Consider the following 55,112-nt stretch of genomic DNA (forward strand, 5'->3'; position numbering starts at 1 on the left):
CGCCGGGTCGGCGGTCAGCTTGTACGACTTGACGACCTCGCCGGTGCGCAGATCGATCACGCGGGCGTCGCCGCCGGTGCCTCCGGCCACGAACAGCCGCCCGCGCCCGTCGGTCTTGAGCCCGAGCGAGGGCGTGCCCGGGCCCTTGCTGATGACGGACCCCTCGCCGGTCCGCAGGTCGGCCCGGTAGATGTCGCCGCTCGCCCGGGAGCCGAAGTAGGCGTACGGGCCCGGCCCGGTCGCGATGCCCTCCGGCTGGAACCCGTCCGGCAGCGCGAACGTGTCGGGCTTCCCGGTGGCCTGCGCGGGCACGCCGCTGAGCAGGACCACGACGAGGGTGCTGAGTGCGGTCTTCAGGATCGCGGATCTCATGCGGCCCACGATGCCCGTGCCCGCCGCCCGGGCAAAGCCCTGAGGGCAGCCTTCACAGGGAGCTTTCAGCAAGGGCCGGGCGTGCAGGCCCACCCCCGCGCCGGAGGATGACACGGTAGATTGGGACACAAGCGAACAAACGGGGTTTAGACATGTCAAACGGTGCCCGTCATGTTCTGGGAGTGGTCGCGGGGCTGCTCCTCCCTCCGATCATCGCCGCGGGCCTCTGGTACGGCATCGGCGAATATCTGCTCAGATTCCAGTCGGCGTTCGAGCCGTCCTGGCTCGGGTTGTCCGCGATCGTGGCGTCGGGGATCGCGTTCGCGTTCCTGGCCGGCTCGCGGCTGTCGCCGATCGCCTCGCTGCTCGGCGGCCTGGCGTTCGGCGCCCTGGGCGTCCTTCCCATCGTGGAGCTGCGGGGCGTGCGGGTGCTGCCCGACCACTGGCTGCCGAATGTCATGGAGCAGGGGTTCCGGACGGTGGCGGACTCGGGGGTGCTGCTGTTCCTGGGGGTGGCGCTGGTGGTGGTCTCGCTGTTCCCGTCGCGGTGGCGGTCCTCGGGGAAGCAGGCCGTCTACCCGTCCGCGTACGACCCGGCGCCCTCGTACCTGCCGCCGTACAGCGGACCGGAGGACACCACGCGGCCGATGTACCGGGAATGAGGGACGCGTCGCCTGACAGAATGCCGCCATGCGCGACTCAAAGATCGTCGATTTCCTGGCCGAGCTGGCCGACAAGGTGCCCGCGCCCGGCGGCGGCGCCACGGCCGCCCTGCACGCGGCCCAGGGCGCCGCGCTGCTCGGCATGGTCGCCCGCTACACGACCGGGGAGAAGTACGCCGGCCAGGCCGAGACCGTCGTCGGCGTGATCGGGGAGACCGACACCCTGCGGGTCCGCGCGCTGCGGCTGGCCGAGGCGGACGCGGCGGCGTTCACCGCGGTCACGAACGCGTACCGGCTGCCCAAGGGCGAGGAGCGCAGCGCCGCCATCGCCCGGGCGCTGGCCGGCGCCGCCGAGCCGCCCGCCAGGGTGGTCGAGACCGCCACGCGGGTGGTCGAGCTGTGCGAGGTGCTGCTGCCGATCTGCAACCGCAACGTCGTCACCGACGTCGCCGCCGCCGCGGAGGCCGCCCGCGCCGCGCTCACCACCGCCCGGATCAACGTCGAGGTCAACCTGTCGGGCATCAAGGACGAGCGGGTACGCGAGGAGCTGAACGCCCGTGTCCACGGTGTGGACGCGGCCGTGGCCAGGGCAGACTGGGTGACCGCCGAGGTACGCGAGGAGATCAACCCGTGAGAACCCTGACCGGGAAAGAACTGGCCGCCGCCATCAGGGCCCAGACGGAGGCCGAGGCGGCGGCGGGCCCGCAGCCGCGGCTGGCCGTGGTGGTGGCGACGGCCGACGAGGCGAGCCTGTGGTACGTCCGCTCGATCGCCAAGGCGGCGGCCGGCGTGGGCATCGCCTGCGACATCGTCGATCTCGGCCCCGAGGCCGCGCCCGAGCGGATCGGCGAGACGCTGGCCAAGCTCAGCGCCGACGCCAACGTCCACGGCCTGATGCTGCAGACCCCGCTCCCCGCGGGCGCCTCCGCGCAGCGGCTGGCCGCGGCCATCGACCCGCGCAAGGACGTCGACGGCGCCAACCCGCTCTCGCTGGGCCGGCTCGCCGCCGGGCTGCCCGCGTTCCCGCCCGCCACGGCGGCGGCCGTGATGGCGCTGCTCGACCACTACGAGGTGGAGCTGGAGGGGCGGCGGGCGGTGGTCGTCGGGCGTTCGACCGTGGTGGGCAAGCCGCTGGCCCACCTGCTGCTCGACCGGCACGCCACGGTGACCGTCTGCCACTCGCGCACCCGGGACCTGGCCTCCGTCACCTCCGCCGCCGAGGTGCTGGTCGCGGCCGTGGGCCGCGCCGGGCTGATCGGCGCCGGGCACGTGGCGCCGGGCGCGGTGATGATCGACGTCGGCACCAACCCCACGGACGACGGCGGGCTGGCCGGCGACGTGGACTTCGACGCGGTGGCGCAGGTCGCGGGCGCGCTCACGCCGGTGCCCGGCGGGGTCGGCCCGGTGACGACCGCGCTGCTGCTGCGCCACACGGCCAGGGCGGCGAACCTCCCGTGAACGAGCAGATCCTGATCGTCCAGAACAGCAGGAGCGGCGGCCCCAGCCGGCTGGGCGACTGGCTGGAGGAGGCCGGGCTGAAGCTCGACGTCGTGCTCGCCCACGAAGGCGCTCCCCTGCCCGGCCGCCTCGACCACGCGGCCATGATCATGCTCGGCGGCGGCTACCTGCCCAGCGAGGACGACCGGGCGCCGTGGCTGGCCGGCGCCCGGCGGCTGGCGGGGCAGGCGCTGGAGGAGGGCGTGCCCTTCTTCGGCATCTGCCTGGGCGGGCAGCTGCTCGCCGAGGTCGCGGGCGGCGAGGTGACCGGCGACACCGGTGCGCCGGAGAACGGCAGCCTCCCGCTCACGATCCGGCCCGAGGCCGCGGGCGATCCGCTGTTCCACGGGCTGCCGGAGGTGGTGCCCGCGATCGAGCACCACAAGGACGCGATCACCCGGCTGCCCGGCGAGGCCGTCTGGCTGGCGGAGACGGGCGCCTGCCCCTATCAGGCGTTCCGGGTGGGCGAGCGGGCCTGGGGGGTGCAGTTCCATCCCGAGGTGCTGCCGGCGCGCATCCGCGAGTGGTCGCCGGACGGGTTCGACCCCGAGCAGGTGTACGCGCGGGCGGTGGCGGACGAGCCGGTCTCCACGCCGGTCTGGCACCGGGTCACCACCCGCTTCGCCGCGCTCGCCGCCGGGGCGCCCAAGGAGGTCAGCGCGCGTACGAGTCCCAGCCGAGCTTGACCGCCACCGCCAGCCCGCAGGCGGCCGCCAGGTAGCGCAGGCTGTTGCCCGGCAGCCGCCGCGCGATCCTGGGCCCGATCCACCCCCCGAGCAGAAACCCGGCCGCCAGCGGCGCCGCGGCGGCCCAGTCCACCGGCCCGAACAGCGCGAACCCGAGCGCGGCCACCGCGTTCGCCAGCCCGGACATCACGTTCTTCATGGCGTTCAGCTTGGCCGCCGGGTGGTCGAACATGAGGGCCAGCACGGCGAACACCATCAGCCCCCCGGCCGCGCCGAAGTACCCCGTGTAGATCGTCACGGCGAACAGCGCCGCCCGCCCCAGCACGCCGTGCTCGCCGTGCGCCCGCACCGACGGCGGCCTGACCAGCAGCAGCGAGGCCATCGCGATCAGCCAGGGCGCGATCAGCTCGAACGTCCTGGCGGGGGTGACCAGCAGCAGTAACGCCCCGGTCGCGCCGCCGACCGCGGCCACGGGGCCGAGCTTGAGCACCCGGGCGCCCTCCCCGGCCAGCTCCGGCCGCGATCCGGCGGCGGCGCCGATGCCGGTGAAGACGAGGGCGACGGTGTTGGTGACGTTCGCGGTGAGCGGGGGCAGGCCGAACGCCAGGAGCGCCGGGTAGGAGACGATCGAGGCGAGGCTGACGACCGTGCTCACCACTCCGGCCGCCACCCCGACTCCGAGCAGGCCGAGCGTTTCTCCGACGATCACTCGGTTATGTTAGTTGTCGTCCGATTTGTCCCCTTGGGGTGGGGCCTCCCGCCAGCGCCTGGGCGATGGTCTCGGCGGTGGCCTGCCAGATCGGGGTGGCGGGGTTGATGACGTCGAAGTGGTCGCCGGGCATTTCGAGGTAGGTCACCTCGTCACCGGCCTCCACTGCCGCGCGCGCGTAGCGGCGGCTGAAGTCGACCAGGTCCAGGTCGTCGGCTGCGCCTTGGACGACGAGCTGGCGTACCCGGAGCGGGAGGCGGAGCAACGGCGAGGCGTCCGCGTACGGCGGCGCCGCCCGGCCTTCGGGTGCGCGCCCGCCCAGGGCTGCGCCGACGGCGCCGGTCCCGACCCATCGCCGGTCGCCTTCCACGAGATCGAGCACCCCGGCGAGCGAAACGGCGAGCACCACCCGCGCCCCACCGGCCACCGCATGGGCACCGCCTGCCGCCTCACCGGCCGCGTCGGCTACGGCGCGGAGGGCGAGCTGGGCGCCTGCCGAGTGGCCGACGACGGCCACCCGGGTGAGGTCCAGCGCCGCCGCCCCATCGGTGCTCTGGGGGTGCTCGTCCGGGGCGCGGGCCGCCGCGAGGGCGGCCAACCCCGCCGCCACATCCGCCGTCGTCGCGTCCCAGCCGTGCAGATCCGGCCGCCGGTACTCGAGGTTCCACACCGCGAGCCCGCGCCCGGCCAGGTCGGCGCAGAGCGGCCCCATGATGTCGGCCGCCCAGATCGACCGCCAGTACCCGCCGTGGACCAGCACCACCACGGGCGGCTCACCGGCGTCCGGAAGGTCCGGAAGGTACAGCTCGCCCCACTGCTCCGGCAGCGGCCCGTACGCGATCCGCCGCGACGGATGCCGTACCCGGTGCACGGCATGGCGGATCCCCCAGGCCAGCCCGCCGACGCCGCGTCCGTGCAGGTGAGTGGCGCCCTCCCCGGCCGTCACCCCGTCGGCGCGCTCCACGTCCACCCAGACCACCGCCCCGAGGTCCCGCCCGATCAGCGAGCGCACCTCACCGGAGGGCCCCGGCAGCACGACCACGCAGCCGGCGCCCTCCGGTGAGGACAGCAGCGAGAGGACGTGGGAGGCGTCACGGGCGTGGACGAGCGTCCCGGAGACCCCCGCGGCGGCGAACTCGCGGGCCGCGATCTCCTCCAGCAACCCCGCGTCGGCCACCACGCCGGGGCCGACGACCACCAGCACCTCGATCATGAGCCCGACCCTACGCGTAATACCTTAGGCCGGGTGCAGGTAAAGCAGCTTCACCCATGGCCCACGACCACCGCCGAGGCCGAGGCCGTCCAGGACCGGCTGCGCGGACGCGTCGAGCTCACAGGCCCCGTCGACTTCTCCCTGGTCGCGGGCCTGGACGTGCACTATCACGGCGACGACGCCCTCACGGCCGCCGTGGTCGTCCTCGACGCCGGCACGATGGCGACGGTGGAGGAGGTGACGGTGCGCGGCCGGGTGGCGTTCCCGTACGTGCCGGGGCTGTTCGCCTTCCGGGAGCTGCCCGCCCTGGTGGAGGCGCTCGAACGGCTCCCGGTGACGCCCGACCTGCTGGTCTGCGACGGGTACGGGCTGGCGCACCCGCGCGGCTTCGGCCTGGCCTGCCACCTGGGCGTGCTGACCGGCCTGCCCGCGCTCGGCGTGGGCAAGACGCCCTTCGTCGGCACGCACGAGCCGCCGGGGCCGGAGCGGGGCGACTGGGCGCCGATCGTCCACGAGGGCGCCGTCGTCGGCCGCGCGCTGCGCACGCAGCGCGCGATCAAGCCGGTGTACGTCTCCCAGGGCCACCGCATCTCCCTGGACACGGTCACCGACCAGGTCCTGCGCCTCGCCCCGCGCTACCGCCTCCCCGACCCGATCCGCCGCGCCGACCACCTGGCCCGCCACCCCGGCTGACCCCCATCGTCACCGGGGGCGCCAGGCCCAGACGAGGAGCCAGACGCTGAGCCCGAAGAGCGTCATCCCGAGCGGTACGTGCACCGCCAGCACCCCCGAACCGCCCAGGGCCGACTGGAGGAAGCCGAGCAGCAGCACCGCCAGGCCGACCAGCGCGGGCCAGCCCGGGCCCCGGGCGGGCCGCCACAGCAGGACGGCCGCGACGAGCTGCAGCAGCCCCAGCACGTGTACGGCCAGCGCACCCATGCCGTGCGAGCCCGCCCCTCCCCCGCTCATCAGCTGCCCGGCCGTCACGGCCTGCGCCAGGACGGACAGCGTGTTGAGGACGACCACGGCCTTGAACGCGGTCACGTACCCGTTTCCCTTGGCGACCTGGGTTACCACTGGATCTCTCCTTCGACCTCGTCTGCGGTCTCCAGGATCTTGCCGGGCGCGCCGGAGGGCATCCGCCGCTGGTCGTCATCCCCGATACGCCACCGGGCGTACGGCTCAGACGCCCGAATAGGCCATCGGGGGCAGCACGGCCTGGGCGTCCGCGCCGCCGAACCAGAGCCCGATCATGAACGCGGCCGTCGCCTCCAGCAGCATGGCCCGGTCGAGCCCGCCGCCGTCCACCGGGGTGCAGCCGAGGTCGGCGACCAGCGTACGCACCGCGGCCAGGGCGGCCGGGTCGTCACCGCACAGCGGCACCGCCAGCGGCCTGCCGTCGAACACCGGCGGCGTCAGCCGCCACACGTCCACGTGGCACAGATTGAACGCCTTCACCACGTGCCCTCCCGTGAGGTCGCGGATCAGCGGGGCGATGGGGCGGGCGGGGTCGTACGGGCCCTCGGCGTTGGCCACGTCGATGACGGGCTTGCCGCGCAGCGCGCCGCCGGCGGACGCGAGCACGCCGGCCAGCCCCGCCTGCCTGACGGCCACCATCACGACCTCCCCGAACGCCGCCGCCTCCGCCCAACTCCCGGCCCGCACACCCACCACCCCTGCCTGCGCGCCTGCCATCTCCGTCCGCGTGCGAGCCGCCTCGGCTGTCATCGTCGCGGCCCGCGCCGCGCTGGCGGAGGCGTCCCTGCCGCTGATCATCACCTCGTGCCCCGCCCTGGCCCACTGCGTGCCCAGGGCGTCCGCCATGCCGCCCGCCCCCAGGATCCCGATACGCATGTTCGTCCTCCGTCGCATGAACTGGTAAGTAGGAGGACTGTAGAAAGCCCGTCACACACCATTTGGTGCCTAATGGAGGCCTCGTTGGGGTTCATCGCCGACTGCCAGGCCCGGCTGGCCTTCGACCTGCTGGCCAACACCTGGAACGCGGTCGTCCTGTGGGCGCTGCGTAACGGCCCGCGCCGGCCGGGGCGGCTGCGCGCGGAGATCGGCGGCATCAGCACCAAGGTCCTCACGGAGACGCTGCGCCGCCTGGAGTTCAACGGCCTGGTCACGCGCCGCACGTACGCGGAGGCCCCGCCCCGCGTCGAGTACGAGCTGACCGACCTCGGCCGCACGCTCCTCGGCCCGATCGAGGCGTTCGGGGTGTGGGCGCACGACCACGCCGACGAGGTCATGGCCGCGCAGGACCGCTGGGAGACGTGAGAGCTTTCTAATATACGGAGCGTTACTGGATCACTACTTAGGGTAGCTAGACGACGGTTGTTCATTACCGTCTCCCAGGAGGTTCCATGCTTTTCTCCCCCCGCAGGATCGTCGCCGTCGCGGCCGTCGCCGCCGGCCTGACTCTGCTCTCCGCCCCGGCGTCCTACGCCGTGGTGGATCCTCTCGCCCTGGTCCCCTGCCTGGCCGAGGCCGGCGCCGGCGCCACGACACTGATCGACCCGACCGCGCCGGCCGTGCCGGCCGAGGTGCCGGGCGTGAGCTGCCTGCAGCCCTGACCGGCTCAGCCTGGGCACGTCCCCGGCCGATCCGGTTATCCGAGCGTGCGGCGCGGCAGAGGCAGCCGCGCCGCCCGCCATGGCGGCCCGATCAGTTCCCCCCTACAGCGCAAGCCCAGTCCATCCGATAGCGCAGAGCAGCTAGGAGATCCTTTGAAGGTCCGCGTCCTGACCGCCGTCGCCGCACTCGCGCTGGCGGGCGCCCTACCCTCCATCGCTTTCGACAAGCTCACCACCGACCCGCCCATCGTGCGCGTCGAGACCTGGGTCCAGCACGTCAACGTCTTCACGTCCTAGTGCGGCTCGCGCAGGTGCCCGTGGCCGACGCTCCACCGGAGTCACGGACCATGTCCAGTTATGTCGGCTATTTCATGTTCCTCAGCCGGTGGATTCAGGCGCCGCTCTACATGGGGCTGATCCTCGCCCAGATCGTGTACACGTGGCGGTTCATGCTGGAGCTGCTCCATCTGATCGAGCTCGGGTTCGGCGGCTCACCACCGGAGACCACCGTCATGCTGATCGTCCTCGGCCTCGTGGACGTGGTCATGGTCTCCAACCTGCTCATCATGGTCATCATCGGCGGCTACGAGACGTTCGTCTCCCGGCTGCGCATCGAGGGCCACCCCGACCAGCCCCAATGGCTTTCCCACGTCAACGCCAACGTGCTGAAGGTCAAGCTGGCCATGGCGATCATCGGCATCTCGTCCGTCCATCTCCTCCAGATCTTCATCAACGCCTCCAGACCGACCATCACCGACAGGGAGCTGCTGTGGAAAACGCTGATCCACCTGACCTTCGTGGTCTCGGCGCTGACGCTGGCGCTGATCGACCGCATCATGGCGGGCGCGCGGCGCGACGCCGAGACGAACGGGGGCGAGCGGCAGTCCACCCTGCAGCAGGAACGGGTCGCCGCGTGACCGGGACGCTCCGGTGAGGCGGCCGGCCGTCATCGTGACGATCGCGGTGTTCGCGTGCTCGCTCGCGGGCGCCGCCCACGCCGAAGGCGAGGCCGCCAGGCCGGGCGGTCCCCCGCCCCTGATCGGCAACGTGACCATCTTCAACGACGAGATCATCGAGCCGGTGTCGCTGCCCGTGAGCACCTGCGGGTCGCTGCTCCCGCTGCTCGGCAAGTCGCCCACCACCTGTAAGGGCGCCTCACGGGTGTCGGACGACGACGCCTGACCCCGTACGTGCCCGCCTGCGGGGGCGGGCGGGCACGTACGGCCGGCGATGAGCGAGCACGTACGGCGGCAGCGGGCGGGCACGAACGACTGGCACGTACGGCGGGCCAGGAGCGATCCTCAGCCGTACAGCTTCTCCAGCACCGCGGCCACCCCGTCCTCGTCGTTGGACAGCGTGCGGCGCTCGGTCGCCGCCAGCACCAGGTGGTGCGCGTTGGCCATGGCGTAGCCGGCGCCCGCGTAGGAGAGCACGGCCAGATCGTTCGGCATGTCGCCGAAGGCCACCACCTCGCCGGGCGCGATCCCCCACTCCCGGCACAGCACGTCGAGCGTGCTCGCCTTCGTCACCCCCGGAGCGCTGATCTCCAGGAGGCCGGTCCCGCCGGAGTGCGTGACCTCGGCCAGCCCCTCGACCCGCGCCACGACGGCCGCGACCATCTCGTCCGCCGTGCTGGTGTGCGACTGGGCGAGCAGCTTGACGATCGGATCGTCGCCGTCGAAGACGGAGCTCACCTCGCGGAGGTAGGCCAGGTCCTCCACGAGGCGCCTGGTGTAGGCGACCTCGGCGAGCACGCCCCGGCCCGTCTCGATGGCCAGGCCGATCCCGGGCAGTGCCGCGGCCAGGGCCTGCGCGACCGTGTTCGCCGCCGTCCGGTCCAGGAGACGGCTGGTGACGATCTCGTCGGCGGCCAGGTCGTACACGATCGCGCCGTTGCTGCAGATCGCGACGCCCGTGACGCCCGCCTCAGCGGCGAGGGCGCGGACGGCGCGCGGCGGCCTGGCGGTGACGAAGACGATCTCGGCGCCGGCCGCGCGGGCGGCCTGAAGGGCCTGTCTGGTGCGGGGGGTGATGGCGCGTGAGGAGTTGAGGAGGGTTCCGTCGAGGTCGGTGGCCACGAGGCGGGGGAGGGTGCCGGCGCTCATGGTGCCGATTATGCCGATCTTTCAGATCCGCATCTCGGAGGGGAGCCGCCCGGCCGCGTTCGACAGCTCCAGGCCGAGGAGTCGCCCGGTGTCGCCGAAATCAAGAACGACATCCGCCGCTTCAACCTGACTTACGATCTCTTCTGGCACTATTTCGTGCTTCATCGCGATATAGGCGATATTGCGGATCTTGTCGAAGCTCACGTACACCGTCTGCGGCCGCTGCCCGGACGGCGCCTCGTCCCAGCTCAGCAGCCCCTCCTTGGCCTCGTGCGAGCCTGCCAGCGCGGCCCGGACCATGGCCAGGGCCAGCTCGATCGCCTCCAGCGAGTCGACCCCGGTGACCTTCCGCTCGTGCTCCCACCCGTCGAGCCCGTCGATCCGGTACGGGCACGACCAGTCCCCCGTCGGCTCCTCGTAAGGCACGCCGACCGTGACGGTGACATCACGCGGCGGATCGGTACGCAGCGCCAGCACCCGATGGGCGATCTCGTACATGTAGCCTGATCTACCCCATGAAAGACACTTGAAGGCCCCATCCCATACCGTCGCCGAAGTATGCGTTTCTGGCTACGGCTGCCGCAAGCTAGGCTGCCAACGGTCGTAAGGGGGCCCTTGAGATGAACGAGTCATTCGGGACGCGCCTTCGAGCCAGGCTCGACGAGTGCGGTCCGCTGTGTGTGGGCATCGATCCGAGTCCGGCGCTGCTGCACGCCTGGGGGCTCGACGACTCGCCCGCCGGTCTGGAACGCTTCAGCCGCACGGTCGTCGAGGCCGTCGGCGACGTGGCGGCCCTGGTCAAGCCGCAGTCCGCCTTCTTCGAGCGCTGGGGCAGCCGCGGCATCGCGGTGCTGGAACGCACCATCGCCGACCTGCGCGAGGCCGGGACGCTGGTGGTGCTCGACGTCAAGCGGGGCGACATCGACAGCACGATGGCCGCCTACGCCGAGGCCTACCTCGACCGGGGCAGCCCGCTGGCCGCCGACGCCGTGACGCTGAGCCCGTATCTCGGGTTCGGGTCGCTGGAGGGCGCGATCGTGTCCGCCATGGCCAATGACGCCGGCGTCTTCGTGCTGGCCCGCACCTCCAACCCGGAGGCCGCCCCGCTGCAGCGGCTCGTGGCCGACCAGGTGCTCGCCGGGGTCGCCGCGGCGAACGCCGGGCACGAGCCGCTGGGGTCCATCGGGGTGGTGATGGGGGCCACGCTGCCCGAGCTGGAGTATTCGCTGGACGACCTCAACGGCCCCATCCTCGCGCCGGGGCTGGGCGCCCAGGGGGCCTCGCCCGCCGACGTGGCGCGGCTGTTCGCCTCCGTACGGCACGCCGTCGTGCCCTCGGTCTCCCGGGCGGTCCTGGCCGACCCCAAGCGGCTGCGCTCTCGCACGCTCTACTTCCGCGACGAGTGCGCCGCCCACCTGGACGCGAAGATCGCCACCCAGGCGTGAGCCGCGCCCGCCGTGACGACCGCGCGGCCCACCCACCACCTCAGGTGTGAGCCGCGCCCGCCGGTGATCAGGCCGGCGCGGACGCCAGCACGCGGTTGACGGCGGCCAGCACGGCGTGGGCCGAGGCGGTCAGGACCGAGGTGTCCTGGGCCGCGCCCCAGCTGGTGACGCCGTCGACGCGGGCCTCCACGTAGGCGATGGCGCGGCTGCCCCGGCCCGGGTCCAGGGCGTGCTCGGCGAAGTGGAGGATGTCCACGTCGATCCCGTCGTCCCCGAGCGCGGCGGTCAGCGCGGACAGCGGCCCGTTGCCGGTGCCGCGCAGCCGGCGCCCCGACCGCAGCGTGCCCGCGAACTCGTGCACGCCGGGCGCCGTCTCCCTGGTGCTCCACTCGGCCAGCGCGCCGGTCTCCCCCGGGGCCAGGTAGGTGGCGTGGAAGAGCTCCCACAGCTGCTCGGCCGTGATCTCCTCGCCGCTGCCGTCGGTGGCGCGCTGCACGACCGAGGAGAAGTCGATCTGCAGGCGGCGGGGCAGCTCCAGGCCGTAGCGGGTGCGCAGGAGGTAGGCGATGCCACCCTTGCCCGACTGGCTGTTGACCCGGATGACCGCCTGGTAGCCGCGGCCCACGTCGGCGGGGTCGATGGGCAGGTACGGCACCTCCCACGGCGCCCGCTCCGGCGGCACGCCCAGCTCGGCGGCCCGCTTGGCGTGGTGGGCCAGGCCCTTGCCGATGGCGTCCTGGTGGGTGCCGGAGAAGGCGGTGTAGACGAGGTCCCCCGCGTACGGGTGGCGCTCGGGCACGGGCAGCCGGTTGCAGTGCTCCACGACCCGGCGGATCTCGTCGATGTCGGACAGGTCGAGCATGGGGTCCACGCCCTGGGAGTACAGGTTGAGCGCGAGGGTCACCAGGTCCACGTTGCCGGTCCGCTCGCCGTTGCCGAACAGGCAGCCCTCCACCCGCTGGGCGCCGGCCAGCAGGGCCAGCTCGGCGCAGGCCACGCCGGTGCCGCGGTCGTTGTGCGGGTGCACCGAGAGGATGACCGCGTCCCTGCGGTCGAGGTGGCGGTGCATGTACTCGATCTGGTCGGCGTACACGTTGGGGGTGGCCACCTCGACCGTCGCGGGCAGGTTGTGGATCACCGGGCGGTCCGGCGCGGCGTCCCACAGGGCCGTCAGGTCGTTGCAGACCTCCAGCACGTAGTCGGGCTCGGTGAGGTTGAACACCTCCGGCGAGAACTGGAAGCGCACGTCGAGGCCGTCCGCGAGCCGGGCGACGTGCCCGGCGGCGTCCATGATCAGGGCGCGCAGCTCGTGCCTGTTGTGGCCGAGCACCACGTCCCGCCAGGTGGGGGCGGTGGCGGTGTAGAGGTGCACGACAGCGCGGGGCAACCCCTCGATGGCGGCGAACGTGCGCTCGATCAGGTCCCGCCTGGCGGCCGTGAACACGACCACGGTCACATCCTCCGGCACGACGCCGGGCTCGGCGAGGTGGCGGACGAAGTCGAAGTCGAGCCGGCTGGACGAGGGGTAGCCGACCTCGATCTCCTTGAACCCCATGCCGGTCAGCAGGTCGAACATCCGGCGCTTGCGGGCCGGGTCCATCGGCTCGGCCAGCGCCTGGTTGCCGTCGCGCAGGTCCACGGGCACCCAGAGCGGGGCCCGTGTGAGGCGCGCGGACGGCCAGTCGCGCTCGGTGAGCGGCACCTCGACGCGCTCGTGGGCGGGCTTGTAGCGGTGGTAGGGCATGGTGCTGGGACGTTGACGGTTCCAGGCGTACACGGACGGCGTCATGGCGGCTACACTAATCACAACACAGGTCCTCAGACAACCTGAGAGGTGCGTTCGATGCCACTCGGCTCCCTCCGTCCCAGCCCGCTCGTCGAGCAGGCGACCCAGCACCTGCGCGAGCAGATCACGCAGGGCGAGTGGCCCGTGGGCACCCGCCTGCCCGGCGAGAACGCGCTGGCCAAGGCGCTGGGAGTGGGGCGTTCGACGGTCCGGGAGGCGCTGCGCGCGCTGGCGGGGGCGGGGCTGGTGCAGGCCCGGCAGGGCTCGGGGGTGTTCGTGATCGCCACTGCGACCGCCACTGTGCCCGCCGAGGACTGGCCCGCCCGGCTGCGCCGGGCCGCCATCACGGACGTCTACGAGGTGCGCATGATGGTCGAGACGCAGGCCGCCCGGATGGCGGCGCGGCGGCGCACCGAGGAGGACGTCGCGGCGCTGGAGGAGGCGCTGGCGGCGCGGGCGCGGGCGGCGGCGCAGGACGACGCCGCGTTCGTGGACGCCGACATCGCCCTGCACGCGGCGGTCGTCGCGGCGGCCGGCAACCCGGTGCTGACCGACCTGTTCGCCGAGTTCGCGCCAGCGTTGCGCGAGGGGCTGATCGGCCTGGTGGAGGTGCTCGGGCTGCGCGCGCACGACCGCAACCCGGGGCACGACTCGCACGCGGAGCTAGTGGCCGCCGTCCGGGACGGCGACGGGGACGCGGCGGGCGCGATCCTTCAGGCGGAGCTGGAGCAGACGCTCGCCCACCTGCACGGCGCATAGCCTGGTCACGGTGATCATCCGTACGCAGCGCCCCTCGGCCCGCGTCATCCTGGCCGCCCCCGACGACCGCGTCCTCCTGCTCCGCTTCGTCCCGCCGGACCCGTGGCCGAAGGAGCCCGCCTGGCACCTGCCCGGCGGCGGCCTGGAGCCGGGCGAGTCACCGGCGCAGGCGGCGGCGCGCGAGGTGCTGGAGGAGACCGGCCACGTGCTCGACGGCGCCGGTCTCGGCGACCCCGTGGCGGTGAACGAGGGCGCGTGGTCCAACCTCGGCCGCCACTTCTACACCGTGCACACGTACTTCTTCGCCCGCGTGCCCTCCGCGACCGTCGCCCCCACGGCGCTGGAGGACTACGAGACGGAGGCCTTCAAGCTGGGCCACCGCTGGTGGCGGGCGGACGAGCTGGCCGCCGCCGAGGAGCGCGTGTTCCCGCCGGGGCTGGCCGCGCTGCTGCCGGACCTCCTGGCCGGAGTGCGCCCCCAGGCCCCCGTCAGGCTCCTCTGGACATTCGAGGAAAAATCTTCGGAAGGGATGTGAAGAACGCGCGGACGGCTCCGACCCGGTTACGAGCACAACGTGAAGGAGCACACCATGAGCAAGCTCATCTACTGGGTCCACACCTCCGTCGACGGCCACATCGAGGGCCCGAACGGGGAGTTCGACTGGCCGGCGATGGGGCCGGAGCTGTCGGCGTACGGGGACGAGGTCCACGCCCGCGTCGGCACCTTCCTGTACGGGCGCGTCGTCTGGGAGATGATGTCCAGCTACTGGCCCCACGCGGAGTCGATCTCGGACGACCCGCACGACCTCAAGTTCGCGCCCGTCTGGCGCAGCACCCCGAAGGTCGTCTTCTCCACCACGCTGCGGGAGGCCGGCTGGGACGCCCGGATCGTCTCCGGCGACCTCGCCAAGGAGGTCGCCGAGCTGAAGAGCGGGCCCGGCAAGGACCTCCTGCTGAACGGCGGCTCCCGGCTGGCCGGCGCGCTCACCGAGCTGGGGCTGATCGACGAATATCACATCATGGTGCACCCGGTCGTCCTCGGCGGCGGCCGGCCGCTGTTCCCTCCGCTGGCCCAGCGGACCGGCCTGCGGCTGGTGGAGACGCGGACGTTCGACGCCGGGGTGGCGCTGCTGCGCTACGAACGGGCCGGCAGCTAGGGCAGGGCGGCCTCGATCTCGTGGCGGGTCGGCATGGAGGTGCTGGCCCCCTCCCGCTGCACCGACAGCGCCGCCGCCGTGGACGCGAAGCCCAGCGCGTCGGCCACGCTCATCCCCTCCGACCTGGCCACGGCGAACGCGCCCACGAAGGTGTCGCCGGCCGCGGTCGTGTCCACGGCGTCCACCTTCACCGCGGGCACCCGCAGCCGCTCCCCCGAGCGCGACCCGTACAGCGCGCCCTCGGAGCCCAGCGTGATCAGCGCCTCCTCCACCCGCTCCAGCAGCGCGTCGAGGGCGGCCTCCGCGCCGGCGGCGCCGGTGATGGCGGCGGCCTCGTGCTCGTTCGGGACGATCGTGGTGACCGCGTCGAGGAGCTCGTCCGGCAGCGGCCGGGCGGGGGCCGGGGTCAGGTAGACGGGCACGCCGGAGACCTGGGCGGCCTGGGCGGCCGCCACGACGGCCTCCATGGGCAGTTCGAGCTGGAGCAGCAGCGCGTCCGAGCGGGCGATGGCGGCCAGGTCCTCGCCCGAGGGGCCGGTGACGGTGCCGTTCGCGCCGGGGACGACGATGATCGAGTTGCCGCCCTCGTCGTCCACCACGATGTGCGCGATGCCGCTGGGCCCGGGCACCTCGCGCAGGCCGCGTACGTCGATCCCGGCCTGCGCCAGCGTGGCGCGCAGCTCCGCGCCGAAGCCGTCGTCGCCCACCGCCCCGAGGAAGGCCACGTGCGCGCCCGCGCGGGCGGCGGCGATGGCCTGGTTGGCGCCCTTGCCGCCGGGCACGGTACGGAACCGGTGCCCGGTGACCGTCTCGCCCCGCTTGGGGGCTTCGGAGACGTAGGCGACGAGGTCCATGTTGGCGCTGCCGAAAACCGAGATCATGGGCCCATCATCTCCTGTGTGCGGGCGGCCAGCGCGGCCAGCCCTACTCCGTCGTACCCGGTCAGGCTGCTGGCCAGGCTGTCGCGCATCCGCCAGCGGTCCGGCACGCCGCCGTTCAGCGCGCCCGCGACGGACCCGGCCGTGGCCCCGGCGGAGTCGGTGTCCCAGCCGCCGGCCACCGCTCCGGCGATCGTGGCGGTGAAGTCGCCCCGGCCGTGGATCAGCGTGGCCGCGATGAGGGCGGCGTTGTTGATGGTGTGCACCCAGTGCAGGGCGCCGTGGCGTTCGTGCAGGAGGTCGACGACCCGCTCGAAGTCGTCCTCGCGGGCGGCGTCCGCGGCGGCCAGGCGTACCGCCTCGTGCAGGCGCGAGCGCTCCGGCACCACCGACAGGCCCGCCCGTACGACCTCCTCGGGAGAGGTGGCGACCAGGGCGGACGCGCACATGGCGGCCACGAACATGGCCCCGTAGATCCCGTTGGCGGTGTGGGTCAGGCGGGCGTCGCGCCAGGCGTGCTCCGCCGCCGTGGCGGGGTCGCCCGGGTTGCTCCAGCCGTACACGTCGGCCCTGATCAGGGCGCCGATCCACTCCCTGAACGGGTTGCGGCGGGTCGCCGTGGCGGGCGGCTCGACGCCGTCCAGGAGGTTGCGGTACGCGACCCGTTCGGCGGTGAACGTGCGGCCGGCGGGCAGCTCGTCCAGCCACAGCTTGGCCAGGTCGTCGGTGGTGAAGCCGCGGCCGTGGCGCTCCAGGACGGACAGGGCCAGCAGCGGGTAGTTGAGGTCGTCGTCCTCGGGGATGCCGTCGATGTTCTCGGCCAGGGAGTTGACGGCGCTGCGGCGGTTCCACGGCCAGCGGCGGGCGACGTCGTCCGGGAGCCCCTTGGCGGTGAACCAGCCGCGGATGGGCCAGTTGCCGGTGGCCTCGGCGATCTGCCTGACGCCCTCGCGCGGGATCTTCTCCACGGGCTTGCCGAGCACGCACCCGGCCGCCCGCCCCTGCCACGCGCCGAGCACCCGCGCCGGATCGACGGCCGATCTCGTCGTCGTGCCCGGCCAGGACGGGCAGGCGGCGACGATGCCGGCCAGGTCCGAGGGCTCGGGCAGCGGGGACGGGACGGCGGCCAGCTCGTCCAGCAGCTCCCCGGCCAGGTCCCGCAGGCGGGCCGCGCCCGGCTCGGAGGCCCCGGCGCGCGGGGGCGCGTCGTGGCCGCCGGCCGCGTGCCAGCGGTCCGCGATCTCCCTCACGCGCTCCGCGTCGGGGCCGGAAGCCCGGCCGTCCTCGACGGCCTGGCGGAGTTCGTGGCCGATCAGGTCCTCCGGCTGGACCCAGGTGAGGCGGATCACCGGCGGTCGAGGTCGGCGAAGGCGGCCTCGTGGCCGCGGCGCCGTACCAGGTCGTCGGCGTGCACCCGGCGCGCCACCTCCGCGATCGCGAGCCCGGGGGCCACCAGGTCCGTCCGGCTGGCCGCCCCCACCTGCGAGACCCACTCCGGCGGCACCGCGGACAGCCCCCCGAGGGCGCCCGCGATGGCCCCGCCCATGGACGCGATCGAGTCGGCGTCGCGCCCGTAGTTGACGCCGCCCAGCACGGTCTCGCGGTAGTCGCCCTTGGCGATCACCAGGAACCCGAGCGCCAGCGGCAGCTCCTCGATGCTGTGCACCCGGCTCGGCCGCCGCGCCCCCAGCCCCTGGTCGCGGTAGGTGTCGGCGACGGTGTCGTAGGGCCGCATGGCGGCGCGCAGCGTCTCGAACGACCCGTCCCAGTGCCCCAGCCCGGCGGCGGCCTCGCAGACGGACTCGATGGCGGCCCGCGTGCCGTCCTTGGCCAGGCGCAGGCAGGCCGCGATCACGGAGTCCGCGGTGGCGCCCGGCCGCATGGCCTCGGCCACGGCGGCGGCCATCACCCCGGCGGCCTCCCGGCCGTAGCTGGACTGGTGCGCCCCGGCCAGGTCGACGGCCTCGGCGTAGGCGGCGTCGGGGTCGGCGGCGTTCACGATGCCAACGGGGGCGACGTACATGGCGGCGCCGCAGTTGACGATGTTGCCGACGCCGGCCTCGCGCGGGTCCACGTGCCCGTAGTGGAGCCTGGCCACGATCCACTTCTCGGCCAGGAAGATCCGCTGCAGCGGCAGCGCCTCGGCCTCCAGCTCGGGGATCCAGCGCCGCTCGCCCATCAGCTCGGGCACCAGGTGCTCGGCCATCGAGTACGCGGTCAGGTGCCCGCCGGCCTTCTCGTAGACGCGGATCAGGGCGTGCGTCATCAACGTGTCGTCGGTGATGTGGCCGTCGCCCTTGTGGTACGGGGCGATGGGACGGGCGTTGCGCCAGTCGTCGTTGAACGGCGGCACGATGCCCTCGACGCGACCCCCGTACCTCTCGACGATCTGCTCGGGGGTCCAGCCCTCGGTGGCGCCGCCCAGCGCGTCACCGACCGCCGCCCCCGCCACGCAGCCAGTGGCCCTGTCCTCAAGCGGCGTCATGCGATTCCCTCCGATAGTTCGATCAGATCTTGCCCTGCCAGGTCAGGCAGGCAACAACCGGCCAGCGTGCGTACCGACGCGATCCACCCCTCCGGGATCGCCTCCAGCCCGCCGCACGCTCCCGCGAGCGCGCCGGTCAGCGCGGGCGCCGAGTCGGCCAGCGCGGCCAGGCAGGCCGCCGCGGGCACGGCCCGCGCGAGCTCGCCGCCCGCCGCCTCGGCCAGTGCCAGCGCCACCGGCACGGTCTGCGCGGCGCCGACGCCGTAGCTGTAGACGTGGTCGAGCAGCGCGGCGTCCAGCGCGGGCACGGCCGCGAACGGGTCGCCCGCCCTGCGCGTGACCGCCAGCGCCGCGCGGGCGTTGTGGCCGATGGCGGTGTCCTCGGGCAGGACGGCCAGCGCCGCCTCCACCGCCCCGGCCACCGATCCCGACCGCACGGCCTCGGCCACGGCGGCGGCCATGGCCAGGGCGCCCAGGACTCCGTCATAGGCGTTCGTCACCTGGGCGTCCTGCGTGGGGTCCCGTCCCAGGACCCCGAACGCCACGGCCCTGACGGCGGCGGCGTCGTCGAAGTGGTGCGGGTTGTCGTGCCCGGACGCGGGCGGCTCGAGGCCCTTGGCGAGGTTGTCGAGCGCGGTGGCCACCGAGATCCGGCCCCTGACACCGTCCCGGCGCAGCTCCCTGAACGCCTCGGCTCTCGGGCGGTCGATGGTGAGCGCCGTCCAGGCCAGCCATTCGGCGTCGTCGGACGGGCCTACGGCCAGCGGGGCCGTGGGCTGGTTGAGCGCGAACGGGACCGGCAGCGTGGTGACCTCGTGCTCCTCCGCGAAGGCGTCCAGCTCTCTGTGCAGGCGTCTGCTCCAGGGGGCGTGCAGGGCCGCCCGGTGCCTGGCCGCCGGCCATCCGGCGGCGTCACCGACGGCGAGCCCGGCGAAGGCCCCTCTGATTCTGTCCCCCGACATCGTGATCTACAGTCCTCCCGCCAGTTCGTCGGCGACGTCCAGTACGTGTCTTCCGGCCACGACGGGCAGGCATTTGCCCGTCACGGGGCCGATCCTGGCCGCCCACCGTCCGGGCACGCCGCTCTCGCCGCGCATGGCTCCGGTGATCGCCCCGGCGATGGCGCCGATCGTGTCGGCGTCCCTGCCCAGGCTCACCCCGAACGTCACGGACGCCTCGACGTCGCCGTCCCCGGCCAGCACGGCCGCCAGCGCCAGCGCCACGGCCTCGGGGGCGACGTCGGTCCAGGGGTAGTGCCTGACGACCACGGCCGCGTGCAGCGCCTCGACGAGCGCGGCCTCGTCGGCCGGGCCCGTGACCTGTTCCGTGGCGCGTACGACGTTGCGGGCGGTCCACGAGTCGGCGGGGATCACCGACAGCGCCGCCCGTACGACGTCCTGGACCGAGGCCCCGCCCAACGCGGCGGCCACGGCCCCGGCGACCGCGCGGCCGCCCAGGATGCCCTCGCCGGACCCGCTGACCAGCCCGTCCTGCTCCACCAGCCGGGCCGCCTCGGCGGGATCGCCCGGGCAGAACACCCCGTACGGCGCCGCCCGCATCGCCAGCCCGTCCGACCAGCCGTGCGAGTGGACCAGCCCCGTCAGCGGCGGCTCCAGCCCGCGGCGAAGCGCTTCGACGGTGCCCAGCTCGGAGAACCCGGCCCCGCGCATGGGACCGGTGACCCGCGGGATGATCTCCCGCCGGTACGCCTGCGCCACGTCGGCGGAGGTCAGCGCGTGCCCGTGCCGCACCAGGAGCGAGGCGGCGAAGATGGCGTACTCGGTGTCGTCGGTCCCGCCGCCCTCGATCTCCGTGAGCCGGCCCCACCGCCGCCGGATCTCCGACGGCGGCAGGTTCTCGGCCGGGGCCCCGAGGGCGTCCCCGGCCGCGAGGCCGAGGAGACACCCACGGGCCTTATCCCGAAAAGTCACCGCTGGTACCGCTCCAACACCTTGTTGCCGTCCTCGACCAGCTTCGAGGCCGCCTGGTCAATGGTGATCTTATTGGCGAAGTACTCCTGCAGCGTCGGCGTGGCGACCTTGGTCTTCCACTCGTCGAACCCGTTCACCTTGAGGAACGGCGCCACGACGAGGTTCTTGGCGGAGGCGGTGGCCACGTCCCAGCCGTTCTCCTTGGTGGTCATCGCCGGGTCGGCGGCGGCCGCCTGGGAGGTCGGCAGGAGCCAGTCACCCTTGGCGAGCTTGGCCTGGTTCGCGCCGTTCAGGAAGAAGGCGATGAACTTCATGGCCTCGTCCGGGTGCTTGCTGTCCTGCGCGATAGACAGCGTCTGCGAGACCGCGCCCTGCTGGGCGCTCGTGCCCTTCGGCGCGGGGAGCGTGACCCACTCGAAGCCCTCGGGAGCCTGCTCGGCGACCTGCTGGCGCAGGAACACGCCGGCGGGCAGCAGCGCGAACTTGCCCTTGTAGAAGGCCGGCAGCGGGTCCGCGGTGCCCTGGCCGAGCGCGGCCGGGTCGGCGGACTTGTCCTTGTAGAGCTGGTCGTGGATGCGCTGGAGCACCTCGCGCTCCTCGGGGCCGACCTTGACCGTGGTCTTGCCGTCGGCCGTCTGGAAGAACGTGCCGCCGAAGTTGAGCGCCAGGTTGAGCGTCTTGTTGACCGGCGACTTCATCGGCCAGGCCACGCCGAAGTTGCCGCCCTTGGTCATCTTCTTCGCCGCGGCCGAGAACTCGTCCCACGTCCAGGGGTTGTCGGGCGTCGGGACGCGCGCGCCGGAGGCGTCGAGCAGCTTCTTGTTGGCGATGATGACCTGCGACTCCTGCAGGAACGGCACGCCGTACACGCCCTGCTGGCCCTTGCCGTCGTCGAAGGTGACGGTGTCCCAGGCGGGCTGCGGGATGTCGCTCTTGAGCTCGGCGGGCAGCTTGTCCTTCAGGTCGAGCAGGTAGCCGTCGGAGGCGAAGCCGGACAGCGCGGGCGAGTCGTTGTGGATGACGTCCGGCGCCGTGCCGCCGGCGAACTGGGTGACGAGCTGGTCGTTGACGTTGTCCCAGCTGCCCTGGACGTAGGTGACCTGGATGTTGGGGTTGGCCTTGTTCCACTCGTCCACGAGCTGCTTGTTCGCGGCGACGGATTCCTTCTGCCACGCCAGGCTGAGGAAATTGATCTTGACTGGCTCGTTGGGGGCGGACGACGACTGCGCGCCGCCGCCTCCCCCGCCGCACGCGGCGGCGAGCGTGAGGATCGCCGCAGCCGCCAGAGCGGACGTGATTCGCATATGAGCCTCCTAGCCCTTCACGGCGCCGGCCATCAGGCCGGACTTCAGTCGCCGCTGAATGATTGCGAAGAAGATCAGGCTCGGGATCGTCGCCATGAGCGACGCCGCGGCCAGCGGGCCGAGCCTGGCCACCCCCTCGGGTCCGGTGAACCGCACCAGAGTGAGCGGGAGCGTCATGACATCGGGGTTCTGCAGGATCACGAGCGCGAACATGAACTCGTTCCACGACGAGATGAACGAGAACAGCAGCGTGGCCACCACGCCCGGCGCCAGCAGCGGCGCGACCACGCTCGCGATCGAGCGCAGCCGGGTCGCGCCGTCCACGGCCGCGGCCTCCTCCAGCTCGCGCGGCACCGCGCGCACGTACCCCTGCAGCATCCACAGCGCGAACGGCAGCGTGAACGTCACGTGCACGACCACCAGGCCGGGCAGCGTGTTCACCAGGTCCAGATCGCGCAGGATCATGAAGAGCGGAATGATGATCAGGATGAACGGGAACACCTGGCTGACCAGCACCCAGCCGATGGCGATGCGGTTGAGCAGGCTGCGGTAGCGCGCCATCGCGTAGGAGGCGGGCAGCGAGATCAGCACCGTGATCACGCTGCTGAACAGCGCCACGACCAGGCTGCGCAGCCCCGCGCCCACCAGGTCCTGCTCGCCGAACGCGTCGGCGAAGTTGGCCAGCGTCGGGTCGCGCGGGATCCACGTGGGGTCGGCCAGGGCCATCTCCCGCGGCGTCTTCAGCGCCGTCGACAGCAGCCAGGCCAGCGGGAACGCCAGGAAGACGATGTACGCGACCAGCGCCACGTACTGCGAGAAGCGCCTCATCACTTGGTCTCCCTCATCTGGCGTCCCAGGTAGAGCGCGAGCACGGCCAGCACGACGATCGCCATCGCGAGGCCGAGCATCGAGGCGTAACCGGCCATCCGGTACCTGAACGCCTCCTCGTACGCGAACAGCATCGGCAGCCGCGTCTGCCCGCCCGGCCCGCCCTGCGTGAGCACGTAGACCAGGCCGAACTGGTTGATGTTCCACACGAAGTCGAGCGAGGTGATCGCCACGATCACCGGCCGCAGCTGCGGCAGCGTGATGTTCCAGAACCGCCGCCAGCGGGTGGCGCCGTCCACCTCGCCGGCCTCGTAGAGCTCCTTCGGGATGCCCTGCAGGCCCGCCAGCAGGACCACCGTGGTCTGCGGCATGCCGGTCCAGATGCCGACCACGATGATCGCCGGCAGCGCGAGCGAGAAGTCGGCCAGCCAGTTGATGTCCGTGCCCAGCAGGTCGTTCAGGATGCCGGCGTCGGGGTGGTAGACGAGCTTCCACATCAGGCCGATGACCACCGGCGGCATCGCCCACGGCACCACCGCCAGCACCCGGGCCACGCCCCGGAACCGCAGGTTCTCGTTGAGCAGCAGCGCCAGGCCGAGGGCGGCCAGGAACTGCAGCACGGTCACCGAGACGCCCCAGATCGCACCGATCTTGAACGAGGACCAGAACTCGTCGTCGGTCAGCAGCCGGCCGAAGTTCTCCAGGCCGACGAAGCTCGTCTCGCGGTTACGGGTGTTGCGGGCGTCGGTGAACGCCAGGCCGATGCCGTACAGCAGCGGGCCCACGCTGAACAGCGCCACCGGCACCAGAGCGGGCAGCATGAGCAGCCACATCTCGCGCGTCTGGCGCGAGATCCGGCGGCGCTTGGCGCGCCGCGTCCCGCGCGGCGGCGCCGGCCTCGTCACGGTCGCCGTCACGCCTTCCCTCCTTCATCCGTACGGTGCTCGCATCCGGCGCCCGGCCCGCCCGGCTTGCTCAGCCCGCTCGGCCCGGCCGGCCCGCTCTGCTCCCCGGCTGTTGAGGCACGGATCACGAGCTCGGGTGGCACGGTGACCAGCCTCGGCTCGCGATCGCCTCCCTGCAGCCGTTCGAGCAGCAGCTCGGCGGCGGCCTTGCCGCGCTCGGCGGACCCGAGCGAGACGCTGGTCAGCGACGGCCAGGAGGCGGCTGCCAAGTCGGTGTCGTCCATGCCGACCACCGCCACGTCCTCCGGCACCCGCCGCCCCGCCGCGCGCAGCACGTCGAGCGCGCCGAGCGCGATCAGGTCGTTCGCGCACATCAGCGCGTCCACGTCGGGAACCCTGGCGAGCAGCTCCGCCACCGCACGGCCCCCTTCCGCGCGGTAGAAGTCGCCGATCTGCACGAGGTTCTCGTCGTAGGGCAGGCCGAGGTCCAGGAGCGCCTCCCGGTACGCGGCCCCGCGGGCGGCGCCGGGGACGGTGTCCAGCGGGCCGTTGACCATGGCGATGCGGCGGCGGCCGAGCGCGTACAGGTGATCGATCGCCAGCCTGACGCCGGTCCGCGAGTCGGCCCGTACGTTGTCCACGCGGGTGCCCTCGGGCACCTGGCCGATGATCACGACGGGGGTGCGGGCGGCGGCCAGCATCTCCAGGTGCGCCTCGGTGACCCGCAGCGGGCTCATGATCAGCCCGTCCACGTACCGCTCGCCCAGACTGTGCAGCACGTCGATCTCGTCGGCCACGACGGCGTCGGTGGAGTGCAGCACGAGCCGGTATCCGGCGGCCTTCAGCACGGGCTGGATCTGGCGGAGCATGGCCAGGTAGGCGGGGTTGCCGACGTCGGCCATGGCGAAGGCGACCTGGTGGGTGCGGCGCGACTTGAGCGACCTGGCCACGGCGTTGCGCACGTAGCCCAGCTCGTCGGCGGCGGCCATCACCTTGCGCACGGTCTCCTGCCTGGTCGGCAGGCCGTTCAGCACCCGCGAGACGGAGGCGATCGAGACACCGGCGCGCTCGGCGATCGTGTTGATCGTGGGTCCGTCGGCCAAGGCTGTCCTTCCATGTCCTGTAAACGTTTACGATCTAGGTGCTGTAAACGTTTACGGTGTTTGGGACATGAAATATGCGTGTAACTTGCAGGTCAAGTCACGATCGCATAACGCCAGGTCAAAGCCACTTTCCGCAGTCTCCCACGTCCCCACATCCCCCGACCACCCCCGACCACCGTCCCCACATCCCTGGACCACCGCCCCCACGCGCTCGCCACCCCCCGCCGCCGTCACACGCCGGTGGAGCGCCGTGCGCGTTGCGCCGAGCACCACCGCCCCACACCCCGCCGACCCGGCGCCCAGGCGGCGGCACCGACGGTCGCGAGTTACCCGGAGGCGCTCCTACCTGCCCTCGCTCCTCCACGCCCACGGCCACGCCCCGCCACACCTGCGCCACACCTGCGCCACGGCCTTCGCGCCCGCCACCTCCGGCGCGCCGTCTGCAATTGCCCCTTGGAGTCCGCCGGCCGTCCAGCGCACCGCCGCCCAGGGCCGTCGCGGTCAAGCCCATCGGGGTCCAGCCCGCCGCCGCAGGCCCTCCACTGTCCGAGCCCTCCGCCGTCCGAGCCCTCCGCCGTCCGAGGCCACCGCCGTCCGAGGCCACCGCCGTCCGAGGCCACCGCCGTCCGAACCCATCCCCCTCCGAACCCGCCGCCATTCGGACCCACCGCCCTCCGAACCCGGCGCCGTCCAGGCCCACCGCCGTCCGAACCCGGCGCCGTCCGGGCCCGACGCCGTCCGTGGGTGGCGGGCCGCCGGGGTCAGTCGTGGGCCGGGGCTGGGGTGGGGTCTGGGGTTGAGGTGGGAAGGTGGGTCAGGGTGCGGATGGCGGGGGTGCCGCTGAGGGCGACGACGGCGGCGAGGACCGCGGGGATGATCAAGGCGACCGGCAGGGACGAGGCCTCGGCCACGTAGCCCAGGACGGCGGGTCCGAGGAGGAGGCCGCTGTAGCCGAAGGCGGTCACCATGGCGAGGGCGCGGCCGACGCGGCCCCCGGCGGCCCCGACCGCGCTGAAGAGGACCGGGATCACCGTGGCCAGCCCGACGCCCGCCAGGGCCCAGCCGCTCCAGGCGCAGACGATCTGGAGGGCGCCTCCCGCCACCGGCGACACCAGGACCAGGACGTAGCCGGCCGTGGCGAACGCGCCCGCGAGCTGGATGGTGCGGACCGAGCCGAGCCGGGCACGGATGGGGTCGCCGAGCAGGCGGACGGTGGTCATGGCCACCGAGAAGATCGTGTACGCGAGCGGTGCCATGGCCGGATCCGTCTCCAGCACCCACCGGGCGTGCAGGGCGGCCCAGTCGATGGCGGCGCCCTCGCTCAGGTGCCCGGCGAAGGCGGCCAGGCCGAGCAGGGCGATCAGGCTCCAGCCCAGCGACGAGCCGGAAGAGACGCCGGCCTGCGACGCGGCGGCGTGGGCGGGCGGGTCCGGGAGCAGGAGGCGGGCCGCCGGCACGTACAGGAGGGGCACGACCAGCGCCGCCGCGATGAGCAGCCACTGCGCGTCCACGCCGGCCTGCAGCGCGAGCGAGGTGAGCCCGCCGCCGGCCGCCCCGCCCAGGCTCCACGTGCCGTGGAAGGCCGAGATGATCGGGCGGCCGTAGCGGCGTTCGACCTCGACGGAGTGGGCGTTCATGGCGACCTCGGTCACCCCGAGCCCGATCCCGAACAGCACCGCGAGCACCGCCAGCGCCCAGTACGAGGACGCGAGGGCGGGGCCGAGCAGCACCAGCCCCGAGAAGGGCCCGGCGAACCAGCACACCCGGCGGCTGGACCACCTGTCCACCAGCCGCCCCGCCACCAGCATCGACACCAGGGCGCCACCCGAGATCAGCAGCAGGACGCTGCCCAGCCTGGCGGGGCCGAGGCCGAGCCGGTCGTTCAGGGACGGGAGCCCGGCGGCCCATAACCCCATCACGAACCCGGCGAGGAAGAAGAATGCGAACACTCCGGCACGAGCGCGTCTGGCCTCAACGATGCTTTTGTTCACGGCTAGAGCATAAACTGTGGTCCGTGATCGGTGCTACGACGAGTGGCGAGCTTCGCGCGCACAACCGGGTCCGGCTGCTGCGCGCCGTACACGACTGCGGGGCCACCCGCACCAGGTCGCAGCTGACCCGCGACCTGCGCCTGGCGCGAGGGACGGCGTCGGTGCTGGTGGCCGGGCTCGCCGAGGACGAACTGCTGCACGAGGAGCCCGCCCGCGAGCCCGCCCGGGGACGCCCGACGCAGGTGCCGGGCCCGCATCCGCGCGGCCCGCTCGCCCTGGCGGCGGACGTACGGGAGGACGCCTGGGAGCTGGCGGCCGGCGAGCTCGGCGGCCGGACCGAGACGCTCGAGCTGCGCCCGCACGACGGCACCCCCGAAGGCGTCCTGAGACCCCTGGGCGAGGCCGTCGCCGCCCACCGGAGCCGCCTCGGGCACCGGGTGGTCGGCCTCGGGCTGGCCTTCGCGGGTCCGGTGCGGCACGGCGGCCTGGTGGACATCGCCCACCTGGGCTGGCGGTCGGTCGACGTACCGCACCTGCTCGGCCCGGACGTCCCGGCGCCCGTCGTGGGCAACGACACCGCGTTCGCGGCGCTGGCCGAGGCGCGCAGGGGGCGGCTGCGGGGCGTCCAGGTGGGCCTGCACCTGCACGTGGACTTCGACCTCGGCGGGGTGCTCGTCGTGGACGGCCGGCCGCTGGGCGGGGCGAGCGGCGCGGGGGCCGAGTTCGGTCACATGCCGCTGACCGGCGGCGACCGGCCCTGCCCGTGCGGCGCGATCGGCTGCTGGAGCATGGACGTCGGCGCGAACGCCCTGCTCCGCCACGTCGGCCTCGCCTACGGGGGCGGCAAGGGGCGCGCGCAGGCCGAGCGGGTGCTGGCCACCAGCGAGGAGGCGGTCACCGCCAACGCCAGAGCGCTCGGACGCGGCGTCGCGGCACTCGTCAACGCCCACGACCCCGAGGTCGTGACCCTGTCGGGCCACGGCGTGGAGCTGCGCGAGCGCGCCGGGAAGGCGCTCCTCGCGGCCTGCGAGCCCGGGCTCATGGCCATCCGCCGCGACCACCCGCCCAGGATCGAGGGCTCGGCGCTGGGCTGGCGCGGGGCGCTGGTGGGGGCGGTGGAGTCGGTGTTCGACGCCTTCCTCACGCCGGAGTGTGTCGAAATGTGGCGGGAAAACCGGCCTGACCAGGGTCGCGACACGCCCGAGCGGCAGAATGTGATGAATTCCACGCTGAAGGGGTGAAGCCGCTCCCGCCCGGCTCCCCGCCCGAGTCATGCTAGCGATCTTGCCGGACCCGGCCAAGGGGCGGTACGCATGAGGGGCAGGCCAATCATGACCCCGGCGATCCGAGGGAAGCACGCGTGAATCTCGAGCTCGCGCTCCGCATGACCGAGGCCGCCATCAGGCGGGCGATCCGCGAGGGCGCCGTGATCTCCGTGGCGGTCGTCGACGAGGGCGGATATCTGGTGTCTTTCCAGCGTATGGAGGGTGCGGAGATCGCCGGGCCGGGTCTCGCGCAGGGCAAGGCGTACACCGCGGTGGCCCTGCGCAGACCCACCGCGGAGCTGGCCGTGCGGACGGCTCCGGGAGGTGACCTGTACGGCCTGCCCAGGCAGGACTACGTCTGCGTCGGAGGCGGCATCCCGCTCTGGGCGGACTACGGTGGGGGAGCACGCGTGGTCGGCGGCATAGGCGTCAGCGGAGGCACGATCACGCAGGACGTGGTGTGCGCGGAAGCGGCCGCGGAGGTCTGGCGGACACGTTGAGCGGCGCTTTTCGCAACACGAACCGCTGGTATCCGCCATGATTAGCCACTGCACCACGGGTAACAGAATCCCGAACGTAAACTCCCCGAGGAGAGAACCGAGATGGCACTTCCCACTCTCACCCCCGAGCAGCGTCAGGCGGCTCTGGCCAAGGCCGCCGAGGCGCGTGCGGCCCGCACCGCCCTGCTGGCCAAGGTCAAGGCCGGCGAGCTGACGTTCGCCCAGCTGCTCGAGCGCGACGACGACATCGCGAAGAAGATCAAGGTGTCGCAGGCCCTGCGCGCCGTCAAGGGCGTCGGCCCGGCCAAGGCCACCGCGCTGATGGAGGAGGCGGGCGTCGACGAGAAGCGTCGCCTCGGCGGCCTGGGCGCCCAGCAGCGCAAGAAGCTGGTCGACGCGCTCGGCTAATCCTCCGAGCGGCCAGGTCCGCGCGCGACGCCGCGCGGACCGGCCACACCCCCCGGCCACCACCCCCGGCCACCCCTCGACAACCCCTCTCCCGGCCCTCCATCGGCAGGGCTCGCCGGGAGGATCAGGAGCGCAAATAGGTCAGGACGGCGAGCACCCGGCGATGCTGGTCGCTGTCCTCCGCGTAGAGGCCGAGCTTGTTGAAGATGCTCCTGATGTGCTTCTCCACGGCCCCGTCACTGATCACGAGCTGCCGTCCGATGGCCGGATTGGACTTCCCCTCCGCCATCAACCCGAGCACCTCGCGCTCCCGCGGCGTCAGCTGCGCCAGCGGATCGTCCTTACGTCTGCGCACCATCAACTGGGACACCACCTGCGGATCGAACACCGTCCCGCCCGCGGCCACGCGCCGCAGGCCCTCCAGGAACTCGTCCACGTCGACGACCCGGTCCTTGAGCAGGTAACCCACCGCGCCCCTGGCGTCGGCGAGCAGGTCGTCGGCGTAGGAGACCTCGACGTACTGCGAAAGGATCAGCACGGGCGCCCCTGGCACCCTGCGCCGCGCCTCCACGGCCGCCCTGAGCCCTTCGTCGGTGAACGACGGCGGCATGCGCACGTCGACCACCGACACGTCCGGCCTGTGCTCGGCGATCGCCCCTACGAGGGCGTCGCCGTCACCGACGGTCGCCACCACCTCGCAGCCGAACTCCTCCAGCAACCTGACCAGGCCCTCCCTGATCAGAACCGCGTCATCGGCCACGACTACCCGCACGGCACCTCCGCCACGATCACTGTCGGCCCGCCGTCCGGCGACTGCACGCTCAGCTCCCCGTCGACGGCGCGGAGCCGGTCGGCCAGCCCGGCGAGACCGTGTCCCTTGGCGACGTGCGCGCCGCCGACCCCATCATCCCCGATCGTGAGCATGAGGAAGTCACCGATGCGGACCAGCTGGATCGCGCAGCTGGTGGCGCGGCTGTGTTTGGCCACGTTGGTGAGGGTCTCGGCGCAGACGAAGTAGAGGGCGTTCTCCACCGCGGCCTGGTAGCGCTCGGCGGTCTGCACGTCGAGGTCGACGGGGACCGTGCAGCGCCCGGCCAGCGCGGCCAGCGCGGGCGCGAGACCGCGGTCGGACAGGATCGGCGGCGCGATGCCGCGCGAGAGCGCGCGCAGCTCGTCGAGCGTCTCGCGGGTGGCCGAGATGGCGGACTTGATCGTGGCCTGCGCCGCCTCGGGGTCCTTGGCCAGCTGCCGCTGCGCCCGGGACAGCTCCATGGCCAGCGAGACCAGCCGCTGCTGCGGCCCGTCGTGGATGTCGCGCTCCAGCTTGCGCAGCGCGTTGGCCTCGGCGGAGACGGCGGCGGCGCGGCCCTGGGCCAGGTCGTCGATGCGCTCCTGCAGCTCGGCCACGCCGGTCAGCAGGGCCCGGCCGAGCCCGGCGCGCAGCAGCGCGGAGCCGCGCACGGCGAACGGCATGATCAGCGCGAAGACCAGGCCGAGGGAGACGTAGAAGATCGAGTTGACGCCGTAGCCGTCGCCCAGGCCGAGCAGCTCGGGCAGCTCCACGTTGCCGGGGATGCGCGAGGTGATGATGCCGTAGATCGGATAGGTCAGGCCGGCCAGCGGGAGGGCCCAGAACACCACGGTGAGCACGAACGACAGGATGGCGAACGGCAGGTTGATGATGCCGTGCAGCAGGTCGAGCCAGGACTGCCCGCTGGTCAGCGGGTTGACGACCCGGCGGAAGCGGCCCGCCCCGGGCGGCGCGGGCTTGTAGCGGGGCCGTACGGGCGGGCGGTCCAGCACGTCGGACAGCCAGCCGCGCTCCGCGTCGGCGAAGCCCCGGGCGGCCAGCAGCGTGCCGGCCAGCAGCGGCACGCCCAGCCACACGATCGCCGTGCCCACGCCGGCCGCGAAGCCGGCGAGCATGATCACGAAGCCGATGACGGCCGTGGGGAAGCCGACGAGCGTGTAACGGGTGTCGAGAAGGACACGCCTCATCCGGGAGCGCATGGAATCACCGTATGGCGTGGCGGCCCCCGGCACGAGCGGGTGTACGGGTGTCCGGGGGTAGGGCCAGCCCTACCGGGGAGGGTCACGTGATCTCCACCGCAAGACGGTGGTGAGCGGCAATGTGCGCGGAAGCCCCCGACGGGAGCCTTGATTCATCTCCTCCGTGCGAATCGAGGCAACCCATGACCGTCCTGCTGGACCGCCCCACCGCCGCGCCCGCGGCGCCGTCCCGCGCGGGCACCCGCACGGCGGTGCGGGACCCGTTCATCGACCTGCTGCGTGTCTTCGGCATGGCGCTCATCGTGTTCCAGCACTGGACGATCCCGGTGCTGACCTATGACGGCGGCCGGCTGACCACGGGGAACGCGCTGTCGACGCCCGGCGTGTGGGTGGTGACGTGGATCAGCCAGGTCATGCCGCTGGTGTTCTTCGCGGGCGGCGCGGCGAACGCGATCAGCTTCGCCCGGGCGGACAAGGGCGCGCAGCGGTGGCTGGCGACGCGGCTGCGCCGGCTGGCCTGGCCGCTGCTGCCGCTGGCGGCGGTGTGGATCCCGCTCCCCCACGTGCTGCTCACGCTGGGGGTGCCGCAGCAGCCGCTGGAGACGGGCGCGCGGCTGACCGGCCAGCTCCTGTGGTTCCTGGCCGTCTACCTGATCGCCGTCACGGCCACCCCGTACGCGCTGCGCCTGCACGAGCGGTACGGCCTGCGCGTCCCCGCGGCGCTGGCGGCCGGGGCGGTGCTGACGGACGTGGTGCGCTTCTCGACCGGGTTCGAGGCGCTGGGCTACCTGAACGTCGTGTTCGTCTGGATGGCGGTCCACCAGCTCGGCTTCTTCTACGCCGAGGGCCGGCTGCGGCGCCCGTGGGCGCTGGCGATCGGCGGGTACGGGGCCGCGGCCCTGCTGGTGGCCTACGGCCCCTACCCGGGCAGCATGATCGGCCTGCCGGGCGCCGAGGTGTCGAACATGGCCCCGCCCACCCTCGCCATGCTGGCCGTCGGGATCGGCCAGATCGGCCTGGTCACCCTGCTGCGGCCGTGGCTGCTCCGGCTGCGCACCGGCCGCCTGCTGGCCTGGGCGAGCCCCAGGATCATGACCGTGTACCTCTGGCACATGCCGGCCCTGTTCGCGGTGACCGGCGTGGTGGTGGTCCTGCTGGGGATCGACACGCCGCGGCCCGGCAGCGGGTTGTGGCTGGCCGGGTGGCCGGTCTGGTTCGGGCTGCTGTGCCTGGTCATGTGGCCGTTGCTGAAGGGGTTCCACAGGTTCGAGACGCCGCCCGCGCTGCCGTACGGGAAGGGCGGATGGGGCGGCACGCTCGCCTCGGCCGTGCTGATCGGCGGTGGGGTGCTGACGCTGACGGTGGGCGGGTTCGTGCCCGGCGGCGGGCCGTTCCTCGCGGTGCTCGCCCTGCTCGGGGGGCTGCTGCTGACGGCGCCGCGGGCACGGGGTTGAGGGCACGGGCGCCGGATCGACACCGTACTGGTTCTGCTCGACTTGCTATAAGAGGCCCCGGCCGGTTCGACCACCCGGCAAACTTCGGCAGGATAGAGAGCGTGAGCCTACTCGTTGACCGCCTGCCCGAAGACCTCGACGCCGACCCGGACGCGATCTTCGACGCGTTCGTCCAGTGGAACTCCGAGCGGGGGCTCACCCTCTATCCCGCTCAGGAGGAGGCGCTCATCGAGGTCGTCTCCGGCAGCAACCTGATCCTGGCCACCCCGACCGGCTCGGGCAAGTCGCTGGTGGCCGCGGGCGCCCACTTCACGGCGCTGACGCGCGACCAGCGCACCTTCTACACCGCGCCGATCAAGGCGCTGGTGTCGGAGAAGTTCTTCGACCTGTGCGCGATCTTCGGCACCGACAACGTCGGCATGATGACCGGCGACGCCAGCGTCAACCCGGGCGCGCCGATCATCTGCTGCACGGCCGAGATCCTGGCGAACGTGGCCCTGCGCGACGGCGCCGGGGCCGACATCGGCCAGGTCGTCATGGACGAGTTCCACTTCTACGCCGAGCCCGACCGCGGCTGGGCGTGGCAGGTGCCGATCCTGGAGCTGCCCAACGTGCAGTTCATCCTCATGTCGGCCACGCTCGGCGACGTGTCGATGTTCGAGCGCGACCTGACCAGGCGCACCGGCCGGCCGACGTCCGTGGTCAAGCACGCCGAGCGCCCGGTGCCGCTGGTCTACTCCTACCGGATGACGCCGCTGCACGAGACGCTGGAGGAGATGCTCAAGACCGGGCAGGCGCCGGTCTACGTCGTGCACTTCACGCAGGCGGCGGCGATGGAGCGGGCGCAGGCCCTGATGTCCATCAACATGGCGACGAAGGCCGAGAAGGAGGCCATCGCCGCGATGATCGGGGGCTTCCGGTTCACCACGCGGTTCGGGCGGGCGCTGTCGCGGCTGGTGCGCCACGGCATCGGCGTGCACCACGCGGGCATGCTGCCGAAATACCGGCGCCTGGTGGAGCGGCTGGCCCAGGCGGGGCTGCTGAAGGTCATCTGCGGCACCGACACCCTGGGCGTCGGCGTCAACGTGCCGATCAGGACGGTGCTGTTCACGGCGCTGTCCAAGTACGACGGCAACAAGGTGCGGCGGCTGCGCGCCCGCGAGTTCCACCAGATCGCGGGCCGGGCGGGCCGGGCCGGGTTCGACACCATCGGCTACGTCGCCTGCCAGGCCCCCGAGCACGACATCGAGAACGCCAAGGCGCTGGCCAAGATCGGCGACGACCCCAAGCGGCGGCGCGGCTACGCGCGCAAGAAGCCGCCAGAGGGGTTCGTGGGCTGGAGCGAGGAGACGTTCCAGAAGCTCCAGGAGGCCGAGCCTGAGCCGCTCAACTCCCGCTTCAAGGTCAGCAACGCGATGCTGCTCGCGGTCATCAACCGGCCGGGCGACTGCTTCCAGGCGATGAAGCACCTGCTGACCGACAACCACGAGGACCGCAAGTGGCAGCGGCGGCACATCAGCCAGGCCATCGCGATCTACCGGTCGCTGCTGGCGGGCGGCATCGTGGAGCAGTTCGCCGAGCCCGACGAGCAGGGCCGGCGGGCCAGGCTGACGATCGACCTGCAGGAGGACTTCGCGCTCAACCAGGCGCTGTCCACGTTCGCGCTGGCCGCGTTCGACCTGCTCGACCGCGAGTCGCCGTCGTACGCGCTGGACATCGTCTCGATCGTGGAGTCGATCCTCGACGACCCGCGGCAGATCCTGTCGGCGCAGCTGAAGAAGGCGCGCGGCGAGGCGGTCGCGCAGATGAAGGCCGACGGCATCGAGTACGAAGAGCGCATGGAGCAGCTGGCCGAGGTCATGTACCCGATGCCGCTGGAGGACCTGCTGCTGGGGGCCTACGAGACCTACCGGCGCGGGCATCCGTGGGTGGGCGACTACACGGTCAGCCCCAAGTCCGTCATCCGCGACATGTTCGAGCGGGCGATGACGTTCGGCGAGTACATCCAGTTCTACGAGCTGGCCAGGTCCGAGGGCACGGTGCTGCGCTACCTGGCCGACGCCTACCGGACGCTGTCGCGCACGGTGCCCGAGCACCTCAAGACCGACGATCTGGTCGATCTGATCGAGTGGCTCGGCGAGCTGGTCCGCCAGGTCGACTCCTCGCTGATCGACGAGTGGGAGAAGCTCACCAACCCGGCCGAGGCGCTGGAGCAGAAGGACCAGCTGGAGGCCAAGGTGCGGCCGGTCACGGCCAACCCGCGGGCCTTCCGGGTGCTGGTGCGCAACGCCATGTTCCGGCTGGTGGAGCTGTGCGCCATCGAGAAGGAGGAGGAGCTGGAGGAGCTGGCTCCCGACGTCGACTGGGGCGCGGCGCTGGACGCGTACTACGCCGACCACGAGGAGATCTTCACCGACGCCGACGCGCGCGGGCCCGCGCTGCTGCGGATCGAGGAGGAGAGCGGGCTCTGGAAGGTCCGGCAGACGATCAAGGATCCGGCCGGCGACGGCGACTGGGGCATCGACGCCCAGGTGGATCTGGCGGCCTCCGACGAGGAGGGCCGCGCGGTCCTGCACGTGATCGGCCTCAACAGGCTCTGAACCGGCTGGAAGCTGCGCTGGGGCTGCCCCCGAAGCCCAATGCAGCCCCAGAAATGACAAGCCGTGTGCCGGAACGGACTGGCAAGGGCGCCCCGGCACACGCCTGTCGATTAAGTGTCCTCGGTGGAACGTCGGGGTCGTGTCATGACCATGTCCCAAGATCGATACATTTCCCGCAATCAACAATCGGCAATGGTGCAGACCTTGGCGAGCATGCGCTTGGTGTCCGTGGTCTGCTGCTTGAAGTCGGCCCCGGCGGGCTTGCCCCACTCGCCGGCCACGGTGTAGAGGATCAGGGCGTTCCCGCGGCGGGTCACGATGGCCCGCTCGCCGCCGACGGCAGGCTTCTTGCCCTGGTAGGCCTGGCCGGTGATCTTCAACCCCTCGTCGCCGAGGTCGGCCGCGACGGCGGAGTAGCGGTAGGCGGACCTGGAGCAGGCGCGCACGGCGGCCCCGAGGTCGCGCAGGGCCTTGCCCGCGGCCGAGGCCGAGGCGTAGAGGATGACCTGCTCGGACTTGGAGTAGTCGGGCACCGCGGTGTAGACGAGCGTCCTGGCCTGCGTGCGGCCCGACTGCGCCAGCCTGGCCTTCTGGCACGGGTTCACGACGAGGGCGGCGCTCTTCTTACCGCTGGCCGTCCAATTCGTCTCCGGGTTCTTGTCCTTGGTGGCGGCGGCCTGCTCGTACAGCAGGAAGTTGTTCGGGATGGCGAGCACGACGGCGACCAACAGCGCTGGGATCATGCGACAAAATGGTAGGGGTGAACGACGAAGACCTCAGGCGCGTGCTCGGGCTCCTCTCCCAGGACGACACGTTACGGACCTTCGCCTCCCTGGTGCTGGGCGAGAGCGACGGCCTGTCCCCCAAGGCGCTGCACAAGCTGGCCGGCGGCGGCCTGGCGGCGTGTGACGAGAGCGGCAAGTGGCGGGCCGCGCCCGAGCGGTTCAGGGAGCTGCTGCGGGCGCGGGCCGAGCCGGTGGAGGCGCTGAGCGCCGACGAGCGGGTGCTGCGCACGTTCCTGGTGGACGGGCGGCTGACGACCATGGGGATGCGCCGCGACAAGCGGCTCGTGGTGCTGCGCTACATCGCCACGCTGTTCGAGCCGGGCGTGCGCTACCCGGAGAAGGACGTCAACGTGACGCTGCGGGCCTTCCACGACGACTACGCGGCGCTGCGCCGCTACCTGGTGGACGAGGGGCTGCTGTCCAGGGAGGGCAACGTCTACTGGCGCAGCGGCGGGCCCGTGGACATCGGCACGATAGAGGTCTAACGGCGCAGGTTGCTGGTCCAGGCGTCGAGCTTGGCCTGCCAGCGCTCCGGGTCCTCCGGCCGCCCCGGCACGCCGGGCCGGGTCTGCCAGGGCAGCGGCCCCTCCTCGTGCCGGTACTCCACGCCGATCGCCTCCAGCCGGGGCAGGTGCGCCGCCAGCCGCCTGCGGAAGTCGGCCAGGTCTCGCTCGGGCGGGCTCCACACCGTCTCGGAGAAGGCCGAGAGCCGGGGGAAGGCCATGTAGTCCGCGTGCCGGGCGGAGTCGATCAGCTCCGTCCACAGGCAGCACTGCGCGCCCAGCACGCGGGCGGCCGCCGGTTCGCCGCGCAGGTCGGCGGGCACGGGCTCGAAGTTGTAGACGTCCTCCAGCGCCAGCACCGTCCCGAACGGGACCGGCTCCTCCTCCCCCGGCCCCTGCCGGTAGTCCAGGTAGAGGCTCGTGTTCGAGCAGTTGATCACGTCGTGGCCCCTCCTGGCGGCGGTCACCGCGCCCAGCTCGCCGCGCCAGGACGCGACCACCGCGCCGGGCGCGAGGCCGCCCTCCAGGATCTCGTCCCAGCCGACGAGCCTGCGGCCGCGCGCCGTCAGGTAGGCGTCGAACTGGTGGATGAACCAGCTCTGCAGCTCCTCCTCGTCCCGCAGCCCCAGCTCGGCGATGCGCCGCTGCGCCGCGGGGCTGGCCCGCCACTGGTCCTTGCGGCACTCGTCGCCGCCCAGCACGATGTACGGGCTGGGGAACAGCTCCAGCACCTCGTCCAGCACGTCCTGGAAGAACTTGATCGTGCTGTCCTCGACGTTGACCACGTTGTGGCCGACGCCCCAGGTCGTGCGCACCTCCAGGGGAGCGTCCAGGTTGCCCAGCTCCGGGTAGGCGGCGATGGCGGCCTGGGTGTGGCCGGGCAGGTCGATCTCGGGGACCACCGTCACGTGCCGCGCCGCCGCGTAGGCGACGATCTCCCTGATGTCGTCCTGGGTGTAGTAGCCGCCGTGCGGGCGGCCGTCCATGGGGCCGTCCCAGCCGGTCTGGCTCTCCTTGCGCCAGGAGCCGGCCTCGGTCAGCCTCGGGTAGCGGCGGATCTCGACCCGCCAGCCCTGGTCGTCGGTGAGGTGCAGGTGCAGGACGTTCAGCTTGTGCAGGGCCAGCAGGTCGATGAAGCGGAGCACGTCCCGTTTGACCATGAAGTGCCGGGCGACGTCGAGCAGGGCCCCGCGCCAGCCGAACCTGGGCGCGTCCTCGACGTACGCGCCGGGCACCTCGAAGGGGCCGCCCCCGGCCTTTCTGAAGGCGGCGGCCGGCAGCAGCTGCCTGAACGTCTGTGCCCCGTAGAAGGCCCCGGCGGGCCCGCCCGCGACGATCTCCACGGTGGCGCCGACGGTCAGCCGGTACGCCTCCGGCGGCAGGTCGCCGAGCTTCAGGGTGATCGTTCCCGAGCCGCCGGGCAGCAGCTCGCCACCGGTGACGGGGGCGAGCTCGCCGCGCAGCCAGGCGGCCACCTGGCCGAGCGCCGGGTCGGCGGCGAGCGAGGTCTCGCGGTCGAGGACGAACGCCCCTGGCCTGGGCTCGTGCTGGACGGGCTTGGGAACGATCAACAACGGCGGACTCCTTACTGGCAGGTGATGACGGCGTCGGCGAAGTCGGCGTGGTCGGAGGTCGCGTTGTCGCCTCCGTTGGTCGCGACCAGCCGGACATATCTGGCGCCCTCGACGGACGCGGTGACCTTGCGGGCGGGCATGGCGCCGGTGAGCACGCCCGAGTGGGCGACCCGGCCGCCGTCGGCCCAGACCTCGAAGTCGGCCGAGCCCGCCGCGCCGACCTCGTCGTCGATCCCGGCCTGGAACTCGACGGTCGAGCAGCGCCCGGCGAGGTAGTACTCGATCTCGGCGGGCGCGTGGGCGCCGAGGCCCTTGGCGTAGGTGACGCCCTCGATGGTGATCGGCCTGCCGTCGCCGGCCGCCTTGTCACCGTTGCTGGTGTCCTTCTCGACCGGGCCGAAGTAGTTCTTGGCGCTGGTCCAGGCCACGTCGCTGAGGGAGGTCCGCCCCGGGCCGGGCGCCGTGGCGACCGTCACGACGGCCACGGCGGTCTGGCCGCCCTGGGTGAAGGTGATCTCGTAGGTCCCGGGCGTCGCGCCGGCGGGCGGGGTGACGGCCCACTTCACGGTGAGCGTCTCGCCGCCGTCGAGCCGGCTCGCCCGGGTAGGCGTGCGCGCGGCGACCTGCCACCCGTCCGGTACGCGGGCCGCAACCTCGACGTCGCGCAGCCCCGCCGTGGCCCCGGTGTTGGTGACCTGGGTGACGATCTCGCCGGCCTTGCCCGGCTCCAGCACCGAGGGCCGGTCGTCGCCGAGGAACGCGGGCGGGTCGGCCTCGAACGTCACCAGCGGCGGCGCCTGCTCGCGGCTCTCGCTCACCCGGTAGAGCAGGGCGCCGTGCGCGGGGACCTGGGCCGACAGCTCGCCCTTGGACGAGGCGACCGCGCCGCTCCACAGCTCCTCGACCCGGTAGCGCGAGCCGCCCAGCCTGGTCTGGATGGTGGCCGCCCGGTCGCTCTCGTTGAACAGCGCGACGGCCCGGTCGCCGTTGGCCAGCGGCTTGGACAGCACGTGGTACCAGCCGTCGGTCTTGACGAACGTGCCGTGGACGCCCAGCGAGTCCTGGTTCACGGCGACGACCTTGGGGTTGGCCACCACCGAGGGCGGCGCGGCGGCCGGGTCGGCCTGGAGGATCAGCGGCGCGGCGCCGACGGCCCAGAGGGTGAACTGGGCGCGGTACTCGGCCTCGGTCATCCCGCCGCGCCCGGCCTGGATCAGGTCCGGGTCGGCCCAGCTGCCCGGGCCCGCGTACTCGGCCCTGAGCTGGTTGGTCTCCCAGATGTCCACCATCGAGGCGTAGGTGTCGGGGATGGGACGGTTGTAGACGTTCGTCCGCCAGGTGGTGGCGCCCGCGCCCTTGCCCCAGAGCCACGGCACGGTGCTGCCGTCCTCGTTGTTCATGGCGAACACGACGTCCGCGCCGAGGGCCTGGCGCATGCGCGGATAGAGGACCTGGGCGATCTGCTGCACGTTCTGGCCGGGGAAGTCGGCGGTGGGGACGTTGCACCAGTCGTACTTGACGTAGTCGACGCCCCAGCCCTTGAGCTGCCCGGCGTCGGCGGCTTCGCTCTTGTACGAGCCGGGGCCGCCGCCTGAGCACGCCTTGGTGCCGGCCGACAGGCTGAGCCCGAGCTTCAGGCCCTTGCCGTGGACGTAGTCGGCCAGGGCCTTGACGCCGCCGGGGAAGCGGGTGGCGTCGGGGGCTAGGGCGCCGCCGGCGCGCTGGGCGGCCAGCCAGCAGTCGTCGATGATGACGTACCGGTAGCCGAGCGCGAGGAGGGGCAGGAGGGCGTCGGCGGCCTTGCGTACCGACGACTCCGAGACCGAGCAGCCGAGCGAGCGGCTGCTCCAGCCCATCGGCGGGCCGGCCGCCGCCCCCGTGAAAGACGCTGCGGCGCCGGCTGACGGGACGAAGGGCATGGCGAGGAGGGCCGCCGCGGCGGCGGCCGTGAGGATGCGCATGGGAGTCCTGTCAGGCGGGGTTGAGTCTGGCGGCGCCCGGCTCGATGACGAAGGAGCCGGAGGTGTAGGCGGGGGCGTACGGCTCGGTGACGCGCGACAGCGACCGGAAGTCGACCTTCATCTCCTGCTGCGTGAGCTTGGTGCGCACGTAGCCCCGGCGGCCGTTGAAGAACTTCACGTGCGGGTTCTCGTCGAGCAGCACCTGGGTGTTGGGGTATTCGTCCAGGCCGTTGCCGGCGCTCGTCACCGAGGTGGTGACCAGCTCGACGGCCACGGACTTCGACTCCGGGTCCTGGTGGTCGCGCTTGACCTCGCCGGCCCAGTGGCTGTGCACGTCGCCGGTGAGCACGACGGCGTTGCGCTTGTAGGTGTCGATGGCGGCCGTCAGGCGGTTGCGGGAGGCGACGTAGCCGTCCCAGCCCTCGTTGGAGTAGCCCTTGCCCTCGCCGTTCGTCCAGTCCATCTCCATGAGGAAGACCTGCTGGCCGAGCAGGTCCCAGGTGGCGCGCGAGCCCTTCAGCTCGCCGTCCAGCCAGCTCTCCTGGTCGCGGCCCAGGATCGTGCGGTTCGGCTCCAGGCGGTCGAGGCAGTCGGGGCCGACGGTGCCGCTCTTGCCGGTGCAGGCGTACAGGTCGCGGTACTGGCGCGTGTCGAGCAGGTGCAGGTTGGCCACCGCGCCCCAGCGGATGCTGCGGTAGAGCTTGAGCGCCGACCCGTCGGGCTTCTGGGCGCGGCGCAGCGGCATGTTCTCGTAGTACGCCTGGAAGGCGGCGGCGCGGCGGGCGAGGAACGGCGGGTCGGGCTGCTCGGGCACGTCGCCGGCCCAGGCGTTCTCGATGTCGTGGTCGTCCCACACCACGACCCAGGGGGCGATGGCGTGGGCCAGCTGCGACTCGGGGTCGGCCTTGTGCTGGGCGTGGCGTAACCGGTATCCGGCCAGGTCGAAGCACTCGCCGCCGGCCTGGTCGCGGACCGGGTACTTGTAGTCGCCGTACTCGTAGATGTAGTCGCCGAGGAAGGCGATCAGGTCGGGCTGGTCCTCGGCCATCCTGCGGTAGGGGGTGAACCAGCCCACCTGGTAGTCGGCGCAGGAGGTGAACGACAGGTTCAGCGCCCGGCTGCGGGTGCCGGGGGCGGGGGCGGTGAGGGTGCGGCCGACGGGGCTGAGCTCGCCCTCGGCCTTGAAGCGGTAGAAGTACTCGGCGCCCGGCTGGAGGCCGTCGAGCTCGACGTGCACGCTGTGGGCCGCGTCGGTGCGGGCGACCTCGACGCCGCGCCGTACGAGGTGCCGGAAGTTCTCGTCCTTGGCGAGCTGCCACTGGACCGGCACCGGGCGGTCCGGCATGCCGCCGAGGCCGTCGAGGGCGACCGGGTTCATGGCGAGCCGGGTCCACAGGACCACGCCGCCGGGCGTGGGCTCGCCCGAGGCGACGCCGAGCTGGAAGGGGTCGGACAGAGGGGCGCGGCGGACGGCCGCGCGCACGGGTTCGGCACCCAGTGCGGCGGAAATGCCCAGGCTCGCGCCCCCGGCGAACAGGGAACGCCGGGTGATCATGGGAGTCCTTTACTTGACGGTCGCGTTGCCTTCGGCGACGGCCTGGTCGGCGGCGGCCTTGGGGGTGAGCTTGCCGAGGTACATCTCGTTGAAGATCTGGTTGAGCTTGGTCTCGAAGCCGGTGAAGCCGGTGGTGACCGGCAGCGGGAAGGTCGAGCCCGAGGCCTCCTGCTCGAAGGGCGTGACGTCGATCTTCTTGGCCTTCCAGTAGTCGACGTAGCCCTTGCTGAGGCCGTTGAGCGCGGGGAAGACGTAGCCGCCGTCGGCCATCAGCTTCTGCGGCTCCTCGGTGCCGAGGTATTCGGCCAGCTTCATGGCCTCCTTGGGGTGCTTGCTCTTGGCGTAGACGGCCTCGGCCAGGCCGTTCAGGTTGACCGAGCGGCCCTGCGGCCCCTCCGGCATGGCCGCGACGCCCATCTCGAACGTGGCCTCCGGCGCCACGAACGGCAGCAGCGCGTTGTTGGCGGGGAACATCGCGATCTTGCCCGCCTTGAACATGTCGGTGATCTTGCCGGTGGGCGGGTTGGTCTGGGTGGCGGGCGGGGCGACGTGGTGCTTGTTGACCAGATCCACGCCGAACTGCAGCGCCTCGACCGACGCCGGGTCGTTGAAGGCGTACTTGCCGAAGGGCTTGTCGACGAGCTTGCCGCCGTTGGAGCTGACCCAGTTCATCCACTGCGTCTGGTAGTGGTTCCAGGAGGCGAAGCCGTACGTCTTGACCTTGGCGGGGTCGAAGCCCGCGTCGCCGGGGTGCTTGCCGGCCTCGTCCACGGTGAGCTTGCGCGCGGTGTCGAGCAGGGTGCCGGTGCCGTCCTTGGCCCAGGTCAGCTTGTCGGGCATCTCGACGCCGGCCTGCTTGAACAGGTCCTTGTTGTAGAGCAGGCCGACGGTGCCCCAGTCCTTCGGGACGCCGTAGAGCTTGTTCTCGTAGGTGAAGGAGCCGACGACGGTCTGGTGGTACTTCGACGCGTCCACCTGGACCGGCGACAGGACGCCCTTGGTGACGTACTCGGGGAACTGGGTGGGGGTCATCCAGAAGACGTCCGGCGCGGTGCCCGCGACGGCGTCGGCGGTGAGCTTCGTCCAGTACTGGTCGTACGGCAGCAGCTCGATGGTGACGTGGATGCCGGGGTTGGCCTTCTCGAAGGCCGCCATGACCTTCTCGTAGCCGGCCTTCTGCTGGTCGTCCCAGAGCCGGTACGTCAACGTGACCTGATCGGACCCGCCGCCGCCCGAGCCCGAGCCGCAGGAGGTGAGGGCGAGCAGGGCGGCGCCGAGCAGCGCCCAGCGAATCGGGGGGTTGTGCGACATTCGCTGACCTCTTCTTACTTGAGACCTGTGAGGACCACGGATCTGACGATGTGCTTCTGGAAGAAGACGAAGATGGCCACCATCGGGACCAGCGCGATCAGACTGCCGGCCATCATGAGGTTGTAGTCGACGCCGATGCCCTGCTTGAGCGTGGCGATGGCCACCGTGATGACCTTGGTGTCGTCGCCGCTGGTGATGATCAGCGGCCAGAGGAAGCTGTTCCAGGACGAGATCACGGTGATGATCGCCAGCGTGCCGAGCGCCGGGCGGCACAGCGGAAGCATGACGCGCACGAGGATCGTCAGCGGGCCCGCCCCGTCGATCCGCGCCGCCTCCTCCAGGCCGGCGGGCAGGGTCTTGAAGAACTGCCGCATCAGGAAGATCCCGTACGGGGTGCCGAGCACGTACGGGGCGAGCAGGCCGTACCAGGTGTTGACCAGGTCGAGCTGCCGCATGATCAGGAACAGCGGGATCATCGTGACGGCGCTGGGCACCATCATCGTGGCCACGAACAGCCAGAACAGCGCGTCCCTGCCCCTGAACCGGAGCCGGGCGAACGCGTACGCCGCGAACGTGGTGAACACCAGCTGCCCGGCCGTCAGCAGCGCCGTCATCACGGCCGTGTTGAGCAGGTAGCGGGGGAAGTCGCCGGCCAGCATCTTCGCCAGGTTGTCCACGGTCGGCGGCAGCCCCGGCAGCCACGGGGCCGTCTCGCTGAGCTGCCCCTGCGTCTTGAACGCGGTCAGGACCACGAGCAGGTACGGGAAGACGGAGACGAACGCACCGACGGCGAGCACGGCGTACAGGAGGATTCGCTTGGCCACGGGTCTCTCAGCTCTCTCAGCTCAGGTCGTAGGTGGTGCGCTTGCCGAAGAACCTGACCTGCGCCATCGTCACCAGGAAGATGATCAGGAAGAGCAGCGTCGACAGCGTGGCCGCGTAGCCGAAGTCGAACTCCTTGAACGCGGTCTGGTAGATCCGGAAGTTCAGCACCTCGGTGGTGTGGCTGGGGCCGCCGTCCGTCATCGCGAACACCGTGTCGAACACCTGGAAGGCGCCGATCAGGTTGGTCACGCTAACAAAAAACATCGTGGGGTTGAGCAGCGGCAGCGTGACCCGCCAGAACCGCTGGGCCGGGCTCGCGCCGTCGGTCTCGGCCGCGTCGTGCAGCTCCTTCGGGATGCCCTGCAGCCCGGCCAGGAAGAACAGCATGTTGTAGCCGGTGTACTGCCAGATGCTGACCAGCGCGACGGCGGGCAGCGCCCACGTGGGGTCGGACAGCCAGTCGGGGCCGGTGACGCCGACCAGCGCGAGCGCGCTGTTGATGGCGCCCTCGCGGGGGTCGAAGATCCAGCTCCAGATCAGGGCGAGGACGATGGGCGTGGCCATCCAGGGGACCACGAAGAGCGAGCGGTAGAACCTGACGCCCTTGATGCGCTGGTTGAGCAGCATGGCGAGGGCCAGGGCGAGCACGGTCTGGAGCGGGATGCACAGCAGGACGTACGCGACCGTCACCCCGAGCGAGTGCCACGCCTGCCCGTCCCCCGCCAGGCGGCGGTAGTTGTCCAGCCCGACGAACTCGGGGGACGAGAGCAGCTCCCAGTCGAAGAGGCTGAGGACGAGCACGATGAGCATCGGCAGCAGGAGGAACGCGATCACCCCGAAGAGGCTGGGGCCGACGAAGAGGTAGGCGTGCCAGCCGCTCCCCCGCCTCCTGACCGGCTTGACGTCCGCCACCAGGCTGGTCCGCGCGACGTGGCTGGTCACGAGGGGTCCGTCGCCGTCGGGACCATGAGACGCCTGGTCGTCTCCAGGCCCCAGTCGTCCAGCGCCGCGATCGGGTCGCTCGACCCGCGCAGGCCGCCCGTGCCGGCGAGGTGCGCGGCCCACTCCTCCCGCGCCTCCACCTCGGGGCGCAGGATGATGCAGTCGGGGTCGTTCACCCACCAGCGGGCGTGCAGGAACTCGCGGGCCGCGCCCGTGAGCCGGGCGCCGAGCTGGGACGGCTGGCTGATGTCGCCGGACTTGGGCTGCAGGGTCGGCGCGATGTCCGGGCTGACCCGCATGACGTCCACCAGGCCGATGCTGGGCAGCATGGGCGCGCCGCACCCGTGCAGGGTGGCGTCCGCGCCCGCGCCCCGGCGGATCAGCTCCAGGCCGCGCCGGTACGCGGCGATCGGGTCGAGGTCCTCGTGCCGCCCGCCCGCGAGGGCTCCGGCATAGATGAAGTCGAGCTTGAAGTGGCTGATGCCCATGGCCCTGAACGTGCGGAAGACGTCCACGAGATGCTCGACCGCCGCCGGGTTGGTGACGTCGAGCACGGCCAGCTCCTGGTCCCACATGCGCCCGGCGTACGCGTCCCGGACCAGCCAGTCGGGGTGCTCGCGGAAGGTCCGGCTGCGGTGGCCGACGAGGAACGGCGCGGTCCAGATCCCGGCCCGCCGCCCGGCGCCCGTGACGGCGTCCACGGCCCGCGCCAGCGAGCCGAACTCCGGCCGCCCCTCCAGCCAGTCGCCGATCTCGGCCTCGTAGCCGTCGTCGATGAGGAACATGTCGGCGCCCAGGCCGAGGCGTTCGGAGCGCTGGAGGTTGTCGATGACGTCGGCGTCGGTGACCTTGTCCCAGTAGCCGTACCAGGTGCACCACATGGGCGGGACGGCGGGGAACGCCCGCTTCTCCGTCATGGTGTCCGCCCAGTCGCGCAGGGCCTGGTCCAGGCCGCCTTCGGCGCGGTGGTGGCGTACCGGGCCGTCGGCTGAGATCACCAGGCGGCCGCCCTCCTCACGCGCCCTGATCGAGGGCACCTGGAGGGGGCTCGGCGCGGACCAGAGCTCGACGGAGCCGTCGCCCGGCTCGACGGCCAGCAGCCCTTCGCCCTGGAAGGCCCCCTGGGGGACGGGGGTCTCGGGGCGGTAAGCGAGGATCTGGATGGTCTCGTCGGCGGGCCGGGGCGGGGTGTCCGTCAGGCGGTACGCGCCGGTGGGGCTCCACGACTGCCAGCCGTGCTCGAACACCCGCGCCTCGCCAGGGCCGCACCTGATCTCGCCGATGTCTTCGAACGACATCCTCAATCCTCTCGACTTACGAAGGAGCGCTTCATTAGTAGCACCGGCTCTCCGGCGGGGTCAATGACGGATTTTTGCCGCTATAACGGCAAGTAGAGGGGGCGCGTACAGCCGTCAATCGCTGGCATAATCTCTGGTTACAGAGGAGACCTACTTAAGGACGGCGATGGCGGACGTTCGCGGCGGCGACCTGTCCCGGCTGCGGCAGCTCAACTCGCTGACGGCCATCCGAGAGCTGCGCAGGGCGGGGCCGCTCACCCTGTCGGCGCTCGCCGAGCGCACCGGCCTGTCCCGGCCGTCCATGAAGGAGGTCACCGACGAGCTCATGGGCCTGGGCTGGGTGGAGGAGGTGCCGCCGAGCCCCGGCACGATGGGCCGACCGGCCCGCCGCTACCGCTTCCGCGCCGACAGCGGCTACCTGGTCGGGGTGGACATAGGGGGTCACAACATCCGCGCCGCCCTGTCCGACCTGGACGGCGAGATCCTCGCCGAGACCCGGCAGCCGGTGCTGCCCGACGACCCGATCGAGGAGCGCCTGGCGGCGATCGAACGCGCCGTCTCCGGCTGCCTGGCGCTCAGCCGCACGTCGGTCTCCGACCTGTGGATGATCTCGGTCGGCACGGTCGGCGTGATCGACGTGGAGGGGCGCGTCATCTACTCGGCCGCCGTGCCCGCCTGGCGCGACCTCGACCTCGCGGGCAAGTTGCGCGAGATGTTCCCCTGCCAGATCCTCATCGAGAACGACAGCCGCCTGGCCGCCATGGCCGAGACCCGGCGAGGGGTCGCCAAGGGCGCCAGGGACGTGGTGTTCATGCACGTCGGCCGGCGCATGGGAGCCGGGCTGATCATCGGCGGGAAGGTGCACAGGGGGTTCGGGGCGGCGGCCGGGGAGATCTCCATGCTGCCCGAGGCCCGCTGGTTCGACCCCGCCGAGCACCTCAACACCTGCCCGTCCCTCCCCGAGGGCACTCCGCCCGAGGACGCGGCCGGGTGGACGCTGGCCGCCGCCCGCAACGGGGACCCGGTGGCGCTGGCCGCCGTCGAGCGTTACGTGGACGACCTCGCGGTGGGCACGGCCGCGATGGTGCTCATCCTGGACCCGCAGATGGTGGTGCTGGGCGGCGGCTTCTCCCGCTCCTCCGACGTGCTGCTGGGGCGGCTGCGGGAGCGGCTGGAGCGCACGTGTATGCGGATGCCGGAGGTGCGGGCGTCCACGCTGGGGGACGAGTGCGTGGTGGTGGGGGCCATCGACTACGCGGTGGACCACCTCGACGACCAGCTCTTCACCCCCGACAAGGGCCCCCTCCCGGTCACCCGCTGACACGCCCCGGCACCGACGGACGGCAGCGCGCGCCGGTGGGGCGGAAGGAGGCCGCATCGGCATCCTGCCCGGTTGTCGTCGGACGTCGCGCGGTGTTTGGATGGGGTTCATGGCCCTCGACGAGCTGCGCGACCTCCTCCTCCGCCATGCTCGCCCCGATCTCAGGACCCCCATCGACGATGTCCTGATCTTCAAGGCCGAGCGCCCCCAGCCCCCGACGCCGACGACCTACGGCAAAGTACTGGCGGTCGTCGCTCAAGGCACGAAACGGTTCGCGCTGGGCGACCACCTGTACGAGTACCGAGAGGGGCAGTATCTCGTCGCCTCGGTCGACCTCCCGGTGACCGCCCATTTCGCGCAGGCTGGTCCTGAACGACCCGGGCTCGGGGTCGGGCTGACCCTGCGTCCGGCGGCCATCGCGGAGGTGTTGCTGCAGGCGGCGCCGGACGACCTGCCGGAGCTCGACGACGACGCGCCGCCCGCCCTGACGATCAGCACCGCCTCCGCCGAGCTCCTCGACGCCGTCGTCCGCCTGCTGCGCCTGCTCGACCGGCCCAGCGACATCGCCGTCCTCGCGCCGCTCATCAAACGGGAGATCCTCTGGCGGCTGATCACCAGCGATCAGGGCGCGATCGTGCGCCAGTTCGGGCTTCCCGACAGCAGCCTGAGCCATGTCGCCCGCGCGGTCCAGTGGATCCGCGACCACTACGCGCAGCCATTCAGCGTCGAGGACGTGGCCAGACTCGCGGGGATGAGCGCCTCCGCCTTCTACCGCAATTTCCGCGCCGCCACCGCGATGAGCCCGATCCAGTTCCAGAAGCAGATCCGCCTCCAGCAGGCGCGGCTCCAGCTCGCCGCGGCCCCGGGTGACATCGCCGCCGTCAGCCGTCGCGTCGGCTACGACAGCCCGTCGCAGTTCAGCCGCGAATACCGTCGCCAGTTCGGTGCGCCGCCGAGCCAGGACGCCAAGCTCCTCACTCCAGCACGCGGTCGAGACGGATCGGCAGGGATCTCTGTCTGACCCCGGTGGCGTGCCAGACGGCGTTCGCGATCGCGGCGGCCGTACCGACGTTGCCGATCTCACCGACGCCCTTGACGCCCATGGGGATGCCGGGCTCGTAGTCGGGCACGAAATCGGCTTCGATGTCGGGCACATCGGCATGCGCGGCGATATGGTAGCCGGCGAAGTCCGCGTTGACGTGCCGGCCGGAAACCGGATCGCGAAGGCCCTCTTCGTGCAGCGCCATGGAGAGCCCGCCGATCATCCCGCCGATGACCTGGCTGCGGGCCATGAGCGGGTTGACCACCCGGCCGGCGGCGAACATCCCGAGCAACCGGCGCACGCGCACCTCGCCGGTCACCGGGTCGACGGTCACTTCGGCGAAGACGGCGCTGTAGGCATGCCGTTCACGGGACGGGAGGTCGCCGAGCGACCGGGTGGTGTCGGCCGTGACCGTCCCGCCGTACCCCTGGCCGCGCAGCTTCTCCGCGGCCTCGGTGATCGCCCAGGCCCAGGACGTGGTCCCCCGGGATCCGCCCGCGCTCCAGACGGGACCGAGGCCGCTGTCGGAGATCCTGAGGCGGATCCGCTCCGTGCCGACCTTCAGCGCGTCGGCGGCGATCGCGGTCAGCGCGGTGCGCGCGCCGGTGCCGAGGTCGGTGGCGCCGATGGCCACCGTGAAGGTCCCGTCCGTCTCGGCGGTGATCGTGGCCGACGAGGGGAAGGCCCCGGCGCTGAAGGACGAGGCGGCCAGTCCGGTGCCGACCAGCAGAGCTCCCTCCCGCCGCAGGCGCGGCCGATGATCACGCGTGTCCCAGCCGAACCTGCGGGCGCCTTCGCGCAGGCACGCGACCAGATTGCGGCTGCTGAACGGCAGGCCGGACACGGGACCGGCCACCGGCTCGTTGCGTAGCCGCAGCTCGAGCGGATCCATGCCCAGCCGCTCCGCCAGCTCGTCCATGGCCGATTCGAGAGCGAACGACCCGGGCGCGGCGCCCGGTCCCCTCATCGAGTACGGCGGCAGGATGTCGAGCGGAACCGCCGTGAGCCGGGTACGGATGGCGCGCGCCGCGTAGAGCGTCTTGGTGAGCTCTGTGCAGCCCTCGATGTACTCCGCCAACGTCGAGATCTCGAAGGCCGGCTCGTGCCAGATCGCCCGCAGGCGGCCGTCGGCATCGGCGCCGATCCGGATCAGCTGATCGGTCGCCGGCCGCATCGCGGTCGCCAGGAACACCTGGGCGCGGGTGAGCGTGACCCGCACGGGCCGGCCGAACAGCCGCCCGGCCATCGCGGCCAGGATCAGCTGCGGACCGCAGAGTCCCTTGGACCCGAAGCCGCCGCCGACGTGCTCGGTACGGATGTGCACCTGATCCGGGCTCAACGAGAACAGCGTGGCAAGGGTGACGGCCACGGTGAACGGCCCCTGGTTGGAGTCGATCGCCTCCAGCCGCTCACCCTCCCACCACGCGGTCGCCGAGTGCGGCTCCATGGCGCTGCAGTGCTCCTCGGGCGTACGGTATCGCTCGTCGATCACCACCGAGGCCGCGGCGAGCTCCGCCTCCACGTCGCCGACGTTCACGGGCTCGTCGAAGAGCGTCGCCGCCGGACGGCCCGCCGGATGATCGGCGGTGAAGACCGTGTCGTGCGGCTCCTCGTCGTAGGTCACCGGCAGCGCCTCGGCCGCCGCCTGGGCCAGCTCGAGCGTCTCGGCGACGACGAGCGCGACGGGCCGGCCGGCGAAGGGGATCACCTCGTCCTGCAACAGCTGCAGCTGGCCGTCCGGGCCGAAGAAGCCCCCCGCCTTCGGGTCGAGGCGAGGCGCGTTCCTGTGGTCGATCACGCCCAGCACGCCGGGCATGTCCTGGACGGCGGAGACGTTGATGTCGCGGACGCGGCCGCGGGACACGGTGGCCAGGACGACCGCGCCGAAGGCCAGGCCTGGTACGGGCACGTCGGCGGCGTAGCGGGCGGCACCGGTAACCTTGTCCCGGCCCTCGATCCGCGGCTGCGCGACCCCTACTGCGTTCATGGCCGGAGCTCCTTCAGCACGGTCTCGATGAGATTGCCGGCCAGCCTCACCTTGTAGCCGTTGCCGGGCAGCGGTTCGGCGGCGGCGAGTTCGGCATCGGCGGCGGCCCGGAACGCCTCAGGCGTGAGGGGGCCCTCCAGCAGGAAGGCCTCGGCGGTCCGGGCGCGCCAGGGCCGCGAGGCGACCCCGCCGAGAGCGATCCGAACCGAGCCTGCGTCCAGGTCGAGCCCCGCCGCGATGGAAACGGTGGCGAAGGCGTAGGACGCGCGCTCGCGGACCTTCCGGTAGCGCGATCTCGGGGACACCGCGCTGCCCGGCAGGGCCACCGCGGTGATCAATGCTCCCTGCGGCAGCGCCGTCTCGCGGTGCGGAGTGTCCCCGACGGGCGGGTAGAAGTCCTCCAGCGGGATCTCGCCGGGGCCGTCGAGCGTCTCGTAGCGTACGACGGCGTCGAACGCCAGCATCGCCACCGCCATGTCGGAGGGATGGGTGGCCACGCAGCTGCGGGTCCAGCCGAGGATGGCGTGGTTGTGGTGCTCCCCGGCGATCGCGGGACACCCGGTGCCGGGGACCCGCTTGTTGCACACCTGCGCGGCGAAGTAGGCGCACCGGGTCCGCTGCAGCAGGTTGCCGCCCACCGTGGCCATGTTGCGCAGCTGGCCGGACGCTCCGGCCAGCACCGCCTGGCTCAGCGCCGGGTAGCGCCGCCGTACCTCGGGGTGGGCGGCGAGGTCGCTGTTGGTCGTCGTGGCGCCGATGACCAGCCCGCCGTCCGGCGCCTCGCTGACGCCGGCGAGCGGCAGCCGCCGTACGTCGACCAGCCTCGTGGGAGCCTCCACCCCCTCCTTCATCAGATCGACGAGGTTGGTGCCGCCGCCCAGGTACCGGCCGCCGCCGTCGGCTGCGATCAACGCGTCACGGACGTCCGCCGGGCGCTCGTAGGCGAACTCCTTCATCCCGCGATCTCCTCCTGGGCCGCCGTCTCGAGCACGGCGCGCACGATCGACGGGTAAGCGCCGCAGCGGCACAGGTTGCCGCTCATCCGCTCGCGCACCTCCGCCGCGTCCAGCACCGGCGCCGGGCCGTCCGGGGACACGTCGGCGCCGGCCGCGCTGGGCCAGCCCGCGGCGTGCTCGGCCAGCATCCCGACGGCCGAGCAGAGCTGCCCGGACGTGCAATATCCGCACTGGAAGCCGTCGAGCCTGATGAACGCCTGCTGAAGCGGCAGCAGTTCGCCGTCACCGGCCAGCCCCTCGACGGTCGTGATCTCCTCGCCCTCGGCGGCCACCGCCAACGTCAGGCAGGACACCACCCGCCTGCCGTCGAGGAGCACGGTGCACGCGCCGCACTGGCCGTGGTCGCAGCCCTTCTTGGGTCCGGTGTGGCCGATGTCCTCGCGCAACGCGTCCAGCAGCGTCGTGCGATTGTCGACGCTCAACCGGTGCGGCGCGCCGTTGACCTGCAGCGATATCACGCTGCGGTGGTGGTTTGTCATCGTCCTTCCTTTCTCTGGGCTACGTAATCAGTCCTGCGGCGGGCGGACGATCCCCAAAGCTCGCGCGTCCTTGCCCATTCCTGCTCGCGTGGCGGGTGCTCTCGGGACACGGGGCCTGTGGCAGAAGTAGACGAACGCGGGCGGCACGTTGCCCCACACCGTCCGGCTGACCACGACCTCCTCGAACCGCCCGCCCAGGGACCGCCGTAGCCGCCGGGCCGGCGGAGCCCACCGCGCGTGCGTGTACGCGAACGTGGTGAACGCGCCGTGCGGGGCGAGCGCGCCGGTGAGGGCGTCGAGCAGGTCGTACTGCCGGCTCGGGGCGAACGCCGCCCAGGGCAGCCCGCTCACGATCACGTCCGCGAGGTGGTGGCCGCGCTCCGCGGCACGGGCGCGGTGATCAGGCCGGCCAGCGGCTCGCCGCTCGGCGCCACCGCGCCGACGGTGAAGGGGGCGCGCACGAACTCGTGCAGGAACGCGGCGCGGTCGTGGGCGCTCACCGGACGTCTCCGGGCGCCGGCCCCAGGACCCGGGCGAGCCAGTCGTTCCTGGTACGGCGGGCCGCGACCGAGATCCGAGCCCCCGGATACAGCGCGTCGAAGCCGTGGCAGCCGCCCGCCCAGATGTGCAGTTCCGCCTGGCCGCCGGCGGCCCAGATCCGGGTGGCGTACGCGACGTCCTCGTCGCGGAACACCTCGGCCGTTCCGGCATCGATGTAGGCGGTCGGCAGGCCGGACAGGTCGTCGGCGATCGCGGGGGACATGTAGCCGGACACCTCCCCGCGGCCGATGACCGATCGCCAGCCGAACTCGTTCATCTCGCGGGTCCAGACGCCGGGCTCGCCGGAGAACTGGCGGCTGGAGGTGGTGAGGTTGCGGTGATCGAGCATGGGACAGATCAGCACCTGCGCGGCGATCGAGGGCGCGCCACGGTCACGGGCCATCAGGGTGAGCCCGGCGGCCAGGCCGCCCCCGGCGCTGGCTCCCGCGACGATGATGCGGCTCGGGTCGATGCCCAGCTCGCCGGCGTGCTCAGCGACCCAGAGCAGGCCCCGATAGCAGTCCTCGACCGGGGTCATGCCGGTGCTCTCGGGCGCCAGCCGGTACTCCACGGAGACGACGGTGGCGCCGAACAGGTCGAGCCAGTCCAGGGGGATGTCGATCTGCGAGAAGCGGTCTCCCATGACCATGCCGCCGCCGTGGACCCAGTAGACGCACGGAGTCGGCGCGTGATCGGTCCGGGCCGGAGTGAAGATCGACAGCGGGACGGGGGTGGTGATCTCGCGGTGGCCGGCGGCGCGGCCGTGGAGGACCGCGTCGAGCGGCGTGGACGGCAGCCGGCGCAGCTGGGCGAGCACCCCGGCGTCGAGCCCGGACATGAGCGGCAGGTCGGCGAGGAGCGCGCGCAGCTCGGGGTCGAGGCCGGGACGGGCCATGGTGGTCTCCTCGTTCACAGGGCGGCCTTGCCACCGACGGGGACCTCGTCGACGTACTGCGCCTCGCCGGCCAGCAGCGGTTGCAGGACTGCGACGAACGCCTGAGCCGGCTCCGTCGCGAAGAACCCGGCGTGGGCCTCCTGGCTGACCCAGCCCTCGGTGACGTAAACGGTGTCCGGATCGCCGGCCGAGCGGCCGACCAGGAAGACGACGCAGTCCTCGTTCGGCAGGGATGGCGCGTCCAGCAGGGCCGCGACCAGGTCGTCGCCCCTGCCGGGCTGCGCGGTCATGGCGGCACGGAAGCCGTGGCTGATGGTCATGGGATTCTCCTCAGTGGTGAAGCTCGTCGCACTCCACTGTCGGCGCCGCCCAGCCGGGCCACATCAGTCATCCGACTCCCGCCCCAAGCGCCCATGGCGGCCGATGACTTAACCGCCGATGCGGTTAGGTCATTTGACAGATGCACGGCTCGGGCCCGTGCCCGAGCATCGACACGTGACGAGTCCTCCAGAGCCGCCGGCTGTCCTGCGCATGCGCGAGGTCCGGGACCGGGCACTGTTCGACCTGGACGACGGTCCGGTCACACCGTCGAACCGGGCCGAGCTGAAAGCGGTCGCGCACCTGCTGAACGTGTTGCTGGCCAGCATGATCGTGTCCTCGTTGCAGTACGAGCAGCACGCACTGCTCGTCCGCGGGCCGTCACACCGGCCGGTCGCGGAGTTCCTGTACGGCTGCGCCGACCGTGACCGCGCCGGCGCGCGGCTGCTCGCGACCCGCATCGCACAGCTCGGGTTCACCGCCGGTCATGATCCGCGGCACCTGCCCGCGTGGTCGCGCATCACCTTCCAGACGTTCCAGGACGGCGATCTCACCGGCATCGTGACGCAGGACCTCGTGGGAGCGCGGATCCTCATCCAGTCGTTGCAGGAGGCGGTGCGCTGGGTCGGGGCCGACGATCCCACCACCCGGCGCCTGCTGGAGCGGCTGCTGGAGGACAAGGAGGCGCAGGCCGGCGAGCTCAGCGCGGGGCTTCAGAACCCGGAGAGAGCGCATCCCTGAGCCCCGCGCGAGAGGTGACGCCAAGCTTGGGAAAGATGCGGTACAGGTGCGCGCCCACCGTCCGGTGCGACAGGTAGAGCCGCTCCGCGATCTGTTTGTTGGTCAGACCGCTCGCCGCCAGCTCGGCGATCTGCAACTCCTGCGAGGTCAGGGCGACCGGCCCGCCCGGCGATGCCTCGGCCGGCCGGTATCCGGCGGCGCGCAGCTCGCTCTGCGCACGCTCGACCCAGGGTCCGGCGGCCATCGCGGCGAAGCCGTCACGCGCGATGAGAAGCTGACGGCGCGCCTGCGACGCCGATCTGGCACGACGGAGCCTCTCGCCGAGGACGAGCCGGATGCGGCAGGCGTCCCACAGCCACCGTTCCGCCACGTGGCCCGACAGCAGCGACTCCAGCCGCGTCCTCGCCCCGTCGTCATCGGACACGACGAACTCCGCCGCCGCCTGAACCAGCGTCATCCGGGTCGACAACCCGGCCACGTCGGCGGCCCGCATCGCCTCGACATGCGCCCTGGCTTCGACCATCCGCCCTGTCCGCACCGCCGCCTCGACGAGGTCGAGCATGACCCACGTGCAGTGAGGCACATGCGAGGCAAGGACACCGGGCGGGCTCATCGCGGCAGCGTGGTGGAAGGCGGCGTCGAAATCTCCCTGGCCCAGCGCGGCGAGAGCACGCGGATGCTGGGCGAAAAGGGCCGCGGCCGTCACCCCGCGCGGCAGCGCCCAGTGGGTGATCTCGTCAGCGAGCGCGTACGCCTCGTCGAAGCGTCCCCGTCCGGCGGCGAGGACGGCCCTGTTGTACAGGAAGTACCACGCGAAGAAGGAGAAGCCGCTGGCATCACAGACCTGCTGTCCCTCACGAGCGAGTTCCTCGGCCTCGTCCCACCGGCCGACAAGGTAGTCGTCCAGACACAGGTGCATGAGGGCGCCGAGGTGCCGGCGGGGCGCTCCTCCCTCTCGTCCCTGCTGGACCAGCCGCCACGAGGACTCCCGGCAATCACCCAGGCGATCCAGATAGACCGAGGCCGTGCCGACCCGCATGATCCGGGTCGGGTCGGTTTCGTCCGCGAGAGTGCCGAGGATGGCCTGGCTGCTCACCAGCGCCGGCGCCCCTGTGCGGACCGGGTCGGGGAAGGTCTGGCTCGCCAGCGACAGCACGTCGGGCGGTCGTGGCTGCAGCCTCTGCAACGCTCGGTAGAACGGCTCCCAGTACTCCGGGGCGCTGCCGTACCAGCACAACAGCATCAGCGTGTGCATGGCCTCGATGAGCGCGGGATCCTCGGCCCGGTAGCCGTGCTCCGCGGTCTCGATGGCGCCGACCAGAAGCCGGTGCGCGGTGGCGACGTCGCCGTCCCCGTTGAGCATCAGGAACGCGGCCGCGTTGGCCGCGTGG

The 55,112-nt window shown here is 72.2% G+C and carries 59 protein-coding genes (2 of these 59 running past the window's edge); 23 read left to right on the top strand and 36 right to left on the bottom strand.

Annotated features, from left to right (window positions below; all coding sequences use genetic code 11):
- On the bottom strand, positions 1-372 hold the 5' portion of the coding sequence (locus H4W80_RS16540; RefSeq protein ID WP_192785913.1) for an NHL repeat-containing protein. It extends 540 nt beyond the left edge of the window; only the first 372 of its 912 coding nucleotides appear in the window; it begins with the start codon at positions 370-372; its stop codon lies off the left edge, out of view.
- Between the two features lie 152 nt (positions 373-524).
- Here H4W80_RS16540 and H4W80_RS16545 point away from each other — a divergent pair, with 152 nt between their 5' ends.
- From H4W80_RS16545 to H4W80_RS16560, 4 genes are read left to right on the top strand one after another with little or no spacing between them, the layout of a single operon-like run.
- Entirely contained in the window at positions 525-1,034 is a 510-nt protein-coding gene (locus tag H4W80_RS16545) for a hypothetical protein (RefSeq protein WP_192785914.1), read from the top strand.
- Positions 1,035-1,062: 28 nt separating this feature from the next.
- The gene (locus tag H4W80_RS16550) at positions 1,063-1,668 is read left to right on the top strand and encodes a cyclodeaminase/cyclohydrolase family protein (RefSeq protein ID WP_192785915.1); all 606 of its coding nucleotides are present in this window, start codon (positions 1,063-1,065) and stop codon (positions 1,666-1,668) included.
- Entirely contained in the window at positions 1,665-2,492 is an 828-nt protein-coding gene (locus tag H4W80_RS16555; protein WP_192785916.1) for a bifunctional 5,10-methylenetetrahydrofolate dehydrogenase/5,10-methenyltetrahydrofolate cyclohydrolase, read from the top strand. The genes H4W80_RS16550 and H4W80_RS16555 overlap by 4 nt, the downstream gene beginning before the upstream one ends.
- Positions 2,489-3,217: a type 1 glutamine amidotransferase gene (locus H4W80_RS16560; RefSeq protein WP_318786901.1), complete on the top strand. Its 729-nt coding sequence runs from the start codon at positions 2,489-2,491 to the stop codon at positions 3,215-3,217. Before H4W80_RS16555 ends, H4W80_RS16560 begins: the two co-directional genes overlap by 4 nt.
- Here the strand turns inward: H4W80_RS16560 and H4W80_RS16565 are convergent.
- Both H4W80_RS16565 and H4W80_RS16570 read right to left on the bottom strand, forming a co-directional pair.
- Positions 3,186-3,926, bottom strand: a complete 741-nt coding sequence (locus H4W80_RS16565) for a sulfite exporter TauE/SafE family protein (protein WP_192785917.1) — start codon at positions 3,924-3,926, stop codon at positions 3,186-3,188. The genes H4W80_RS16560 and H4W80_RS16565 overlap by 32 nt on opposite strands.
- A gap of 4 nt (positions 3,927-3,930) precedes the next feature.
- Entirely contained in the window at positions 3,931-5,139 is a 1,209-nt protein-coding gene (locus H4W80_RS16570) for an alpha/beta hydrolase (RefSeq protein WP_192785918.1), read from the bottom strand.
- A 33-nt stretch (positions 5,140-5,172) separates the two neighbouring features.
- Here H4W80_RS16570 and H4W80_RS16575 point away from each other — a divergent pair, with 33 nt between their 5' ends.
- On the top strand, positions 5,173-5,832 hold the full coding sequence (locus H4W80_RS16575; protein ID WP_192785919.1) for an endonuclease V: 660 nt from the start codon (positions 5,173-5,175) through the stop codon (positions 5,830-5,832).
- A 9-nt stretch (positions 5,833-5,841) separates the two neighbouring features.
- Here the strand turns inward: H4W80_RS16575 and H4W80_RS16580 are convergent, their stop codons facing one another.
- The gene (locus H4W80_RS16580; RefSeq protein ID WP_192785920.1) at positions 5,842-6,216 is read right to left on the bottom strand and encodes a hypothetical protein; all 375 of its coding nucleotides are present in this window, start codon (positions 6,214-6,216) and stop codon (positions 5,842-5,844) included.
- 105 nt (positions 6,217-6,321) lie between these two features.
- Positions 6,322-6,993: an NADPH-dependent F420 reductase gene (locus H4W80_RS16585; RefSeq protein ID WP_192785921.1), complete on the bottom strand. Its 672-nt coding sequence runs from the start codon at positions 6,991-6,993 to the stop codon at positions 6,322-6,324.
- An 84-nt stretch (positions 6,994-7,077) separates the two neighbouring features.
- Here H4W80_RS16585 and H4W80_RS16590 point away from each other — a divergent pair, with 84 nt between their 5' ends.
- From H4W80_RS16590 to H4W80_RS16610, 5 genes are all read left to right on the top strand, one after another.
- Complete coding sequence (locus H4W80_RS16590) at positions 7,078-7,419, top strand: winged helix-turn-helix transcriptional regulator (RefSeq protein ID WP_225963480.1); 342 nt, start codon at positions 7,078-7,080, stop codon at positions 7,417-7,419.
- Positions 7,420-7,505: 86 nt separating this feature from the next.
- Positions 7,506-7,715, top strand: a complete 210-nt coding sequence (locus H4W80_RS16595; protein ID WP_225963481.1) for a hypothetical protein — start codon at positions 7,506-7,508, stop codon at positions 7,713-7,715.
- Positions 7,716-7,868: 153 nt separating this feature from the next.
- Positions 7,869-8,012 (top strand): hypothetical protein, encoded by a 144-nt coding sequence (locus H4W80_RS16600; RefSeq protein ID WP_185077192.1) that lies wholly within the window; start codon positions 7,869-7,871, stop codon positions 8,010-8,012.
- A gap of 50 nt (positions 8,013-8,062) precedes the next feature.
- Entirely contained in the window at positions 8,063-8,632 is a 570-nt protein-coding gene (locus H4W80_RS16605; RefSeq protein ID WP_192785923.1) for a TIGR00645 family protein, read from the top strand.
- A gap of 13 nt (positions 8,633-8,645) precedes the next feature.
- Complete coding sequence (locus tag H4W80_RS16610) at positions 8,646-8,897, top strand: hypothetical protein (RefSeq protein ID WP_192785924.1); 252 nt, start codon at positions 8,646-8,648, stop codon at positions 8,895-8,897.
- Between the two features lie 119 nt (positions 8,898-9,016).
- On the opposite strand, the gene H4W80_RS16615 is transcribed toward H4W80_RS16610, so the two are convergent.
- Together H4W80_RS16615 and H4W80_RS16620 are read right to left on the bottom strand one after the other, a co-directional pair.
- Positions 9,017-9,820 carry a Cof-type HAD-IIB family hydrolase gene (locus tag H4W80_RS16615; RefSeq protein ID WP_192785925.1) on the bottom strand — a complete coding sequence of 268 codons (804 nt, stop codon included), beginning with the start codon at positions 9,818-9,820 and terminating at the stop codon, positions 9,017-9,019.
- Positions 9,821-9,841: 21 nt separating this feature from the next.
- On the bottom strand, positions 9,842-10,297 hold the full coding sequence (locus H4W80_RS16620) for a DUF2283 domain-containing protein (RefSeq protein WP_318786902.1): 456 nt from the start codon (positions 10,295-10,297) through the stop codon (positions 9,842-9,844).
- A 143-nt stretch (positions 10,298-10,440) separates the two neighbouring features.
- Here H4W80_RS16620 and pyrF point away from each other — a divergent pair, with 143 nt between their 5' ends.
- Positions 10,441-11,265 (top strand): orotidine-5'-phosphate decarboxylase, encoded by an 825-nt coding sequence (gene pyrF / locus H4W80_RS16625; protein ID WP_192785927.1) that lies wholly within the window; start codon positions 10,441-10,443, stop codon positions 11,263-11,265.
- A 67-nt stretch (positions 11,266-11,332) separates the two neighbouring features.
- Here pyrF and leuA read toward each other — a convergent pair whose 3' ends face one another.
- Positions 11,333-13,054 carry a 2-isopropylmalate synthase gene (leuA, locus tag H4W80_RS16630; RefSeq protein WP_225963482.1) on the bottom strand — a complete coding sequence of 574 codons (1,722 nt, stop codon included), beginning with the start codon at positions 13,052-13,054 and terminating at the stop codon, positions 11,333-11,335.
- Positions 13,055-13,108: 54 nt separating this feature from the next.
- Here leuA and H4W80_RS16635 point away from each other — a divergent pair, with 54 nt between their 5' ends.
- The 3 genes from H4W80_RS16635 to H4W80_RS16645 are packed head-to-tail and all read left to right on the top strand — an operon-like array spanning position 13,109 to position 14,966.
- Positions 13,109-13,810, top strand: a complete 702-nt coding sequence (locus tag H4W80_RS16635; protein ID WP_192785928.1) for a FadR/GntR family transcriptional regulator — start codon at positions 13,109-13,111, stop codon at positions 13,808-13,810.
- 10 nt (positions 13,811-13,820) lie between these two features.
- A complete protein-coding gene (locus tag H4W80_RS16640; RefSeq protein ID WP_192785929.1) occupies positions 13,821-14,345 on the top strand; it encodes an NUDIX hydrolase in 525 nt (174 codons plus the stop codon).
- A gap of 54 nt (positions 14,346-14,399) precedes the next feature.
- Entirely contained in the window at positions 14,400-14,966 is a 567-nt protein-coding gene (locus H4W80_RS16645; protein ID WP_192785930.1) for a dihydrofolate reductase family protein, read from the top strand.
- Here the strand turns inward: H4W80_RS16645 and rbsK are convergent.
- The 10 genes from rbsK to H4W80_RS16695 form a co-directional block, all read right to left on the bottom strand.
- Positions 14,963-15,847 (bottom strand): ribokinase, encoded by an 885-nt coding sequence (gene rbsK / locus H4W80_RS16650; RefSeq protein WP_192785931.1) that lies wholly within the window; start codon positions 15,845-15,847, stop codon positions 14,963-14,965. The genes H4W80_RS16645 and rbsK overlap by 4 nt on opposite strands.
- Entirely contained in the window at positions 15,844-17,193 is a 1,350-nt protein-coding gene (locus H4W80_RS16655) for an ADP-ribosylglycohydrolase family protein (protein WP_192785932.1), read from the bottom strand. The genes rbsK and H4W80_RS16655 overlap by 4 nt, the downstream gene beginning before the upstream one ends.
- A complete protein-coding gene (locus tag H4W80_RS16660; RefSeq protein ID WP_192785933.1) occupies positions 17,190-18,329 on the bottom strand; it encodes an ADP-ribosylglycohydrolase family protein in 1,140 nt (379 codons plus the stop codon). The genes H4W80_RS16655 and H4W80_RS16660 overlap by 4 nt, the downstream gene beginning before the upstream one ends.
- Positions 18,326-19,291: an ADP-ribosylglycohydrolase family protein gene (locus H4W80_RS16665; RefSeq protein ID WP_192785934.1), complete on the bottom strand. Its 966-nt coding sequence runs from the start codon at positions 19,289-19,291 to the stop codon at positions 18,326-18,328. The genes H4W80_RS16660 and H4W80_RS16665 overlap by 4 nt, the downstream gene beginning before the upstream one ends.
- 6 nt (positions 19,292-19,297) lie before the next feature.
- A complete protein-coding gene (locus H4W80_RS16670) occupies positions 19,298-20,260 on the bottom strand; it encodes an ADP-ribosylglycohydrolase family protein (RefSeq protein ID WP_192785935.1) in 963 nt (320 codons plus the stop codon).
- A complete protein-coding gene (locus tag H4W80_RS16675; protein ID WP_192785936.1) occupies positions 20,257-21,564 on the bottom strand; it encodes an ABC transporter substrate-binding protein in 1,308 nt (435 codons plus the stop codon). Before H4W80_RS16675 ends, H4W80_RS16670 begins: the two co-directional genes overlap by 4 nt.
- A 9-nt stretch (positions 21,565-21,573) precedes the next feature.
- Positions 21,574-22,392, bottom strand: coding sequence for a carbohydrate ABC transporter permease (locus tag H4W80_RS16680; RefSeq protein WP_192785937.1), 819 nt, complete (start codon positions 22,390-22,392; stop codon positions 21,574-21,576).
- Entirely contained in the window at positions 22,392-23,309 is a 918-nt protein-coding gene (locus H4W80_RS16685; protein WP_192785938.1) for a carbohydrate ABC transporter permease, read from the bottom strand. The genes H4W80_RS16680 and H4W80_RS16685 overlap by 1 nt, the downstream gene beginning before the upstream one ends.
- Positions 23,306-24,400, bottom strand: a complete 1,095-nt coding sequence (locus H4W80_RS16690) for a LacI family DNA-binding transcriptional regulator (RefSeq protein ID WP_225963483.1) — start codon at positions 24,398-24,400, stop codon at positions 23,306-23,308. The genes H4W80_RS16685 and H4W80_RS16690 overlap by 4 nt, the downstream gene beginning before the upstream one ends.
- Positions 24,401-25,161: 761 nt before the next feature.
- Positions 25,162-26,391: an MFS transporter gene (locus H4W80_RS16695; RefSeq protein ID WP_318786903.1), complete on the bottom strand. Its 1,230-nt coding sequence runs from the start codon at positions 26,389-26,391 to the stop codon at positions 25,162-25,164.
- A gap of 23 nt (positions 26,392-26,414) precedes the next feature.
- Between H4W80_RS16695 and H4W80_RS16700 the strand changes: the two genes are divergently transcribed.
- The 3 genes from H4W80_RS16700 (at position 26,415) to mihF (ending at position 28,564) form a co-directional block, all read left to right on the top strand.
- Complete coding sequence (locus tag H4W80_RS16700) at positions 26,415-27,632, top strand: ROK family protein (RefSeq protein WP_192785939.1); 1,218 nt, start codon at positions 26,415-26,417, stop codon at positions 27,630-27,632.
- Between the two features lie 119 nt (positions 27,633-27,751).
- Positions 27,752-28,156 (top strand): GlcG/HbpS family heme-binding protein, encoded by a 405-nt coding sequence (locus H4W80_RS16705; protein WP_192785940.1) that lies wholly within the window; start codon positions 27,752-27,754, stop codon positions 28,154-28,156.
- A gap of 102 nt (positions 28,157-28,258) precedes the next feature.
- On the top strand, positions 28,259-28,564 hold the full coding sequence (mihF, locus tag H4W80_RS16710) for an integration host factor, actinobacterial type (RefSeq protein ID WP_043641121.1): 306 nt from the start codon (positions 28,259-28,261) through the stop codon (positions 28,562-28,564).
- A 124-nt stretch (positions 28,565-28,688) separates the two neighbouring features.
- On the opposite strand, the gene H4W80_RS16715 is transcribed toward mihF, so the two are convergent.
- On the bottom strand, positions 28,689-29,336 hold the full coding sequence (locus H4W80_RS16715) for a response regulator transcription factor (RefSeq protein ID WP_192785941.1): 648 nt from the start codon (positions 29,334-29,336) through the stop codon (positions 28,689-28,691).
- Complete coding sequence (locus H4W80_RS16720) at positions 29,327-30,562, bottom strand: sensor histidine kinase (RefSeq protein WP_225963484.1); 1,236 nt, start codon at positions 30,560-30,562, stop codon at positions 29,327-29,329. Before H4W80_RS16720 ends, H4W80_RS16715 begins: the two co-directional genes overlap by 10 nt.
- Before the next feature lie 194 nt (positions 30,563-30,756).
- Between H4W80_RS16720 and H4W80_RS16725 the strand changes: the two genes are divergently transcribed.
- Positions 30,757-32,028: an acyltransferase family protein gene (locus H4W80_RS16725; RefSeq protein WP_192785943.1), complete on the top strand. Its 1,272-nt coding sequence runs from the start codon at positions 30,757-30,759 to the stop codon at positions 32,026-32,028.
- 92 nt (positions 32,029-32,120) lie between these two features.
- Positions 32,121-34,628 carry a DEAD/DEAH box helicase gene (locus H4W80_RS16730; protein ID WP_192793545.1) on the top strand — a complete coding sequence of 836 codons (2,508 nt, stop codon included), beginning with the start codon at positions 32,121-32,123 and terminating at the stop codon, positions 34,626-34,628.
- 179 nt (positions 34,629-34,807) lie between these two features.
- On the opposite strand, the gene H4W80_RS16735 is transcribed toward H4W80_RS16730, so the two are convergent.
- Entirely contained in the window at positions 34,808-35,371 is a 564-nt protein-coding gene (locus tag H4W80_RS16735) for a hypothetical protein (RefSeq protein WP_192785944.1), read from the bottom strand.
- Positions 35,372-35,388: 17 nt separating this feature from the next.
- Here H4W80_RS16735 and H4W80_RS16740 point away from each other — a divergent pair, with 17 nt between their 5' ends.
- Entirely contained in the window at positions 35,389-35,898 is a 510-nt protein-coding gene (locus H4W80_RS16740) for a DUF2087 domain-containing protein (RefSeq protein ID WP_408964166.1), read from the top strand.
- On the opposite strand, the gene H4W80_RS16745 is transcribed toward H4W80_RS16740, so the two are convergent.
- The 7 genes from H4W80_RS16745 to H4W80_RS16775 are packed head-to-tail and all read right to left on the bottom strand — an operon-like array spanning position 35,895 to position 45,382.
- Positions 35,895-37,490, bottom strand: coding sequence for a beta-N-acetylhexosaminidase (locus H4W80_RS16745; protein ID WP_225963485.1), 1,596 nt, complete (start codon positions 37,488-37,490; stop codon positions 35,895-35,897). The two genes, H4W80_RS16740 and H4W80_RS16745, sit on opposite strands and share 4 nt — an antisense overlap.
- Positions 37,491-37,501: 11 nt before the next feature.
- The gene (locus tag H4W80_RS16750; protein ID WP_192785946.1) at positions 37,502-39,451 is read right to left on the bottom strand and encodes an NPCBM/NEW2 domain-containing protein; all 1,950 of its coding nucleotides are present in this window, start codon (positions 39,449-39,451) and stop codon (positions 37,502-37,504) included.
- Between the two features lie 10 nt (positions 39,452-39,461).
- Complete coding sequence (locus H4W80_RS16755) at positions 39,462-41,006, bottom strand: alkaline phosphatase D family protein (protein WP_192785947.1); 1,545 nt, start codon at positions 41,004-41,006, stop codon at positions 39,462-39,464.
- Positions 41,007-41,015: 9 nt separating this feature from the next.
- Positions 41,016-42,317: an ABC transporter substrate-binding protein gene (locus H4W80_RS16760; protein ID WP_192785948.1), complete on the bottom strand. Its 1,302-nt coding sequence runs from the start codon at positions 42,315-42,317 to the stop codon at positions 41,016-41,018.
- 14 nt (positions 42,318-42,331) lie between these two features.
- Positions 42,332-43,141: a carbohydrate ABC transporter permease gene (locus H4W80_RS16765; RefSeq protein WP_192785949.1), complete on the bottom strand. Its 810-nt coding sequence runs from the start codon at positions 43,139-43,141 to the stop codon at positions 42,332-42,334.
- Positions 43,142-43,157: 16 nt separating this feature from the next.
- A complete protein-coding gene (locus H4W80_RS16770; protein WP_318786904.1) occupies positions 43,158-44,084 on the bottom strand; it encodes a carbohydrate ABC transporter permease in 927 nt (308 codons plus the stop codon).
- Positions 44,081-45,382 carry a glycoside hydrolase family 36 protein gene (locus H4W80_RS16775; protein ID WP_192785950.1) on the bottom strand — a complete coding sequence of 434 codons (1,302 nt, stop codon included), beginning with the start codon at positions 45,380-45,382 and terminating at the stop codon, positions 44,081-44,083. The genes H4W80_RS16770 and H4W80_RS16775 overlap by 4 nt, the downstream gene beginning before the upstream one ends.
- Positions 45,383-45,548: 166 nt before the next feature.
- Here H4W80_RS16775 and H4W80_RS16780 point away from each other — a divergent pair, with 166 nt between their 5' ends.
- Both H4W80_RS16780 and H4W80_RS16785 read left to right on the top strand, forming a co-directional pair.
- Positions 45,549-46,703, top strand: coding sequence for an ROK family transcriptional regulator (locus H4W80_RS16780; protein ID WP_192785951.1), 1,155 nt, complete (start codon positions 45,549-45,551; stop codon positions 46,701-46,703).
- Positions 46,704-46,803: 100 nt separating this feature from the next.
- Positions 46,804-47,724 carry an AraC family transcriptional regulator gene (locus tag H4W80_RS16785; protein ID WP_225963486.1) on the top strand — a complete coding sequence of 307 codons (921 nt, stop codon included), beginning with the start codon at positions 46,804-46,806 and terminating at the stop codon, positions 47,722-47,724.
- Here the strand turns inward: H4W80_RS16785 and H4W80_RS16790 are convergent.
- Genes H4W80_RS16790 through H4W80_RS16820 form a run of 7 tightly spaced genes read right to left on the bottom strand, consistent with a single transcriptional unit; the run spans position 47,678 to position 52,982 of the window.
- Positions 47,678-49,732 (bottom strand): xanthine dehydrogenase family protein molybdopterin-binding subunit, encoded by a 2,055-nt coding sequence (locus tag H4W80_RS16790; protein WP_192785952.1) that lies wholly within the window; start codon positions 49,730-49,732, stop codon positions 47,678-47,680. The two genes, H4W80_RS16785 and H4W80_RS16790, sit on opposite strands and share 47 nt — an antisense overlap.
- Positions 49,729-50,688, bottom strand: a complete 960-nt coding sequence (locus H4W80_RS16795; protein WP_192785953.1) for an FAD binding domain-containing protein — start codon at positions 50,686-50,688, stop codon at positions 49,729-49,731. The genes H4W80_RS16790 and H4W80_RS16795 overlap by 4 nt, the downstream gene beginning before the upstream one ends.
- Positions 50,685-51,227: a (2Fe-2S)-binding protein gene (locus H4W80_RS16800; protein ID WP_192785954.1), complete on the bottom strand. Its 543-nt coding sequence runs from the start codon at positions 51,225-51,227 to the stop codon at positions 50,685-50,687. Before H4W80_RS16800 ends, H4W80_RS16795 begins: the two co-directional genes overlap by 4 nt.
- 27 nt (positions 51,228-51,254) lie before the next feature.
- Positions 51,255-51,578 (bottom strand): hypothetical protein, encoded by a 324-nt coding sequence (locus H4W80_RS16805; RefSeq protein ID WP_192785955.1) that lies wholly within the window; start codon positions 51,576-51,578, stop codon positions 51,255-51,257.
- A 2-nt stretch (positions 51,579-51,580) separates the two neighbouring features.
- Positions 51,581-51,727, bottom strand: coding sequence for a hypothetical protein (locus tag H4W80_RS16810; protein WP_192785956.1), 147 nt, complete (start codon positions 51,725-51,727; stop codon positions 51,581-51,583).
- A complete protein-coding gene (locus H4W80_RS16815; protein ID WP_192785957.1) occupies positions 51,724-52,662 on the bottom strand; it encodes an alpha/beta hydrolase in 939 nt (312 codons plus the stop codon). The genes H4W80_RS16810 and H4W80_RS16815 overlap by 4 nt, the downstream gene beginning before the upstream one ends.
- A 14-nt stretch (positions 52,663-52,676) precedes the next feature.
- On the bottom strand, positions 52,677-52,982 hold the full coding sequence (locus tag H4W80_RS16820) for a putative quinol monooxygenase (protein WP_192785958.1): 306 nt from the start codon (positions 52,980-52,982) through the stop codon (positions 52,677-52,679).
- Between the two features lie 175 nt (positions 52,983-53,157).
- Here H4W80_RS16820 and H4W80_RS16825 point away from each other — a divergent pair, with 175 nt between their 5' ends.
- On the top strand, positions 53,158-53,721 hold the full coding sequence (locus H4W80_RS16825) for a ferritin-like domain-containing protein (protein WP_192785959.1): 564 nt from the start codon (positions 53,158-53,160) through the stop codon (positions 53,719-53,721).
- Here H4W80_RS16825 and H4W80_RS63605 read toward each other — a convergent pair.
- Positions 53,681-55,112, bottom strand: the 3' portion of a protein-coding gene (locus tag H4W80_RS63605) for a helix-turn-helix transcriptional regulator (protein ID WP_192785960.1). 1,328 nt of this gene lie beyond the right edge of the window; 1,432 of the gene's 2,760 nt are visible here — the last part of the coding sequence; the start codon falls outside the window, past its right edge; it ends in the stop codon at positions 53,681-53,683. The genes H4W80_RS16825 and H4W80_RS63605 overlap by 41 nt on opposite strands.

This window comes from Nonomuraea angiospora (genome assembly GCF_014873145.1).
Classification (GTDB): domain Bacteria; phylum Actinomycetota; class Actinomycetes; order Streptosporangiales; family Streptosporangiaceae; genus Nonomuraea; species Nonomuraea angiospora.

Coding starts and splice junctions, on each gene's coding strand:
- H4W80_RS16755 (WP_192785947.1), bottom strand. CDS start 41,006: ATGATCACCCGGCGTTCCCTGTTCGCCGGGGGCGCGAGCCTGGGCATT.
- H4W80_RS16665 (WP_192785934.1), bottom strand. CDS start 19,291: ATGTCGGGGGACAGAATCAGAGGGGCCTTCGCCGGGCTCGCCGTCGGT.
- mihF (WP_043641121.1), top strand. CDS start 28,259: ATGGCACTTCCCACTCTCACCCCCGAGCAGCGTCAGGCGGCTCTGGCC.
- H4W80_RS16795 (WP_192785953.1), bottom strand. CDS start 50,688: ATGAAGGAGTTCGCCTACGAGCGCCCGGCGGACGTCCGTGACGCGTTG.
- H4W80_RS16545 (WP_192785914.1), top strand. CDS start 525: ATGTCAAACGGTGCCCGTCATGTTCTGGGAGTGGTCGCGGGGCTGCTC.
- H4W80_RS16760 (WP_192785948.1), bottom strand. CDS start 42,317: ATGTCGCACAACCCCCCGATTCGCTGGGCGCTGCTCGGCGCCGCCCTG.
- H4W80_RS16595 (WP_225963481.1), top strand. CDS start 7,506: ATGCTTTTCTCCCCCCGCAGGATCGTCGCCGTCGCGGCCGTCGCCGCC.
- H4W80_RS16750 (WP_192785946.1), bottom strand. CDS start 39,451: ATGCGCATCCTCACGGCCGCCGCCGCGGCGGCCCTCCTCGCCATGCCC.
- H4W80_RS16550 (WP_192785915.1), top strand. CDS start 1,063: ATGCGCGACTCAAAGATCGTCGATTTCCTGGCCGAGCTGGCCGACAAG.
- H4W80_RS16725 (WP_192785943.1), top strand. CDS start 30,757: ATGACCGTCCTGCTGGACCGCCCCACCGCCGCGCCCGCGGCGCCGTCC.
- H4W80_RS16570 (WP_192785918.1), bottom strand. CDS start 5,139: ATGATCGAGGTGCTGGTGGTCGTCGGCCCCGGCGTGGTGGCCGACGCG.
- H4W80_RS16615 (WP_192785925.1), bottom strand. CDS start 9,820: ATGAGCGCCGGCACCCTCCCCCGCCTCGTGGCCACCGACCTCGACGGA.
- H4W80_RS16820 (WP_192785958.1), bottom strand. CDS start 52,982: ATGACCATCAGCCACGGCTTCCGTGCCGCCATGACCGCGCAGCCCGGC.
- H4W80_RS16800 (WP_192785954.1), bottom strand. CDS start 51,227: ATGACAAACCACCACCGCAGCGTGATATCGCTGCAGGTCAACGGCGCG.
- H4W80_RS16605 (WP_192785923.1), top strand. CDS start 8,063: ATGTCCAGTTATGTCGGCTATTTCATGTTCCTCAGCCGGTGGATTCAG.
- H4W80_RS16660 (WP_192785933.1), bottom strand. CDS start 18,329: ATGACGCCGCTTGAGGACAGGGCCACTGGCTGCGTGGCGGGGGCGGCG.
- H4W80_RS16735 (WP_192785944.1), bottom strand. CDS start 35,371: ATGATCCCAGCGCTGTTGGTCGCCGTCGTGCTCGCCATCCCGAACAAC.
- H4W80_RS16645 (WP_192785930.1), top strand. CDS start 14,400: ATGAGCAAGCTCATCTACTGGGTCCACACCTCCGTCGACGGCCACATC.
- rbsK (WP_192785931.1), bottom strand. CDS start 15,847: ATGATCTCGGTTTTCGGCAGCGCCAACATGGACCTCGTCGCCTACGTC.
- H4W80_RS16785 (WP_225963486.1), top strand. CDS start 46,804: ATGGGGTTCATGGCCCTCGACGAGCTGCGCGACCTCCTCCTCCGCCAT.
- pyrF (WP_192785927.1), top strand. CDS start 10,441: ATGAACGAGTCATTCGGGACGCGCCTTCGAGCCAGGCTCGACGAGTGC.
- H4W80_RS16780 (WP_192785951.1), top strand. CDS start 45,549: ATGGCGGACGTTCGCGGCGGCGACCTGTCCCGGCTGCGGCAGCTCAAC.
- leuA (WP_225963482.1), bottom strand. CDS start 13,054: ATGACGCCGTCCGTGTACGCCTGGAACCGTCAACGTCCCAGCACCATG.
- H4W80_RS16815 (WP_192785957.1), bottom strand. CDS start 52,662: ATGGCCCGTCCCGGCCTCGACCCCGAGCTGCGCGCGCTCCTCGCCGAC.
- H4W80_RS16675 (WP_192785936.1), bottom strand. CDS start 21,564: ATGCGAATCACGTCCGCTCTGGCGGCTGCGGCGATCCTCACGCTCGCC.
- H4W80_RS16635 (WP_192785928.1), top strand. CDS start 13,109: ATGCCACTCGGCTCCCTCCGTCCCAGCCCGCTCGTCGAGCAGGCGACC.
- H4W80_RS16585 (WP_192785921.1), bottom strand. CDS start 6,993: ATGCGTATCGGGATCCTGGGGGCGGGCGGCATGGCGGACGCCCTGGGC.
- H4W80_RS16680 (WP_192785937.1), bottom strand. CDS start 22,392: ATGAGGCGCTTCTCGCAGTACGTGGCGCTGGTCGCGTACATCGTCTTC.
- H4W80_RS16720 (WP_225963484.1), bottom strand. CDS start 30,562: ATGAGGCGTGTCCTTCTCGACACCCGTTACACGCTCGTCGGCTTCCCC.
- H4W80_RS16790 (WP_192785952.1), bottom strand. CDS start 49,732: ATGAACGCAGTAGGGGTCGCGCAGCCGCGGATCGAGGGCCGGGACAAG.
- H4W80_RS16775 (WP_192785950.1), bottom strand. CDS start 45,382: ATGTCGTTCGAAGACATCGGCGAGATCAGGTGCGGCCCTGGCGAGGCG.